General features: G+C 47.0%; 45 protein-coding genes, 4 pseudogenes and 1 riboswitch (2 of these 50 cut by a window edge). Of the genes and pseudogenes, 41 read left to right on the top strand and 8 right to left on the bottom strand.

Annotated elements, in window-relative coordinates; translation table 11 throughout:
- Nucleotides 1–493: the 3' portion of an AraC family transcriptional regulator gene (locus ACX1C1_RS24235; protein ID WP_458954676.1), read on the top strand. 302 nt of this gene lie to the left of the window's left edge; only the last 493 of its 795 coding nucleotides appear in the window; its start codon lies off the left edge, out of view; its stop codon occupies nucleotides 491–493.
- Nucleotides 494–554: 61 nt separating this feature from the next.
- Here the strand turns inward: ACX1C1_RS24235 and ACX1C1_RS24230 are convergent, their stop codons facing one another.
- Together ACX1C1_RS24230 and ACX1C1_RS24225 are read right to left on the bottom strand one after the other, a co-directional pair.
- On the bottom strand, nucleotides 555–2,216 hold the full coding sequence (locus tag ACX1C1_RS24230) for a response regulator transcription factor (RefSeq protein ID WP_458954675.1): 1,662 nt from the start codon (nucleotides 2,214–2,216) through the stop codon (nucleotides 555–557).
- The gene (locus tag ACX1C1_RS24225; RefSeq protein ID WP_458954674.1) at nucleotides 2,209–3,990 is read right to left on the bottom strand and encodes a sensor histidine kinase; all 1,782 of its coding nucleotides are present in this window, start codon (nucleotides 3,988–3,990) and stop codon (nucleotides 2,209–2,211) included. The genes ACX1C1_RS24230 and ACX1C1_RS24225 overlap by 8 nt, the downstream gene beginning before the upstream one ends.
- Before the next feature lie 256 nt (nucleotides 3,991–4,246).
- On the opposite strand from ACX1C1_RS24225, the gene ACX1C1_RS24220 reads away from it, so the two are divergent.
- From ACX1C1_RS24220 to sigK, 9 genes are all read left to right on the top strand, one after another.
- Nucleotides 4,247–5,776 carry an extracellular solute-binding protein gene (locus ACX1C1_RS24220; RefSeq protein WP_458954673.1) on the top strand — a complete coding sequence of 510 codons (1,530 nt, stop codon included), beginning with the start codon at nucleotides 4,247–4,249 and terminating at the stop codon, nucleotides 5,774–5,776.
- Nucleotides 5,777–5,799: 23 nt separating this feature from the next.
- Nucleotides 5,800–6,723, top strand: coding sequence for an ABC transporter permease (locus tag ACX1C1_RS24215; RefSeq protein WP_458954672.1), 924 nt, complete (start codon nucleotides 5,800–5,802; stop codon nucleotides 6,721–6,723).
- Nucleotides 6,724–6,735: 12 nt separating this feature from the next.
- On the top strand, nucleotides 6,736–7,605 hold the full coding sequence (locus ACX1C1_RS24210; RefSeq protein ID WP_458954671.1) for a carbohydrate ABC transporter permease: 870 nt from the start codon (nucleotides 6,736–6,738) through the stop codon (nucleotides 7,603–7,605).
- 71 nt (nucleotides 7,606–7,676) lie between these two features.
- Entirely contained in the window at nucleotides 7,677–8,921 is a 1,245-nt protein-coding gene (locus tag ACX1C1_RS24205; protein ID WP_458954670.1) for a Gfo/Idh/MocA family protein, read from the top strand.
- Nucleotides 8,922–8,983: 62 nt separating this feature from the next.
- The gene (locus tag ACX1C1_RS24200; RefSeq protein ID WP_458954669.1) at nucleotides 8,984–10,972 is read left to right on the top strand and encodes an alpha/beta hydrolase family protein; all 1,989 of its coding nucleotides are present in this window, start codon (nucleotides 8,984–8,986) and stop codon (nucleotides 10,970–10,972) included.
- Nucleotides 10,973–10,999: 27 nt separating this feature from the next.
- Nucleotides 11,000–12,172, top strand: a complete 1,173-nt coding sequence (gene nagA / locus ACX1C1_RS24195) for an N-acetylglucosamine-6-phosphate deacetylase (protein ID WP_458954668.1) — start codon at nucleotides 11,000–11,002, stop codon at nucleotides 12,170–12,172.
- A gap of 20 nt (nucleotides 12,173–12,192) precedes the next feature.
- Nucleotides 12,193–13,194, top strand: a complete 1,002-nt coding sequence (locus ACX1C1_RS24190) for a Gfo/Idh/MocA family protein (RefSeq protein WP_458954667.1) — start codon at nucleotides 12,193–12,195, stop codon at nucleotides 13,192–13,194.
- Complete coding sequence (ald, locus tag ACX1C1_RS24185; RefSeq protein WP_458954666.1) at nucleotides 13,191–14,330, top strand: alanine dehydrogenase; 1,140 nt, start codon at nucleotides 13,191–13,193, stop codon at nucleotides 14,328–14,330. The genes ACX1C1_RS24190 and ald overlap by 4 nt, the downstream gene beginning before the upstream one ends.
- A gap of 280 nt (nucleotides 14,331–14,610) precedes the next feature.
- Nucleotides 14,611–15,309 carry an RNA polymerase sporulation sigma factor SigK gene (gene sigK, locus ACX1C1_RS24180; protein ID WP_458954665.1) on the top strand — a complete coding sequence of 233 codons (699 nt, stop codon included), beginning with the start codon at nucleotides 14,611–14,613 and terminating at the stop codon, nucleotides 15,307–15,309.
- A 436-nt stretch (nucleotides 15,310–15,745) separates the two neighbouring features.
- Here sigK and ACX1C1_RS24175 read toward each other — a convergent pair whose 3' ends face one another.
- Nucleotides 15,746–15,964 (bottom strand): hypothetical protein, encoded by a 219-nt coding sequence (locus ACX1C1_RS24175; RefSeq protein ID WP_458954664.1) that lies wholly within the window; start codon nucleotides 15,962–15,964, stop codon nucleotides 15,746–15,748.
- A gap of 95 nt (nucleotides 15,965–16,059) precedes the next feature.
- Between ACX1C1_RS24175 and ACX1C1_RS24170 the strand changes: the two are divergent.
- The 8 genes and pseudogenes from ACX1C1_RS24170 to ACX1C1_RS24135 all read left to right on the top strand — a co-directional run.
- A pseudogene (locus ACX1C1_RS24170) lies at nucleotides 16,060–16,287 on the top strand (sigma factor-like helix-turn-helix DNA-binding protein); the annotation flags it as partial.
- Nucleotides 16,288–16,407: 120 nt separating this feature from the next.
- Entirely contained in the window at nucleotides 16,408–16,584 is a 177-nt protein-coding gene (locus ACX1C1_RS24165) for a hypothetical protein (protein ID WP_458954663.1), read from the top strand.
- Nucleotides 16,577–17,183 (top strand): annotated as a pseudogene (locus tag ACX1C1_RS24160) (zeta toxin family protein). Before ACX1C1_RS24165 ends, ACX1C1_RS24160 begins: the two are co-directional and overlap by 8 nt.
- Nucleotides 17,184–17,197: 14 nt before the next feature.
- Nucleotides 17,198–17,551 (top strand): annotated as a pseudogene (locus ACX1C1_RS24155) (sigma factor); the annotation flags it as partial.
- A gap of 124 nt (nucleotides 17,552–17,675) precedes the next feature.
- Nucleotides 17,676–18,728: a Wadjet anti-phage system protein JetD domain-containing protein gene (locus tag ACX1C1_RS24150; RefSeq protein WP_458954662.1), complete on the top strand. Its 1,053-nt coding sequence runs from the start codon at nucleotides 17,676–17,678 to the stop codon at nucleotides 18,726–18,728.
- The gene (locus tag ACX1C1_RS24145; protein ID WP_458954661.1) at nucleotides 18,701–20,233 is read left to right on the top strand and encodes a replicative DNA helicase; all 1,533 of its coding nucleotides are present in this window, start codon (nucleotides 18,701–18,703) and stop codon (nucleotides 20,231–20,233) included. The genes ACX1C1_RS24150 and ACX1C1_RS24145 overlap by 28 nt, the downstream gene beginning before the upstream one ends.
- The gene (locus ACX1C1_RS24140) at nucleotides 20,217–20,987 is read left to right on the top strand and encodes a DUF6063 family protein (protein ID WP_458954660.1); all 771 of its coding nucleotides are present in this window, start codon (nucleotides 20,217–20,219) and stop codon (nucleotides 20,985–20,987) included. The genes ACX1C1_RS24145 and ACX1C1_RS24140 overlap by 17 nt, the downstream gene beginning before the upstream one ends.
- Nucleotides 20,965–25,392 (top strand): coiled-coil domain-containing protein, encoded by a 4,428-nt coding sequence (locus ACX1C1_RS24135; protein ID WP_458954659.1) that lies wholly within the window; start codon nucleotides 20,965–20,967, stop codon nucleotides 25,390–25,392. Before ACX1C1_RS24140 ends, ACX1C1_RS24135 begins: the two co-directional genes overlap by 23 nt.
- 48 nt (nucleotides 25,393–25,440) lie before the next feature.
- Here the strand turns inward: ACX1C1_RS24135 and ACX1C1_RS24130 are convergent, their stop codons facing one another.
- Nucleotides 25,441–26,022, bottom strand: a complete 582-nt coding sequence (locus ACX1C1_RS24130; protein ID WP_458954658.1) for a Uma2 family endonuclease — start codon at nucleotides 26,020–26,022, stop codon at nucleotides 25,441–25,443.
- A gap of 113 nt (nucleotides 26,023–26,135) precedes the next feature.
- Here ACX1C1_RS24130 and ACX1C1_RS24125 point away from each other — a divergent pair.
- Nucleotides 26,136–26,327, top strand: a pseudogene (locus ACX1C1_RS24125) (sigma factor); the annotation flags it as partial.
- Between the two features lie 160 nt (nucleotides 26,328–26,487).
- Complete coding sequence (locus tag ACX1C1_RS24120; protein WP_458954657.1) at nucleotides 26,488–27,459, top strand: tRNA dihydrouridine synthase; 972 nt, start codon at nucleotides 26,488–26,490, stop codon at nucleotides 27,457–27,459.
- Between the two features lie 636 nt (nucleotides 27,460–28,095).
- On the opposite strand, the gene ACX1C1_RS24115 is transcribed toward ACX1C1_RS24120, so the two are convergent.
- A complete protein-coding gene (locus ACX1C1_RS24115) occupies nucleotides 28,096–29,205 on the bottom strand; it encodes a GNAT family N-acetyltransferase (protein WP_458954656.1) in 1,110 nt (369 codons plus the stop codon).
- 51 nt (nucleotides 29,206–29,256) lie between these two features.
- Nucleotides 29,257–29,338: riboswitch (ZMP/ZTP riboswitch) on the bottom strand.
- 677 nt (nucleotides 29,339–30,015) lie between these two features.
- Here ACX1C1_RS24115 and ACX1C1_RS24110 point away from each other — a divergent pair.
- From ACX1C1_RS24110 to ACX1C1_RS24090, 5 genes are all read left to right on the top strand, one after another.
- Nucleotides 30,016–31,188, top strand: coding sequence for an IS4 family transposase (locus tag ACX1C1_RS24110; protein WP_458954655.1), 1,173 nt, complete (start codon nucleotides 30,016–30,018; stop codon nucleotides 31,186–31,188).
- Between the two features lie 389 nt (nucleotides 31,189–31,577).
- The gene (locus ACX1C1_RS24105; protein ID WP_458954654.1) at nucleotides 31,578–32,741 is read left to right on the top strand and encodes a transposase; all 1,164 of its coding nucleotides are present in this window, start codon (nucleotides 31,578–31,580) and stop codon (nucleotides 32,739–32,741) included.
- Between the two features lie 488 nt (nucleotides 32,742–33,229).
- A complete protein-coding gene (locus ACX1C1_RS24100; RefSeq protein WP_458954653.1) occupies nucleotides 33,230–33,535 on the top strand; it encodes a hypothetical protein in 306 nt (101 codons plus the stop codon).
- 201 nt (nucleotides 33,536–33,736) lie between these two features.
- Complete coding sequence (locus ACX1C1_RS24095) at nucleotides 33,737–35,776, top strand: hypothetical protein (RefSeq protein ID WP_458954652.1); 2,040 nt, start codon at nucleotides 33,737–33,739, stop codon at nucleotides 35,774–35,776.
- Nucleotides 35,776–36,423, top strand: coding sequence for an ATP-binding cassette domain-containing protein (locus ACX1C1_RS24090; RefSeq protein ID WP_458954651.1), 648 nt, complete (start codon nucleotides 35,776–35,778; stop codon nucleotides 36,421–36,423). Before ACX1C1_RS24095 ends, ACX1C1_RS24090 begins: the two co-directional genes overlap by 1 nt.
- A gap of 197 nt (nucleotides 36,424–36,620) precedes the next feature.
- Here ACX1C1_RS24090 and ACX1C1_RS24085 read toward each other — a convergent pair whose 3' ends face one another.
- Nucleotides 36,621–37,472 carry a helix-turn-helix transcriptional regulator gene (locus ACX1C1_RS24085; RefSeq protein ID WP_458954650.1) on the bottom strand — a complete coding sequence of 284 codons (852 nt, stop codon included), beginning with the start codon at nucleotides 37,470–37,472 and terminating at the stop codon, nucleotides 36,621–36,623.
- Between the two features lie 174 nt (nucleotides 37,473–37,646).
- Between ACX1C1_RS24085 and ACX1C1_RS24080 the strand changes: the two genes are divergently transcribed.
- The 10 genes from ACX1C1_RS24080 to ACX1C1_RS24035 all read left to right on the top strand — a co-directional run bounded on the left by ACX1C1_RS24080 (nucleotide 37,647) and on the right by ACX1C1_RS24035 (nucleotide 52,314).
- Nucleotides 37,647–39,569: an amylo-alpha-1,6-glucosidase gene (locus ACX1C1_RS24080; RefSeq protein ID WP_458954649.1), complete on the top strand. Its 1,923-nt coding sequence runs from the start codon at nucleotides 37,647–37,649 to the stop codon at nucleotides 39,567–39,569.
- A 12-nt stretch (nucleotides 39,570–39,581) separates the two neighbouring features.
- Entirely contained in the window at nucleotides 39,582–40,889 is a 1,308-nt protein-coding gene (locus ACX1C1_RS24075; protein WP_458954648.1) for an MFS transporter, read from the top strand.
- An 18-nt stretch (nucleotides 40,890–40,907) separates the two neighbouring features.
- Nucleotides 40,908–41,756 (top strand): PIG-L deacetylase family protein, encoded by an 849-nt coding sequence (locus ACX1C1_RS24070; RefSeq protein ID WP_458954647.1) that lies wholly within the window; start codon nucleotides 40,908–40,910, stop codon nucleotides 41,754–41,756.
- A gap of 303 nt (nucleotides 41,757–42,059) precedes the next feature.
- Nucleotides 42,060–43,079: a glycoside hydrolase family 130 protein gene (locus tag ACX1C1_RS24065; protein ID WP_458957789.1), complete on the top strand. Its 1,020-nt coding sequence runs from the start codon at nucleotides 42,060–42,062 to the stop codon at nucleotides 43,077–43,079.
- Between the two features lie 146 nt (nucleotides 43,080–43,225).
- Nucleotides 43,226–44,542 (top strand): ABC transporter substrate-binding protein, encoded by a 1,317-nt coding sequence (locus ACX1C1_RS24060; protein WP_458954646.1) that lies wholly within the window; start codon nucleotides 43,226–43,228, stop codon nucleotides 44,540–44,542.
- A gap of 259 nt (nucleotides 44,543–44,801) precedes the next feature.
- Complete coding sequence (locus tag ACX1C1_RS24055; RefSeq protein ID WP_458954645.1) at nucleotides 44,802–45,674, top strand: carbohydrate ABC transporter permease; 873 nt, start codon at nucleotides 44,802–44,804, stop codon at nucleotides 45,672–45,674.
- 15 nt (nucleotides 45,675–45,689) lie between these two features.
- On the top strand, nucleotides 45,690–46,520 hold the full coding sequence (locus tag ACX1C1_RS24050; RefSeq protein WP_458954644.1) for a carbohydrate ABC transporter permease: 831 nt from the start codon (nucleotides 45,690–45,692) through the stop codon (nucleotides 46,518–46,520).
- A 77-nt stretch (nucleotides 46,521–46,597) separates the two neighbouring features.
- Nucleotides 46,598–48,385 carry a sensor histidine kinase gene (locus ACX1C1_RS24045; RefSeq protein WP_458954643.1) on the top strand — a complete coding sequence of 596 codons (1,788 nt, stop codon included), beginning with the start codon at nucleotides 46,598–46,600 and terminating at the stop codon, nucleotides 48,383–48,385.
- Nucleotides 48,386–48,399: 14 nt separating this feature from the next.
- The gene (locus ACX1C1_RS24040; protein WP_458954642.1) at nucleotides 48,400–50,001 is read left to right on the top strand and encodes a response regulator transcription factor; all 1,602 of its coding nucleotides are present in this window, start codon (nucleotides 48,400–48,402) and stop codon (nucleotides 49,999–50,001) included.
- Nucleotides 50,002–50,007: 6 nt separating this feature from the next.
- Nucleotides 50,008–52,314 (top strand): glycoside hydrolase family 3 C-terminal domain-containing protein, encoded by a 2,307-nt coding sequence (locus ACX1C1_RS24035; RefSeq protein WP_458954641.1) that lies wholly within the window; start codon nucleotides 50,008–50,010, stop codon nucleotides 52,312–52,314.
- A 79-nt stretch (nucleotides 52,315–52,393) separates the two neighbouring features.
- On the opposite strand, the gene ACX1C1_RS24030 is transcribed toward ACX1C1_RS24035, so the two are convergent.
- Nucleotides 52,394–53,029: an NAD(P)-dependent oxidoreductase gene (locus ACX1C1_RS24030; RefSeq protein WP_458954640.1), complete on the bottom strand. Its 636-nt coding sequence runs from the start codon at nucleotides 53,027–53,029 to the stop codon at nucleotides 52,394–52,396.
- A 236-nt stretch (nucleotides 53,030–53,265) separates the two neighbouring features.
- Between ACX1C1_RS24030 and ACX1C1_RS24025 the strand changes: the two genes are divergently transcribed.
- The 5 genes from ACX1C1_RS24025 (at nucleotide 53,266) to ACX1C1_RS24005 (ending at nucleotide 56,796) form a co-directional block, all read left to right on the top strand.
- Nucleotides 53,266–53,850, top strand: coding sequence for a phosphatase PAP2 family protein (locus ACX1C1_RS24025; protein WP_458954639.1), 585 nt, complete (start codon nucleotides 53,266–53,268; stop codon nucleotides 53,848–53,850).
- Between the two features lie 626 nt (nucleotides 53,851–54,476).
- A complete protein-coding gene (locus ACX1C1_RS24020) occupies nucleotides 54,477–55,382 on the top strand; it encodes an MFS transporter (protein WP_458954638.1) in 906 nt (301 codons plus the stop codon).
- Nucleotides 55,383–55,418: 36 nt separating this feature from the next.
- The gene (locus tag ACX1C1_RS24015) at nucleotides 55,419–55,655 is read left to right on the top strand and encodes a hypothetical protein (RefSeq protein WP_458954637.1); all 237 of its coding nucleotides are present in this window, start codon (nucleotides 55,419–55,421) and stop codon (nucleotides 55,653–55,655) included.
- A 93-nt stretch (nucleotides 55,656–55,748) separates the two neighbouring features.
- Nucleotides 55,749–56,120, top strand: coding sequence for a CidA/LrgA family protein (locus ACX1C1_RS24010; RefSeq protein WP_458954636.1), 372 nt, complete (start codon nucleotides 55,749–55,751; stop codon nucleotides 56,118–56,120).
- On the top strand, nucleotides 56,113–56,796 hold the full coding sequence (locus ACX1C1_RS24005; RefSeq protein ID WP_458954635.1) for an LrgB family protein: 684 nt from the start codon (nucleotides 56,113–56,115) through the stop codon (nucleotides 56,794–56,796). The genes ACX1C1_RS24010 and ACX1C1_RS24005 overlap by 8 nt, the downstream gene beginning before the upstream one ends.
- 69 nt (nucleotides 56,797–56,865) lie before the next feature.
- Here ACX1C1_RS24005 and ACX1C1_RS24000 read toward each other — a convergent pair whose 3' ends face one another.
- A complete protein-coding gene (locus ACX1C1_RS24000; RefSeq protein WP_458954634.1) occupies nucleotides 56,866–57,396 on the bottom strand; it encodes an NAD(P)H-dependent oxidoreductase in 531 nt (176 codons plus the stop codon).
- Between the two features lie 252 nt (nucleotides 57,397–57,648).
- Here ACX1C1_RS24000 and ACX1C1_RS23995 point away from each other — a divergent pair, with 252 nt between their 5' ends.
- On the top strand, nucleotides 57,649–57,671 hold the beginning of the coding sequence (locus ACX1C1_RS23995) for a winged helix-turn-helix transcriptional regulator (RefSeq protein WP_458954633.1). The gene runs 361 nt beyond the window's last position; the window shows 23 of its 384 coding nt (coding positions 1–23); its start codon is at nucleotides 57,649–57,651; its stop codon lies beyond the right edge, outside the window.

Below are 57,671 nucleotides of genomic sequence, written 5' to 3'. Positions count from 1 at the left end.
TCGCCAATATGGCTATATGAAACAGCAATTCGCTCAATTAATTATGCAGTGGATAGAAAAACTTCCTTATTACGAGCATGTCTGTTCGGGCATTATTACAAATATACTTGGGAGAATGAATCGGGAGTTTGACACGACGCAGTATATTGCACCAAAAGCAATCCTTATTACGAAAATACAAGATTACGTGCTCGAGCATTACCGTGAGGATATAAGAGTAGACAAGCTCGCCATGCTGGTGGATCGTTCTCCTAATTACATTTCCTCCATGTTCCGACGGATGACCGGACAGACGGTCAAAGAGTATATTAATCAAGTAAAGCTGGCCGCAGCCCGCGATATGCTCTCTCAAAAACATGTAAATATCAGGCTAGCTTCAGAGTACGTGGGTTTCTGTGATCAAGCCTATTTCAATAAAGTGTTCAAAAAAGTATACGGATTTCCTCCTTCTGTCTTGGTGCAGGAACGAGAGTTGACACAGCTTGAACGTTAACGATTATGATCGCAAAGATGACCCCGCCGAGACAAATTTCGGCGGGGTCTGCTTGTTGCTATTAATGAAGCTTTTGGTTGTCGCGATACTCCTGAGGAGCGATATTCATCACCTTTCGGAAGAAACGGGTGAAGGCGATACCGGATTGATAGCCGACTTCTTCGGCGATTTCGTGAATTTTTTTGTCGTTGCGCGAGAGCAGCAGCTTTGCCTTGTCCACACGGGCCTCCATAATATATTCAGAGATGCCTTTGCCGGTAATTTGTTTGTATAATCTTGATAGGTAAGTGGGATTTAGATGCACATGCTCTCCTAGTCTTGTAAGAGACAAGTCCGTGTGCAGATGTTCAATAATATAATGCTCGATATCTTGTATAAGCCGGTCGGAATGATTTTTTTGATCGATCGTAGCATGCTTGAAGAGGTAAAGGGCCAGTGTTCTATAATAGTTGGTATAATGGTTCCAGTCGAGCTTCGGGTGGATGGACAGCAGCGGCTCAAGCCCGAATTTCTCCGAGATTAAAGGGAGGAGCTGACGTCTGTTGATGAAGCTGACAAACACATGAGCCAGTTCATGCAGTGTTTCCAGCCGCAAACCAAGGTGATCTCCCGAAACCCGCACCATCGTTACTAGTTTATCAAACAACTCCAGAAACTCTTCTTGTTTGCCGCTGGCGAGCAGTCCAGACAATGATGAAAACTGCGCCAGTTTTAAGAACACGCCGGTATCTATCGTATCGGGGTCCGCTACAACAGGCAAAGGCTGATTGCTGAGCAACTCGTCTTCGGTCATGAACAGCTCTTGCGTCAGACCGATACCGGTTTGCATGAGAAATTCCATATGAAGGAGCTTGTCGCCAAGCTCTCTCCATGTCGTCATGGAGCTGAGAACGATGGACAAATGAAGCTTAAGTATTTCGCGACATTGGTGTTGAATCGTTTCCAGTATGCCGTAACATAATCGTAGAGACTTGGCTCGTTCCTTTTCCTCATCTATCGTATTCGAGGGCTGCCACATACCAATCACATTGGAATCATTATGGTTCAGCGTGATGACCTTCACACTCTCGGACAAATATTCATTCATCATATTGCGGACGGAGTAGAGCAGCAGCGCTCGATCTGACCAGGTCATGGATTGTTTCCAGCGATCGATACGTACTACGATGAGATAAAGGGGCTGATGAGGATCAAGATCGATATGAAGCATCTCGAACTGCTTTGCGAGCTCGCCTGAGCTGTACTCTCTTCCTTGCATCATACTGAGAAAAAACTCGCGTTGGAGCGAGGGCAACGCTTGGCGAAACTGGGCCTGTGCCCTGTCGATAAGCTCCTGGGAATTACGATCCTCCAATACTTTTTCGGCTGCCTGATAGACGGATTGAAGGATGCGCTCATCTCCTTCCGTCTTCAGGATGAAGTCGAAGCCGCCGAGTGTGATCGCCTCGCGAGCATATTCAAAATCATGGTAGCTGGTCAGAAAGATGACCTTGCAATCAGGCTGCAATTGATTCACTTCCCGCAGCAAATCGAGCCCCGAGATTTCCGGCATTTTGATATCGGATACGATGATGTCGATCGAATGCTCCTGCATAATGGCAAAAGCGCCAGGAGCCGAGTAGGCCTTGAACACCTGAAGAGGCACCTTCTGCTCTTCACAAAACAATTCATATAAACCGTCAGCAATAATTCGCATGTCGTCAACGATCATTAGCTTAAGCATCTTGTGCCACATCCTTTCTCTCGATCACGATTTGGGTTTGTAAGCCGCCAAGCTCGCTGCGTGATAAGCGGAGGCCGGACTGCTCGCCGAATTTGAGCCGGATACGCCGATGCACATTCACCATTCCTGTACTTTCTTCATTGTTTTTGCCTTCTTTGTGCAGCGATGCGTTCATTTGCTCCAGTATCTCATCATCGAGCTGATTGCCATTGTCAGAGATCTCCACATAAACAAAGCTTTCATCAAAATGGAAGCGGACCTGCAAAATTCCTTGCTGAAGCTGTTTCTCAAATGCATGCTCGAAGCAATTCTCGATGAGAGGTTGGATAATCATCCTCGGCACCATCAATCTTTGAATCTCATCCGGCATGTCACCATAAGACACGGACACATGTTCATCGAAGCAGACGGATTGAATGTCGACGTAGGCCTTAGCATGAAGGGAATCCTCCTGTAACTGAATTTCATCGGAACTGTCTCTCGTCATGTATTGGAAATATGTTCCTAGATAACCGGCGAACAGAGTGGCCTTCTCTTTGTTGCCGGTATGGATTAAACGCTTCAGAACAAAAAAACTATTATATAAGAAGTGCGGGTTTATCTGGGATTGCAATCGTTTGAGCTCCGAGCGTTGATTGAGCAGTTTCTGCTCGTAGATCACATTGACCATATTGTCGAGTGTATCGGTCATCATATTGAAGCGCCGATACAAATAACCAAATTCATCGTCATTGCGATGCGCAAGGTCAAACTTCATCTGTCCGAGCTCAACCTTGCGGAACGCTTGGACAAGCAGCTTGAGCGGTTTGTGAATAATTCGGTAAAGTCCGAAGGAAAGCAGCACAATGATTAGAATCGTTAAGAAGGACAGGATATAAAAAAATTCATTGTAAATGTCAAGCGAGCCGTAAATTTCGGATTCGGGAGCAAACGCAGCCAAAATAACGTTTGAGTTCGGCGCTTGTTCATAGACGATAAGATAAGGTTCGTCTTGAATGTGATAGGTCACGATTTGGGGGCCATGCTCAACAACGGTTGAAGAGGCTTCCCTCTCGTTAATCATATGCAAGACCTCTTCCGACATGGGATCATCGCGACCGGAAGAGATATGCCATGTTTCTTCTGAATCAAAAAGGACAGCGCCGCCGCGAGTAAAGCTCATAATGTTAGACATATAGGAGGATATCGTAGATTCGGATAGTTGCACAGCTAGAATAAATAAACTATCGCCATGTTCTGCAGTAGCAGAGGTAACAAATGGAGCGTTAATATAAAGTTGATTATTCCAGCTTAGAATCGGTTTGGATGGTTTACTTAAACCAGCGAACGCTATAGGATCGAAACTGCTGCTGCCACCGATTGCCGCCTGACTCTTATGAAGCAAAGGGAGGTAAGCAATCGTATCTTTAATGAAGCGGGTTGAATATTGGATTTGGGTCAGATGGGGGGAGATTTGGTTCAGAAAGGATATCTCTTCAGCATAGGTGAAATTAGGCTTGAATTGGTCGACATGCAAAAATGCGATTTTGATCGCACTATTGGACATCATTTGCTGGATCCGAATAAACTCATTGTCTAGAATATTGTTATAGGATTGCAGGGAATTGGTTAGCGCGCGCTCGATTTCTTTCCGGTTATTTTCGGCGCCAATATTCGTAATATAAAAGTTAAAAGCGTAAAGAGGTGTTACGATCAGCAATAAACTGGCAATTAGCTTCGTTAGTATGGATCGATTGGCAATAAATCCGATTAAGAGTTTCCAAGTGCGAACCAAATGAATCCCCCTTTGACGCGTATCTACTAATAATTATAGCAAAAAAGACACTTTGTCGGACTAAACGAACCTTAACTTATGTAAACGAATATTTACATTCATAGACGAGATGCGATTATTAAAGTATGTAATTCGGATAATCAATAAGTTAATAATGGTCGGCGATTGTAGATATCGGTTTATTTCGTGCTGTCAGAAGGTAGATTATGATGAAATTGTAAGTTAATCGATAGTCAAAGCGAAGGGGAGTAATGCTATGAGAAGAAGAGTATCTACGGCCATTACGTTTGCCATGATGGTTGCGCTTATCGCGGCATGTTCATCTGGGAACAACAACGAACCGACAGCAAGTCCTACGAGCAGCAGTACGGTTACCGAGGCTACAAAAGAGCCGGAAGCAAAGCCGCCTACCGAATTGACGATGATGGTTCAGAATCATTCAGCGTGGCCGGTGAACAAGGATTGGCTGGTCTATCGAGAGCTTGGCGCATTGGCTAATGTGAAGTTGGATGTAGAAGGATATCAAGGGGCTTGGTGGGAGGCGATTCCGCTGATCATCGCTTCTGGAGATATGCCGGATCTGATGTGGATGTCGGGTCCTGACATCATCCACAAACATGGCTCCGAGGGCGCTTTGGTCGACCTGAACGAACATATGGACAAGATGCCTAATTTGAAAGCCTGGATTGAGCAGAATCCAGAAATCACGAATAAGCTGCTTTCTACGGACGGCAAGCTGTATATGAACCCGGCTCAAGGCGCTTATGGGGATTGGGACGGATTGTGGCTGTATCGTGAAGATGTATTCAAAAAGAATAACATTGAAATTCCAAAAACCTACGATGAATTGTTTGATGTTCTAGTCAAGCTTAAAGAGATTTATCCGGACAGCTATCCGTTGTTTGCTCCGGACGCGAGAGTCATGAACCAGCTCGCTATTAGCTTCGGGACGTCGAACTCGTACTTCTTTGATAAAGACACGCAAAAGTGGTTGTTCGGTCCAACAGAAGCCAGCTACAAAGAAGCCGTACAATTTATGGCAGATGCTTATCAAGCCAAGCTGATTCCGCTTGAATTTGGCACCATCGACGACAACAAACGAAATGAAATGATTACAACGGATCAATCCTTTATCCTTTATGGTTATATCAATAATATTGATACGTACAACAGTCTGGCCCGTGAAGCGAACCCGGATTTCAAAATGGCTCAATTTACGCCTCCAGGCGGAGCTGGCAAACCAGGCTACCATGGTAATCAGTTCATCTTCCAAGAAGGTTTGACGGTTACGACTACGTCCAAGAACAAAGATGCAGCCTTTGCACTTATTGATTCCATGTTTACAGAGCAAGGCAAAGAGATCGCAAGCTGGGGCAAAGAGGGTATTACGTACGAGAAGGTTGACGGCAAAAATAAATATTTGCCTATCGTAAAAGATACCGCTACCCGCGCAGTGAGCTTCGGTCTTCGGACATCAGGCGTAAGCAACTGGTTCGATAATGAGGCAAATATTTCGTTGTTCAATGAAGAAACCAAAGCAGCTTACGAGGAAGCAAGTAAACATATCGGGCCGATTGCCCCATCCGTTATCTTTACGAAAGATGAGCGCGACTCCATTTCGCTTAAAACAGAAGCGATTGGAACATACGTGTCCGAAAATATCAGTAAATTCATTATCGGCCAACGTCCAATGAGCGAATGGGATGCGTATGTGAAGAGCGTTACGGATCTCGGACTTCATGATGTGCTTGCCGTATATGAACAAGCTTATGCTCGTCAGAAATAATAAAGAAGGGAGAGCTGCCATAGATGAACGTCATTCGGCGAAGACCATTTTTGAAGAGACTAAATGATAGCAAGTTCTTGTTGCTATTATTTCTGCCAGCAGCGCTTTACTACCTGATCTTCGAATATGCTCCGATGTTCGGCATCGTGGTAGCTTTCAAGGATTACAATACGTTTGCAGGCGTATGGGCAAGTGACTGGGTGGGCTTGAAGTATTTTAAAATCTTCTTATTCGAGAATCCTGATTTTCTGAAGCTGCTGCGCAATACGTTTCTGATCGGCGTGTACTCTCTTGTATGGGGGTTCCCCGCTCCGATCATTCTCGCCTTGCTGCTGAATGAGCTGCGCAGCAGCATATTCAAACGGACCGTGCAGACGATCAGCTACCTGCCTCACTTTGTATCCAATGTCGTTATTGTCAGTATGATCACGATGTTCTTGTCGCCTGACGGAGGATTAGTCAATGTCATTATCGGATGGTTTGGAATTGAGCCCGTCTACTTCTTATCCCAATCCGATTTCTTCCGGTCGATTTATGTATCCTCAGGCATCTGGCAAGGCATTGGCTGGGGCACGATTATTTATTTGGCCGCGCTATCAGCCGTCGACCCTCATCTGTACGAAGCGGCCGAATTGGATGGAGCAGGACGCTGGAAAAAGATGATTCATGTGTCGATACCCGGCATTATCCCGATTATCATTATTTTGCTCATCCTTAATATCGGCGGTCTACTTGGCACCGGCTTTGAGAAGGTATTCCTTCTGTACAATCCAATGGTGTACGAGACTGCAGATATCTTTGCAACCTACACGTTCCGTGTCGGTATTGCACAAGGCAATTTCAGCTATGCGACGGCGATTGGCGTATTCAATGGGTTGGTAGGTTTTGTCTTGATCGTTGCCGCCAATTTCTTTGCCAAACGAACGCAGGAAACCAGTCTGTGGTAGGAGGGGCACAACATGAAGAAGAAAATTAGTATATTCGATGTGGTCAACGTCATCATAATGCTTGTCGTAGTTGTCGTCACCCTCTATCCTTTCTGGTACATGATCAGCGTATCGCTCAGCGGCGAGTTAGCCGTCATGCAAGGCAAGGTCAGTTTATGGCCGGTTGACTTTACGCTTGGCTGGTACGAAACGGTGTTCGCCGATCCTCGTATCGGCACAGGCTATCGGAATACGCTTCTTTACGCCGTGCTGGGGACGGCGATTACCTTAATGGCAACGTCGATGGGAGCCTTTGCATTATCGCAGAAACGGATGATATTCCGCAAAGGCATCCTGCTGGCCATCGTATTCACGATTCTGTTCGGCGGGGGCATGATTCCGAGCTTCCTCGTCATCAAAGAAATCGGCATCCTCAATACGATTTGGGCCATGGTGCTTCCAGGCGCGGTCGGCACGTTTAATCTTCTTGTGTTCCGCACCTTCTTTGAAGGGCTGCCGGAGGAGCTGTATGATTCGGGTCGGATCGACGGCCTTAACGATCTCGGATTGTTTTTCCGCATCGTTATGCCGTTGTCGAAGGCCGTGTATGCAGCAATTGGTTTGTTTGCAGCAGTAGGTATATGGAATAACTTCTACAGTGCAATTCTATATTTGCGAAATCCGGATTTGTTCCCGCTGACGATGATTTTGCGAGATCTCATCATTAAAGGAACGCTTGCCACTGAGATGGCGGTGCAAGCCTCGGTAGGCGGTGATCTGGTTACGACCGACGCATTAAAGTTCGCAACGATTATGGCAACGACTTTGCCGATTCTCCTGCTGTATCCGTTTCTTCAAAAATATTTTGTTAAAGGCGTCATGTTAGGCTCGGTGAAGGGGTAGTCGAATGACCGACGCCCCCTTCTTACCGGAGACAACGATAGAATGACTACGAGGATGGGAAGTGGACAGTCATGATTGAAGCGGCATTGCTTGGCGCCGGCGGCAGAGGCATGTTTGCTTATGCCTCCTACGCGCTCAAACGGCCGAACGAAATCAAGTTTGTGGCGGTAGCGGAGCCGAACGACGAGAAACGGGAGCGTTTCGCGAGGGAGCACGGCATTCCGCCGGAGCGGACATTCGCACGCTGGGAGGAGCTGCTTGCGCAGCCGCAGCTCTGCAGGGCGCTGTTTATCTGCACGCAGGACGCCGATCATTATGCGCCGGCTATGCAGGCGCTGGATCTCGGCTATGATTTGATCCTGGAGAAGCCGATGGCGACGAGTCCGCGAGAATCGCTGGAAATCGCGCAGAAGGCCGAACGTCTGGGACGCGCGCTTAGCGTATGCCATACGATGCGCTATGCCACCTACTTCAACAAATTAAAGGAGCTCGTGGACAGCGGCATCATCGGCCGGATCATGAACATCCAGTGGACGGAGAACGTCGGCTATTGGCATCAAGCGCACAGCTTCGTGCGCGGCAATTGGCGCCGCAAGGACGAGACGTCCCCGATGATTCTCGCCAAGAGTTGCCATGACATGGATATGATTCAGCATATCGTCGGAGGCGAATGCCTGAAGGTATCCTCCTTCGGAAGCTTGTCGTACTTCAAACCGGAGAATGCGCCGGAAGGTTCGACGAAGCGATGCACCGACGGATGTAAGGTGGAGCATGAATGCCCGTTCTCCGCGATCAAATGGTATTACAACGAGAAGGACGAATGGCCACAAAGCATCGTCTCGCTGACTCCCAAGCTGGAGACGCGCTGGCAGGCGCTGAAGGAAGGGCCTTACGGCAGATGCGTCTTCCATTGCGACAACGACGTCGTCGACCATCAGGTCGTCAATCTGGTGTTCGACAACGAGGTGACGGTCTCGTTCACGATGTCCGCCTTCTCGACGGACAACACCCGCAGCTTCAAGATCATGGGCACCGCGGGCGAGATTCGCGGGTATGACAAGATGAACGAGCTCGAGATCATCCGCTTTAACGGCGAACGCTACAAAGTGACTCCCGAAATCATCGAAGGCGGTCACGGCGGAGCGGACACGAAGATGATGATGGACTTCGTGAAGCAGTTGGAGCGAGGAGATCGCGAAGGCAAGTCGTCGGGGCTCGTCTCCGCGCACAGCCATCTGCTATCGTTCGCAGCCGAGCACTCCCGCGTGACGGGAGAGACGGTCGATATGCGTGGATTTGTAACGGGATTACATTAATGGATATGGTCTCTTGGCCGAATGCGGCCTGGAGGCCATTCGTTTAATTGGAGGTTATCAGGGTGAGCCTGAGTGATTATGCAAACGGATATTATGATGTTGACATACAGCTCTACGACTACTTGAAGCAGCTGGCGCAATCGGTATTCGCGCGCGACTTTGCGGAGAAAGAATCCATTCGCGACATCCATTCCTTTGAGGTTCGCAGGACAAAGCTGAAAGCTTATTTTGCGGATATGATGGGAGGTATGCCAGATACGGACACGCCTCTGCACGCCGATTGTACGGGAATCATTGTGCGGGATGGTTATGAGATCCGCAAAGTCGTGTACCAAAGCTTGCCAGGCATATACGTGACAGCGAATCTGTATGTGCCAACGAACGGAACAGGGCCATATCCCGCTGTCGTATTCGCATGCGGCCATATTGAATCAGGCAAAGCTGCACCGATCTACCAGAAGGTTTGTATCGAGCTGGTTCGTAACGGCATGATCGTGCTTTCCGTGGATCCAATCTCGCAAGGAGAACGGATGCAGGGATTCGATAAGGCTGCCGGGAGGACGCTTGTCCGCTGGCATGCGGAGCATACGTACTTGAGCCAGCAATGCGAGCTGGTTGGCTCGCATATCGTTCGATATTTTGTTGTTGATTTGCTCCGTTCCGTTGATTATTTGTGTACGTTAACCGAGGTTGACCACGCTCGAATCGGCATCACGGGTAATTCCGGCGGAGGCATCCAATCTATTATGGCAATGATTGCGGATGATCGGATCGCCGCCGCGGCACCGTGCACCTACATTTCCTCCCGCGAAGCCTACTTGAAAACAGGTCAGCCTCAGGATGGGGAACAGATATGGGATGGCGCGATCCAGGCTGGCATGGATTACGACGACTATATTTCGTTGTTCGCGCCTAAGCCGGTGTTAATCGGCGCCGTGGAGTCCGACTTTTTCTGTATAGAGGGAACACTGGACAGCTACGAGCGTGTGAAAAAAATGTATGCGTTATACGAGCGTGAGGCGGATGTTTCGCTGGGGATGGCCAAAGGAACACACTCATTTAACGATGAATTAAGAGGGATTGTCGTTCAGTGGTTTGTAAAACAATTTCATGGAGAAGACGAGACCGCACAACTCGCAGACGAGATTGTAACCGAGCGAGCCGTGACGCTGCAGTGCACGGTATCCGGTCAAGTTCTGATGGAATATGCCGATGCCATATCGGTGCAAGTTGACAACGCCAAATGTGTGCCTGATCTGTTGGCGAGACTCCGCGAGCTAGCTCAAAATCCGCGATTGATTAGGGAGAAGGTCATCGATTGGCTGTGCATACAGGAGAACAATGATCCTATCCGCCCGCGCATTATACATGGGGAGCGCAGAGATCGGAATGGACTTTTGATCGAACAGCCGATGCATCACGAGAGCACGTTGTTCTTTAGTGAGCAAGGCATCATGGTTGGGGGCATCATGATAGAGCGAGAAGAGAATACGGCGGACCGCACGACCGTCTTGTTGCTGGAAGACGGAACAAAAGGTATTCATACCCACGACGATTGGTTAGTCGACTTGACCGCTGAGAGCCGCGTATTCGTTTTTGAACCTAGGGGAACAGGGGTATTTCGTGCCAAAGCGGTCAATGGCAGAGAATACAATACGATGTTCGGCACCGAATATAAGCTGGGCTGCGACGCTCGGCTGCTGGGCAGGCCGCTCGCGGGTATGCGAGTATTCGACGTATTGAGGGCAATCGACTATGCCGCCATGCGGAATCCTGGGGCCAAGCTTAGTGTTGCTGGGCAAGGGTATTCGGCGATCTATGCTTTGCTTGCCGGGATCATCGATGATCGAGTCGACGAGATCCGATTGGAGAATATGCCGCATTCCTTTGCTGATCTCGTAGAGACGAGATTCTATACGTACGACGTCCGCAACCATTGGTATGGGGTACTGCAGCACTTCGATCTGCCGGAATTAATCGACGCATTCCGTGGATTAAAGCGAATAAGGCACCTTCAATTGCCAGATGTAGGACGCATCGTGAAGTTCTAGTCCAGTAGGAATGAGAGGAGAAGCCGCATGAGAGGCAGCTTATGGCACAATGCAGCAGTGGCGACACCAACCGGGTTGCTGCAAAAAGGGTATGTATTAGTAGATGAGAATGGAGTCATTGTCGAGGTTGGTTCGAGTCATGTGGGGAGATTGCCTCTTGGGGAATTCGAGCACAGGGACATGGGAGGCGCCCTGCTGCTGCCCGGTCTAATCGATGTGCATGTGCATGGCGGAGGCGGCTTCGAGACGATGGCCGGTACTGCCGAGCATCTCGACGGTATGAGCCGATTTCATGCGGCGCATGGTACGACTTCGTTTCTTGCGACGCTGATGACGGATGATCCGGAACGCATTAGCGATGTGTTGAGGGTGACTGCGGATGCGACGTTAAGCGGCGTATCGGGGGCAGAGCTGTTAGGCTCCCATCTGGAAGGACCTTTCCTCAATGCGAAGCGGGCCGGCGCTCAAAGCAAGTCGTACATTCGCAATCCGGAGGAGAGGATGATAGATCGTTTCATTGATGCATCGCAAGGAACGATGAGGCTTGTCACTCTTGCGCCGGAACTCCCTGGCGGAATGGCAGCCGTTGCTGCATTCTCAGCTGCCGGAGTTACGGTATCTGCGGGACATACGGACGCGACGTTCGCTGAGATGAAGGAAGCTGTAGGATATGGCGTCTCGCATATGACACATCACTTTAACGGGATGAGGCCGTTCCATCATCGTGAGCCTGGGGCTGCGGGCGCAGGGCTGCTGCTGCCAGAGCTTACCGTGGAGCTCATCGCGGACGGCATCCATTGTCATCCCGAGGTAATACGATTGACCTTCCTGACGAAGCCGATCTCGAGCATCTGCATGATTACGGACGCGATGCTGTGCGCAGGACTTCCGGATGGCGAATATGGTGACTCCGTGATGGAGAATGGACAGATTTATTCGAAGGATCGTTCCACGTTGGCAGGAAGCTCCTTGACGATGATTGCGGCGCTGCGTCATACATTGCAGTTTACTGGGATGCCAGTGGAGCAAATTCTTCCTGCCTTTACAAGTGTTCCGGCACGTCAAGCTGGAGTAGATGGGCGTAAAGGGACGCTGGAAGCGGGGAAGGATGCCGATATGATTGTCGTTGACGATGGTTACGAATTGTTAATGACGGTCGCCCGCGGGCGTACAATCTATAATCGGAACGTACAGGTCTGACATAGGGGAGTAGATGAATCATGGCAAATGTCGATAAGACGGTTGCCGTCATTGGAGCCGGAGCGATCGCGGGGCATCATTTTGGCGCGATCACCGCACTAGAGGGTGTACAGTCATGCGCGGTTGCAGATCTGAATTTGGAGAGGGCAGAGGAGCTCGCTAATAAGTTTGGTGTCAAAGCATATCAGGACTATCGCGAGATGATAACGCAGGAGCGGCCGGACATCGTCGCCATTGCGCTTCCGCATTATTTGCACAAGGAGGCTGCTTTATTTGCTGCTTCCTATGGCTGTCACATCATGCTGGAGAAACCGATGGCGATATCCGCAGCGGAATGCGATGAAATTATCCATGCAGCACAAATGACGGATGTTCGTGTGTTAGTCGGGCATACGCAGCATTATATGGCAGAGAATATTCAGGCCAAAAAGTTGATCCAGAGCGGAGTAATCGGTTCTGTCGTTATGATTAACGATATCCGTCATATGGATTATTACCTTTCGACAAGGCCCGACTGGTTCCTGGAGAAACAGAAATCAGGCGGAGGCATTCTAGCCAATCTTGGGACACATTCCATCGATAAAATTCAATGGCTGGCCGGAAGCGCGGTGCGCAAAGTCAACGCATCGGTAAGTTATCACGGCAGTCGGGGAGACGTAGAAGGCAGCGGGATGATTTATTTGGAGCTGGGTAACGGCATGCCGGCAACCATCATGCAAGGTGGATATATAGGTGCTGCCCGCAACGAAACGGAGATCATTGGCACGAAAGGGATGATCAAGCTGATGACGGGCGACAGTCTGTGGCTCAGCACGGGCGGTCCTTACGAGCGGGTGGATGTGCTCTATTCGGAATCGCCATTCGCGTTGCAATACAAGGATTTGTTAACGGCGATTGCCAGCGGCGGGGAGACCAGTTGTCCGCCCAAGTACGGCAGAGATGTTATACAGGTGTTGGAATCGGTCTATGCAGCAGCAGCTTCGGGTAAGGAGCAATACATTGAAGGTGGAGATCGAACATGATAATCGGCATACCAAAGGAAATTAAAAATAACGAGAGTCGAGTTGCAATAACGCCAGCAGGCGTGTTGTCGCTGTCAGCCCATGGACATCATGTACTGGTTGAGCGCGGTGCTGGACTCGCAAGCGGATTCGCGGATGCGGAATATGAGAATGAGGGAGCCGTAATGGTTGAACGAGCCGAGGATGTGTGGGCTCAATCCGATATGATTATGAAGGTAAAGGAGCCGCTCTCCGTAGAATATCAATGGTTCCGTCCGGGGCTGATTCTGTTTACTTATCTCCATCTCGCGGCTGAACCAGAATTGGCTGAAGCTCTCTTGAATAATAAAGTTACCGCCATTGCGTATGAGACGGTCGAAGTGAATCGGACGCTGCCGCTATTAACGCCAATGAGTGAAGTAGCAGGAAGAATGTCCGTTCAGATCGGGGCACAATTCTTGGAGAAGCCGTACGGAGGTCGAGGCGTGCTGCTCGGCGGTGTACCTGGAGTTAAGAAAGGGAAAGTCACCATCATCGGAGGCGGCGTCGTCGGAACGCAAGCGGCGAGAATCGCGCTCGGACTAGGAGCGGACGTCACGATTATCGAGCTGAGCGGGGAGCGCCTGCGCGAATTGGACGACTTGTTCGGAGGTCGACTGCATACCCGGATGTCCAACTCGCATGCGATTGCCGAAGAGGTTGCGGATTCGGATCTCGTCATTGGAGCAGTACTTATTCCTGGTGCAAAGGCGCCTAAGCTGGTCAGCGAGAAAATGATTCAGTCAATGGCACCGGGCTCCGTTATTGTAGATGTTGCCATTGATCAAGGGGGCATCTTCGAGACGGCCGATAAAGTGACGACGCATGACGATCCAACCTATAACAAGTTCGGCGTCGTCCATTATGCCGTGGCCAACATGCCGGGAGCGGTGCCAAGAACATCGACACAGGCGCTTACCAACGCGACGCTGCCGTATGCGCTGCTCATCGCGAACCGCGGACTTCGCCAGGCTGCAGCTGACAATGCGGGAATTCGCTCGGGCATTAATGCCCTAGATGGGCGGATGACGAATAAAGCTGCGGCGGATGCACTCGGTTATAGTGTAGCAACGTACGAGCAGTCCTTTGAATGGCAGATGTCACCGGAAGCCGGTTAAATTGATCGAACGTCGAATATAATCAATTATTGTTATCTCATCTTCCTCCCCGAGCCTGCGTGTCCAGCAGGCTTCGGTGAAGGAAGATTTTTTTTTGCTGCTGGACGGCTTCTTACGACGGTTAACGAGATGGATTCCTTCCGTACATGCACGCATGGGCCTTTGCCTACATACAATGTACAACGGACGATTAAGCGTGTATGGACCGGAACGCAGGCCGAAGGGTTAGGCGTTTGCTTCATTCGCGGTTCTGCCAATACAGCATGGGGGTGTACAAACGATGGGAATATTTTCGGCGATTGCTTTGTTCATTAAACAGTTGACCTTGTTAGTTTCTTATGTCAAAAACAACGCGTTCCCTCAACCGCTCAAGGAAGAAGAGGAAGCCAGGCATCTCGCTCTAATGGCAGATGGCAACGGGGACTCGCGTAACATTCTGATCGAACATAATTTGCGTTTGGTTGCCCATATTGTAAAAAAATTCGATAACACCGGTGAAGATCTCGAGGATTTGATCTCCATCGGCACCATTGGATTGATCAAAGCCATTGAAAGCTTTCAAACGGGCAAAGGGACGAAACTCGCGACCTTCGCCGCTCGTTGTATCGAGAACGAAATACTTATGCATCTTCGCAGCTTGAAGAAAACGCGCAAGGACGTATCGCTGCACGATCCCATCGGCACGGACAAAGAGGGGAATGAGATCACGTTGATCGACATCCTTGGGACGGAGTCCGATGACGTGGCGGATAAAGTGCAGCTCAAGATCGAGAAGAGCAAGATATATAAGAACCTGGACATATTGGATGACCGTGAAAAGGAAGTTGTCATTGGAAGGTTTGGACTGATCCATGGCGGAGATGAGCGCACGCAGCGGGAGATCGCGAAGGAGCTGGGGATCTCGCGGAGTTATGTGTCGCGGATTGAGAAGAGAGCGCTTATGAAGCTGTATCATGAGTTTTATAAGGTGAAGAAGTGATACAAAAAATGAAGAACCTTGTGGTAGCAAGGTTCTTCATTTTCTTCTGCGTGCCTTCAACTGCTCATTGACTTTGTTCATCATTTTTTCGTAGTCTGCTTTATATCGTTTAACGGAATGCTGAATATCTTCAAACTCTTGATTAATTTTACGTTCATTTGCTTGCGAATGACAGTAGGACCAGTCTTTATGATCATACATAACGCCTATCATTTTTGTGGCCCACGCTTCATATTCTAGAACACGATCGTACGAGCCCGAATATCTTCCCTCCTTGTGTATAGGTTGCTACTACCAACCCGCCTACGACAAACAATTGGTACCGCCACATCGTTATCTTCAAAGATCTTCGAGATAATGCTGGAGACAGCGAGATCTTGACGCCAAGGGTCAGAAATGGTTTCGACTGTATCAAACAATTCTAATAGTCCAGGAGCTACATATATTTCTTCCACGCCGCCACCAACTCTTGTTTAGGTTTTGAGAACTTGCTTAAATCGAACAGTTGTTCAATCATTCGCATTTCGACCGCGATGACTCGATTCCGTTGTTCGCTATCTCTGGACCGCGTTTCTGGCATTTCTGGAACGACATGCGAAAAGTATGTGACATGACCTTTCGTGCTTTCGAGTATGGAATTGAGCTTACGTTTCATACGGAGCTCCCGCTGATCCTCATTTAGTTCAAGCTTAGACGATAACTGAAAAAATATATTTTGATGTTATTGTATCATCATTGATATAAAAATTTGATAACACCGGTGAGAATCTCGAGGATCTGATCTCGATCGGCATGGAGTCCGACGATGTGGCAGATAAAGTGCAGCTCAAGATCGAGAAGGAAGTTGTTATCGGCCGCTTCGGGCTGGTGCATGGCGGCGAAGAACGGACGCAACGGGAGATTGCGAAGGAACTGGGGATCTCGCTGAGCTATGTGAGTCGGATTGCTAAGCGGGCGCTGATGAAGCTGTATCATTAGTTCTATAAAACGAAGAAGTGATGGAAGCCGGCGCTGCCGGCTTCTTTTTTTGGTCTGCATGCATAATCGCTGCTATGGTATAATTCGAATATATGCTTTGCACTGGAGGCTGAGGTTGAGATGAATCGCACACAAGACCTAGGTAAGTTAATTAAATTGACAGGAGACCGTGCAAAATTAGACGCAAAAGCAAATGACACCTACATCGTTTATAAAACCAGGGAAGGTACAATTGTAAAAGAATACAGCAATGGTGATATTGTTCGAATGAACGATCGGGATTTCCAACATAAATGATTCCTTGGCTACCATGTTTGTGTTTGCAGGAAATAATGGCAGCGGAAAGAGTACGATTCGTAATCTTATTGTTGATAGATTAGGTGTGAGCGAAAATATTGATCCTGATGCATTGGCACGAGGAATCGATAATGAATATCCTGAGAGTCGAAAAGTTTCGGCTGGAAAGGAAGCGATTAAGCTCGCAAGAGAATGTATTCATCAAAGACGTAATTTTACGGTTTGAGACTACACTTGCAGGCGGCAATGTAATTCGTCAAATGCGTGAGGCGAAAGCGAATGGTTTTGAAATTATTATGTTTTATGTAGGACTTGGTGATGTTCGCATTAACATCGAGCGCGTGGCTGCGCGTGTTCGAAATGGTGGACATCATATTGAAACATCAGATATACTACGTCGACAACAAACTTCAATGAACAATTTACTTAACCATTTGGTACTCATTAATCATTTGATGATTATTGATAATAGTGGTGCCGGTGGAGAAATTGTAATGGAAGCGGATTGGACACAAATAAAGCAGTACACGCCAGAATTACCTGAATGGGTGGAAATGATTGAGCGAGCGCTCGTAGAGAGAAATAACTTAAAGAGTTAAACCGATTAAGTCATCTGACTGTAATCGGTTTTTTATTTACATCGGGTTGTGTTCACAATGTCAAAAAATTCGATAATTCGGGTGAGGATCTCGAGGATCTGATCTCGATCGGCACGATTGGATTGATCAAAGCCATCGAAAGCTTCCAAACGGGAAAAGGCACAAAACTCACGACCTTCGCCGCCCGATGTATCGAGAACGAAATACTTATGCATCTTCGCAGCTTGAAGAAAACGCACAAGGACGTATCCTTGCACGACCCCGTCGTCACGGACAAAGAGGGGAACGAGATTACTTTGATCGACATCCTTGGCACAGAGTCCGACGATGTGGCAGATAAGGTGCAGTTCAAGATTGAGAAGGAAAAGGCATCACTCAGAATTGTAGTCGTTTAAAGAGCCTATTCCAATGAATAATACTGCAAAACTAAAGTCGATGAAATGGAATGTCTGTTATACTATTAGAAATTATTGATAATAACGGAGAGTGAATATGCATATCAGACAAGTAATAGATGAACATATTCAAAAGTTGAAAAAAACGATGATCACCCTTGAGGAGTTGGAATCATTATTCATCGGTGCAGAAGTCGAGATACATGAGTTTGCAACAGCGATAATTGAGCTCGAACAAGCCGGAGTACTGGAAGAGGTGAAGTCTGCCGGACGAACATTGAGGAGTCCAACGCTCGCTTATCGCTATCGCGCCAATAAGGCTCGATTAACTCAACAACATAGACAACAACTGCAGCAGTATCGTCTACAATTGCATCCAGCGATCCAGCTTGATGGTTATTTCTCCATAACCGGGCAGCAGTTCGAGCAGGACAGGCCCTGGATTGAACGGATTGACCGTTATTTGAAACAGCATGGCCTGCCGATAGAAGCGGTTGCCGCACCTGAGCGCAGCTATCAATTGACTGATAATGAGAAATGGATAACAGAGCTTGGAGGACAGGTTTTGCTTAAGAGACTGGGTCTTTGGGAGTCTCTTCGCATCTATCCAGTATCCGATCCGCTAATGCTGGCTGTAAACCCGACTGCGTCGCAGGACAAGCACCAACCATACGCTAAGCACCTGATCGTCGAGAACAAAACAACTTTCCAAGCGCTGCTGCCTGTGCTGCCGGAAACCGATTTTCACACGCTTATCTATGGATGCGGGAACAAAATTACTGGAAATATCGAGATGTTCGCGTCCCAGTATCCCATTACGGATCGAGAGCATCACTTCCTATACTTCGGCGATCTCGATTACGAGGGAATCCGAATATGGCATGATACCAATAAGGTCTGGACAATGGTTCCAGCTCTCCCTTTCTATGAAGCTTGTCTTGAGAACACGCACGCATGGGGGAAAACGAATCAAAGACGAAAAGAAGAGGCTGTTCTAGCTTTTCTAGACCATTTCCCTCCAGCGCGTAAGGAGCAAATGAATGCCTGTTTCGCAGCGGGAGGTTACTATCCGCAAGAGACGCTGACAGCGAAACAATTGCAAGACATTTGGAGGAGTGAACAGTGGAATCTATTGATCGATTCGAAATAGATGGGGTATTATCCGGTTTTCAAGAGCGAATGTCGAGGGTCGCCCTATTCGACCCGTTATTCGAGCTTCAACGGAAAAAACAGACCGATGCTGACGGTCAAATGATTGATATGATGGAACTGGGATTATTGGCGCTCCTGTTTTTCTTCGAGCAGAAGCTTATAAGGAACGCAAAGGCCGGTGTCAAGGAATTGGCCGTGTACTTGTACCGAGTCATGGAGGGCAAGTTGAGTGTGGAGCTAGCAAACTGCGAAGAATTAGCGCGTGGCATTATTCAAGTATTTCGCCCGGCATCCGGCAAGAAACGCGAGTTCACGTTCTTCAATTGGGAATCACGCGAGCAGCAGACTGTATATACATCGATCCTCCGTGCTAATGCGTTCGATTCCAAAACGAATACGCAATATTACGCGCTTGATGAAGATGGATTAGAGCTTGTGTTCGCGACGAAGGAGTTTTATTCGGAATTCCAATTATCCATTCATCAGCTTGTCTTGCGAAAGCAGCTAGAGAAGGGGGAGTTCCAAGGAGCACTTCGTCAAATAAATGAAATGCGCGTAGATGTTGAATCCTTGCAGGAACGCATGGTTAAGCTCGAACATGAAATAAAGAGGAGCATCGTATCGGAGGAAACGTTGAAACGATACAGCAATTTGCTGGAGGATTTATATACGCGGCTGCAGCGCGAGAATGAGGAATTTAATGAGTTGAGGGAATTTGTGAAGGAAACGAAGATGAGGCTGTACTCGGATATAAATGTAGAGAGACAGCAACGTGCTTATGAATATATATTACGAATTGCTAGCGAGTTGGAAAAGGTGCACGGCGATCATTCAGCATTATTGAAGCAAGGAATGGATTTGAAAAATCAAGCGCTTCATTCAGCGAGAGAAGCATTGTATTATACAGGGCTTAGTTCCTTTAACTTCGATCAGGATATTGCAGGCTATCTGTTTAGCTCACCGCTACCGCTTGAATCGATGAAAGGCATTGTGTCGCCGTTCACAGGTCTCGAGCGATCACTGATCTGGTCGCCGCTGACCGTTTTCACAGAACAGAATATTACAGGCGCCGGCGAGCAAGAGCCGCGTGAGGATTCGTTTCTGGAAGCGGCGGAGGACAATGGGCAAAGCGGCTTTGCAAGTCAGCGGAACGCCTTTTTTATAGAGATTATGATTCAGTTCTTGGAGCAACTTGAACAGAACAAGAAGCTGGAGCTTGCCCAGTTCATAGAACAGATTAAGGCTAGCGATCGAAGGGATTGGCTGGCCAGACGCAGCTTTTATGATTTGTGGCTTATTCTGCATCAACGAAGCCCGGTGAGATCTTCATCCGTCGATCAGGAGCAGCGAGACTCAGCCAGAATGGAGGAAGTGTTAGCTCTGCTCGGGAAGAGAGTGTTGCATGTGCAAGAAATGCGAGACATTATTGCTGCCGATGAGCGCTATCACATTCAAAATATGACGTTTACATGGGGTGATGAACAAGATGGCTTACAGCAGTGATACAGTTATGCAGGCGTTCAGAATCTATTCCGAGTTGGCGATCAACGGAGCTGTTGGAAAGGATCGCTTGCAGCAATATATGGCGGATGATGAAGTGAGAGGATTGGCAGACCAATTCGCTGCTGAGGTAGACTGCGCGCTTATTGCTGCCGGCGATCAATTGTTCCTTATTCCGCTTGTTCGCCTGTCGCCTTTTCATATCAGCAACGACTCTATGAAGAAAACATATTTGCGCGCGTCGGCGGTAAATGCGGATTTATACCTTATGTATATGGCAATAATCGTCTTTATAGGCGCTTTCTATGACAGCTATCAGAGTCTCGAACCGACTCGCAATTTCTTGCCGATCGACGAATGGGCTGTGCTTATGCAAGCTCGTATAGATTCACTAAAGGAACATAGTGAAGAGGAACTGAAGAAGTTCGAGGGAGAATTCTCCTATAACTGGAGCGCAATCATCGAGAAATGGGACACGATGGACGATATCAAGGAAACAGCGAAGCGCCAAAGCGGGAATACGATCAGTCGGCTTAGTTTCCTGGATACGGTCAGGCGGTTTCTATCTGATCAACGTCTGGCCGAGGAGGTCGGTGAAGGCGAATTGGGTTTAACGGATAAAACAAAGATAATCGTTCAACGTTACTATATGGAGCTTGAATATAATAGAGGCATTCTTCATTTCCTATATAAGCTGGATGAACGGAAGAAGAATAGTAAGGAGGCCGGAGAACATGCCAGCCATATCGAAGATTAGATTTACACACGTCTTGTATGAGGGCGGCAACAAAAGATATAACGACGAGACCTTCCTATTCGACGGCCATAACGGAGCCATTGTGCTGGAGAATGGCGGCGGGAAAACCGTGTTTATCCAAACTGCGCTGCAAGCGATGCTGCCGCATTCGGACTTATCCGGGCGTAAGCTGAAGGATACACTTCTGCTAGAGAATGGACCTGCTCATATCGCAATCGAATGGATCCTTCATGAGAAGCCCCGCCGCAGGTATGCCGTTACTTGCGTCAGTCTGTTTCTTGATGGCAACAGTATTGATTCCTATAGGTACGCGTACGAATACGGAGAGCATGACGTACATGGACTGGACTATATTCCGTTCGTAAAGGAATATATGAACAAGACGAGACCGGCCGATAAGGGTGAGATTCATGAATACTATTCTTCGATGATGCAACGTTTTCCGCTTACGGCACGGGTCTTTGATACGATCAAATCATATAAGGCTTATCTGGAGGAGAACTTCCATATTATTGCTCAGGAATGGGAATCAATTGTTAAGATTAACGATACTGAGGGCGGAATTGAGAAATTTTTTGACGAATGCAAGACGACCACACAATTATTCGATAAGCTGCTTATTCCTACGGTTGAGCAGGCAATGGAGGGATTCGAACAGGACAGCTTCGCTAATATGTTCGAGTCTCATCGCGAAGGATTCAAGCGATATAAGGAATTGAAGGAGCAGATTGAAGAGAATCGGCTAATATTGCAGGAGTTGGACAAGTACGTCTTGATCTATGAGAAGCTACACAAAGCGGAAGAGCAATACAATGCCGCTCGTAGTGAAGCCAAGGCCTATCGGAGCCTGTCGCTGCTCCAGCATCAGCAACAGAAGCTGGAGCAAGACACGCTGGCGGAGCGTTATCGTGAATGGGCGGGTCAGAATGAGCAATGGCTTCGCGCCCAGCAGTCGTTGGAGGTTGCGGAAACAGAGCTGGAGCACTCTATCTTAAAGACTAAGCTTCAGAAGTTGCAGGAAGAGGCAGACGACTTGAATGATAGATTGTCGCAAACACTCCGTTCTTATTATTCGTTGCAATACTCTGAGCTAAGGGAGAAGCATGGTCTGGCTCATGCGAAGCTGCAACAATTGACGCAACAGCTCGCGAGACTGGAGCAAAGTGAGGAAGAGGAACAGCTCCAGGAACGATGGGAGACCAACGGCGGTCAGCTTCGAACGGTGTTCGCTCATCATGAGCAACAGATTGAGGCAGAGCTGCGAGAACAGGCAGCCGATCGGGAAGCCTTGAAGAATGAGCTGCGGGATACGGAAGCAACGATGGAGCGTCTTCGTTCGGACATGCGGAATTGGGAATTGACACTGCAATCGAACCAAACGATGTTGGATACTAAGAAGGAGCAGCAACAGAAGATCGCCAAAGGTATATTAGCGAATCCTTCGTTAGAGAGAGTCGAAGACCAGATTCCGATTTGGGCGGCGCGCCAGCAACAGCTAGAGGAGCAACGCATAACCTGTCTTCGAGCGATTAAACAATTGTCCGATGAACGCGACGAAACTGTGAATAAACAGAAGGAATTGACAACGAATATCCGCGAAGTTGAACGGACGAAGACGACGAAGGAACAGAAACAGGAGCAGTTGAAGGAAGAGCATGCAGTCATACTGTTGGAACTGGCTGCATTACGTACAAGCTGGGAACGACTAACCTCTGTGTATGAAAAAGAATCCTCGATCACATCGCAGTTGCAGGAAGGTGTCGCGAAGCGTCGGGATCAGAAGCAAAGCTTGCTGCAGAGAGAACGTTATGCTTACAGGTATGTGGATGATTATAACGAACAAGACCTGTTTTTTGCGGATCCCATGGTTGAGCGTAAGTTAAAAGCTTGGGGTCGTCAGTTCTCCTTGTTGCAGACAGGCATCGAATATATAAGCGGGCTGGAGCTTGTTGAGCGTGATCGCACAGACGATATGTTATGGGCAGTAACGCTTGTCACGACGGATTCTGAGAAATTGGCGCTAGAGAATAAGCTTGAGTCTGCCAATCGTGATTTTGCTTATCCGATTCGTGTACTCAGTGCCTCTGAAGCAGCCGTAATTGTGCAGGACAGCCGTGCAGGGGAGCGGGGACACTGGGTCGTTCCTGCACATTGGCAGGATAACAGTGAGCAAGAGCTGTTCGGACAGTGGAAGGACGGATTGTTCCAACAAGCTGAGCTAGTCAGAGGGGAACGAGAGCAGAAGGAAGAGGATCTGCGGCTATGGGAAAATGCGGAGAGACGTCTCAACGATTTTGTGACGAAATATCCTTTGTCCGTGTTCCAGTCGATGGAGAAACAGCTGCATGAGAGTAGAGAACAGCTGATTCGACTTACGCAGGAACAGAAGCAGCAAGAGCAAAGGCTGAATCACCTTGACGAATCGTTGGATAAGCACCGTGCGGATACGTCTGAGATGCAGGATCTGATTCATCAACTAGGGGTGTGGCTGAAGGATGGGCAACAGTATATGTTGCTTGGCTCGGAAATAAAAGCGCTCGATAAGGAACTTGTTCCGGTCAAGGAGCAGATTGCCGGCTTGTACCAACAGCTTGGAATGAAGGACTATAGCTTGCGACGTGCAAAAGAAGAGCTGGGTGCGAAGGATGAGATGTACAATGATTCGAATATGAAGCTTAAGCTTTTGCGGAGCCAGGATTTGTACCAGGAATCTCAAACCTTTGCCTATGTGGCCGCTGACCGATCATTGGTAGAACTGAAGGAAGAGCATAAGACGCTAGAGCGCGAACGTGACGGTATAATGAAAGTGCGCAAAGAGCTGGAGCTTGAACTTCAACATCAACGGGAGAAAACAATGGAAGCAGAAGTCGGTATGAACCAACTGCTGCGCGAGCATCCGGAATTGGATGTAATGGCAAGTCTGCCAGGTGATATCGATGCGCAGAAGCAGCATTGGTGGAGCCGAAGCGAGCATTACCGTGAGGAGGCCTCGCAAGCAGTCGAGCAGCTTTCGAAGCAACGAGATAAGCTGCTCAAGATCGAGGGGGTTATATCCAAGCAGTATCAAGTGTACTTCGAGCAATTCAACGGCGAACAGCCGATCCGCTTCGAGGAAGCTCTGTCAGAGGTGAAGATTAGTCTGCAGATGAGAGCGCAACAGCTAGAGCAGGAGAAGAAGGAATGGCAACAGCGAAGTGATTATGTGGAGCGCCAGCTTCGCGATCTTGATCATGTATTGAAACTATGGGATAAGTATGTTCTGTTGCACCGGTTGGATGATAATCGACTGCGCCCCGCGCATATTGATGAGCTGCGATTAATGGACTTCGCTTATACTCGTACCGCCATTAGCGAACAAGCCATTGCCGGATTGAAATCCAGTGTTCAGTTGGTGGAGAAGGAGCAAGGTCAAGTTCGGGTAGGGATGACCAGGTTTAAGGACTACTGTATCTCGCATGTGAACGATGTCAAATTGCGGCAGATGGCTATCCAAGGCGTTGAGCTCAAAAACTCTTATGCGGAAATGAGAGAATTCCAGCAGGCGATGGAATTGAGAATTCAACGAGCGATTCATATTATGATGGAAACGATTCAGACCTATGATCGCGACTTGCAGGAATTCATTCACCGCATTCACATGCATTTGAAGCAGATCGTGCAGGAACTGAGGGAATTGCCGAAGAAGACGAGAATACGTACAGCCGACGGTTGGCGTGAAATCTACAGCTTCTTGATACCAGAGTGGGATGATCAGGACGGCAAGGATCGAATCCGCGATCACATCGAATGGATATTAGGTCAGTTGGAGAGAGGTCAGTTCTTCGATGAGCAGGGGATGGAATTGCATAACGATGTGCGCAAAAGTTTGGAGAAATGGCTCGACTCCAAGCAATTGATGCAGGTCGTACTGAAGAGCGAATCGATGAAGGCTACATGCCGGAAGGTCATGAACGATCATCAGATAACGAAGGCCGCTTATTCTTGGGAGCAATCCAATCGCTGGTCCGGCGGGGAGAAATGGAGCAAAAATATGACCTTGTTCCTCGGCTTGCTTAATTATGTAGCAGAACGCAAACGTTACATTAAATCGAACATGAAGCTGCACCGAACCGTAATATTGGACAATCCGTTCGGCAAAGCTTCAAGTGATCATGTTCTAAGTCCGGTGTTCTTCATTGCGGAGCAACTCGGCTTTCAGATGATCGCACTGACCGCCCATGCCGAAGGGAAATTCTTGCAAGACTATTTCCCTATCGTCTACAGCTGTCGCCTTCGCCAAACTTCGGATTCCTCTAAACAAATCGTGGAGTCGACGAAACGGATCCAACATGCGTACTTCAAGGATAATGCACCGGAGACGCTGGAACGAATCGATTCACGAGTAGCGCAAATTACTTTGTTCTAATAATGACGACAAGCCCCTGCTGATGGATATCAGCGGGGGCTTGTTTAGTTAAGACTCGGTCATGAATATATGATTTAAATCAAGCATGAAATCGGAAAATAGGCTGATCGGAACGTGATCCGTCCTAAAATATTGACCGGAATGTTCGAAGGTTTTGTTGTGCAAGATGAATGATTCGACAAACTCGTGATAGGGGTCTACAATCCAATATTCCTTAACCCCGGCTTTGGCGTACGCGTTATACTTCAGAACTCTGTCCACTTTCGTTGTTGACGGTGACAGTACTTCGATAATAAAATCAGGTGCTCCTGTAATACGCTTTTCTCTGATCTTATTCGAATCGCATATAATTAGCAAATCCGGTTGAAGCCAATCTTGAATATCCGATTCATCGGTATCGTTGGAACTAAATAAGCACACATCGATAGGAGATATGAATACTTTGCAAGCCTTCCCCTTCAAGTAACTGCGAAACTCAGAGTATAAGCCGCCTAATATATCTTGATGCTTGGGAGTAGGTGATGGCGTCATATTAATGATTTCACCATCAATAACTTCAAAGCGCAATCCATCTTTCCGGTTACAATATTCGGAATAAATAAATGGTGTATTGTGATTAGGCGGAGTCATACTGAATTCCTCCGTTTCGTTCCATCTTTGCTTTAGTATAGCATTTCGGCAGTTGAGCTCCAAATGAATTGTTTCGATTTTTCACATCGATTTGTGTTCACAACGTCAATTAATTCGATAATACCGGTGAGGATCTCGAGGACTTGATCAGCATTGGCACGATTGGATTGATCAAAGAGATTGAAAGCTTCCAGACAGGCAAAGGCACAAAACTCACGACCTTCGCCGCCCGTTGTATCGAGAACGAGATACTTAGGCATCTTCGCAGCTTGAAGAAAACGCGCAAGGACGTATCGCTGCATGAGTTATAAAAGGCGAAGAAGTGATAACGTTTGGGCTGGCTTATGAATCGTATAGTGCTCAGGCCGTTCGTTGCCGGCAAACGTAATAGCTGCATGATAAAAATATGTTATAATGGTGTTTATTTTAGCGGTTCGCATGCTGATGAGAGGAATGGAATGAAAGTTGACTGAAAATTTTTGGGAAGAGTTACCTAAACCGTTTTTTGTACTTGCTCCTATGGAAGATGTAACGGATGTTGTGTTTCGTCATGTTGTGAGCAAAGCGGGTAGACCTGATGTTTTTTTCACTGAGTTTACAAGTACGGAAGGGTACTGTAATCCAGGTGCTATATATAGAGAACGCGGGAGATTATATTTTACAGAAGATGAACAGCCTATGGTTGCGCATATATGGGGAAATAACCCTGATTATTTTAGGGAAATGAGCATAGGCCTAGCTAAGCTTGGATTTAAAGGCATTGATATTAATATGGGCTGTCCTGCTCATAACGTCGCAGCTAAAGCAAAGGGTAGCGGACTTATTCTACAACCTGAGCTAGCAGCAGATATTATACAAGCAACTAAAGCAGGCGGATTACCTGTAAGTGTAAAAACCAGACTTGGCTATACTCATGTTGAAGAGTGGCGTGAGTGGTTATCACATATTTTGCGACAAAATATTGCAAATCTTTCGATTCATCTACGAACCAAAAAAGAAATGAGTAAGGTGGCTGCTCATTGGGAGCTTATTCCTGAAATTAAACAGCTTCGTGATGGGATTGCACCCCATACATTATTAACGATTAATGGAGATATAGCTGATCGAAAAAGGGGCTTAATGCTGGCAGAACAATATGGAATTGATGGAATTATGATCGGCAGAGGTATATTTAAAGATCCATTTGCTTTTGAGAAAACACCTAGAGAGCATAGCAGAGACGAAAAAATGGAGTTATTAAATTACCATATTGATTTATATGATCAATATGCAACAGAAATAGAACCGAGACCTTTCGTTCATTTGCTTCGTTTTTTCAAGATATACATGAATGGATTTGATAAGGCGGATGAGTTGAAAAGTGAGCTCATGCAAACGAAGTCAACCGATGAAGTACGTCAAGTGCTACAAAATTTTACTAATGAGAGTGTTAAATAATCGCGAGGGCGCTCATCATGTCGGATGACAAGCCGTTGTATGTAAAAATTCACATACGTACGGGCCACATGGTTGGATCGAAGCATATTCCAAAAAACGCTCACAGCCCCCACAAACAAACCTGTCGACTGTGAGTCGACAGGCTTGTTTGTGGGGGCTGCTGAACAACAATGACGGTATCGGGGGCGCCTGGGCAACAAATTGCAAGTTTTCGATACGTTGGCAGACCGTCTCCAAATCCTCCAGACCGGACCAATAATATTTCAGCTCTTGCCGGATTGTCTCTAATTCTTCGAACGAAACATGCAGGTCCGACAATTGCCGATACGTTGGGATGATATCGCGGAACATTGTGTAATAATACGGCCGTTTTATGAGCTCTTGCCTTCTCCATTCCGCAGCAGCTTTGTGGCTTGGAATACTCAATGTGTGCTGACGAATGTGAAGCTGTGCGCTTTCTGACAATAAGAAATCCGAATTTGAATACTTCGGGGCTATAGAGCCATTGAGTTAATGAATCAGAGCCACTTTATTAATCGAATAGAGCCATGATGTTAATGTGCAGAGCCAAGAGTGGGACTATGCGAACGGGCAGGATAACATTATGGGATTGTTGTTGAAAGGAAGACACCGACGCTAACGCGCCGGTGCCATTCCGATGATCTCCTTCTCATATAAGTTTGCGCTCCAGAAGCCCGCGTCAAATCGGCTCTGCAAGACGAATCCGAGGCTGATGTAGTATGAATTTAGGCTTGGGTTGTCGGCCATGCAGTCGAGGCGAAGCCAACTTTTTCCCATGGCCCGAACATAACTTTCCGCGGAGCGAAGGAGTTCGCCGCCGATTCCTTCTCCCTTGCGATTGCGCGAGACGCATAACCGATGAACATACCCCGCCTCGTCGTGAAATTGCTCTCCCCATATTTCCTCGTATCCCCAATGGACGGAGAAACAACCAACGAGCTCATTCCTCAGATCCGCGACGAACACTTCATTATCCCTGACAAATGCTTCGACAATCTGTCGTTCGAAGCTTTCGACGCGCCATTGCCAGAAGCCATACGCCGAATGAATCCATTGCGCTGCATCGATGAAAAGTGAGCGAATGCTGTCCACGTCTTCATCCATTGCCCTACGAATAGCGAGTGATTCGGAAGGCTCCCGTCTCCAGTCATGCTCAAGCCTCGAAGCAGTATCTATCGCCCGTTCCTCCCCGTGAAGCTTTGCGACAAGATGCAGCGCCGCATCAATGCCCGCCGTAACGCCCGCCGATGTAATGATTCGACCATTGTCCACGTATCGGACGTTCTCTATCAGCGTCACGCCCGCCGGCGCGGCCTCCATTAGCAAATTCATGGCCCGCATATTGGTGGTAGCACGTAGTCCTTCGAGAAGTCCTGCCTTGGCGAGCAGCAGTGCCCCCGTACAGACGGACAGCGTAAATGCAACCCGCTGAGAGGTTTCGTTAATCCAGGCGGTTAACTTCTCATTATGCATCTCCTTACGCGCCCCCCAGCCTCCCGGAACGATCAAGATGTCCGGCGTCGGACATTCTGAAGAAGCGAAGTCCGGCAGAATCGTCAGGCCGCTGATTGTCCGAATCGGTGCGTTCGATTCCAGGGCGACCGTATAAACCAGAAAGTCCTGCCCCCAGTTGCTCGCCACCGCGAACGCGTCGAAGGGTCCAGTTACGTCCAAAGCATCCACTTGCTCATATACCAGCACCGCTACTTTTTTCGCTACCCCCATGCCGACACTCTCCCCGAAAATTAGAAAAGCATCTGGTTAAAAATCAACCAAATGCTTTGCCCAGGCGAACGGCTTATTTGACAGATGCGCTCCCCCGTAGTAATCTACGTTCTCGCCAGTTACGCATCCCATTTATTTACTAATTATTATAAGACTAGTTAACGGTTGAGATCAACATTATTTTTCAGAATTATTCGAAATTGGCCACGGCAGGCAAGCAAGCAAGCAAGCAAGCAAGAGTTCATTAGATGAGAGGTTGTTAGAATATAAAGGTGTACTCGTCCTTACAACTAATTACGATTGTTAAATTAGTAGGCGGAGTTATTATTTACTTGATGGCTCTCCTCATTAACAAGCTGGTTCTATTTCGTTAACACAGTGGCTCTGACAGATTAACCAAGCGGCTCTGCCGCACCGAAGTATTCAGAATTTGAGAGTGATCACATTACGCTGGTCAGCGTTTACTATACGTGTGCCGATCAGGGGGGGGGGGGACAAGCCCCTCTTCAACCAATTGGTTGAGCGCATGGCGTACCGGATGCTTGCTCAAATTAAAGGTCTCAATTAAGTTGGTTCTGAGGATACTGATTTATTCCTGGCTGCCACACTATAGCTGCCTGATTGGAAGATATACATTTAAATTACCTTTTTTCAGTAGCGTTGCATAAAACATGACATGAGAATGTAGTCAACCTCTGAATCTAAATTGTGCTATAAATGTAAAAATCAAGACGTCCACGACAGAAAAAATCTCCTAAAATTAGAGGTACAGGTAGTCCCTGTCCTAATCTCTAATTAGGAGATCAGCTCATGGACAAGGATACACTACTTTCGTCATTTGGTAAATGGATTTCACCTATTAATTCAGAAATTTTTCAAGATTGGCAACGGTTCGGCACTCTCGATCGCTACTCAAAAAAGCTAACAACAATGGTGTTTTTGCTCCTATTCTTAGAAGCGCAGCTTCAGCAACGAAAAGGATTGCGTGAAATTATGAGAGCTGTTCAAGTCGATGAGAACTTTCAACAAGCGATTGGGATTTCCTCCATAAGCGCTTCTCAGCTTTCTCGCAAAAACAACAAGCTGGATCCGGATGTGCTGCAGACCATCTTATGTGATCTTATCTCGCAACTGCATCAGCAGCAGCTCCCAGTAGCTCGGAAGATTGGTCAGGTAAACGTTATCGATTCCTCGACGATTAGCCTCTGTCTGAACAAGTACAAGTGGGCAACGTTTCGCAAAACGAAAGGTGGTGTAAAACTACACCTTCGTGTCACCTTTGCGGAACCTGGATTGGTATATCCAGACAAGGTAGTGGTCACACCAGCGAAGCCTGCAGACCACACCCAGATGGATGTATTGATTGACGAAACGGACGCTACATACTTGATGGATCGCGGATATATCGATTACGAAAAGTATGATGATTACTGTGTACGAGGTATTCATTTCGTCTCGCGCCTCAAGAACAACGCCATCATTGAGGAAGTCGAAGAACTACCCGTGCATGCGGAGTCACCGATTATGCGCGATGTCAAACTCATCCTAGGCAAAGGAAACAAGCGAATGCAGCAGGCACTCCGCATGGTGGAGACCGTCGATAGCAAGGCCAATCCCGTACGCATCATAACGAATCGCTGTGACCTGACAGCTGAAGAGATTGGTGATTTGTATCGCAGTCGCTGGCGGATTGAAATCTTCTTTCGCTGGGTTAAACAGAATTTAAAGTTGGCCCGTTTTTACGGAACAGAAGAGAATGCGGTCCTGAATCAAATCTGGATTTGCTTGATTGCTTACTGCCTGCTGCTACTGATGAAGCTAGAGATCGCCAGGGATAAATCACTGACAGAACTTATGCACATGTTGATAACGCTGAAGTGGCGACCGTGGGAAGTGCTCCATGCAGCCCTCCACCGGAAACCGAGTCGGGCGTCCAAGGGACGACAGAAAAAGCAGTCGCCAGCCGATATCATAATACAATAATGCAAACATGAGGGTTAATTTCAATAAAATACCAAATGGACAATGACTGCCTGAATAGGTGAGCCCCTTAAGTTTTTCGCTAGTGCCACCGGGGCCTGTTTTCAGATAATTCAGATTAAGTGTCATGTGAACTTTTATGCAACGCTACTGACCTTTTTTACATGAACTATGCAGTTCAATCCAAAACTTAGTAATCAAACAAAAGTTATAAAGATGTAAACGAAACAACGAGAAACCTCTTGATTTTTTCGAATCACCATAATAATCACGAAGAATACCTTTCCAACTAGGTATATCTTAGAGGATTTTAGGTGATTTTTGTGAAGGAAACACTGGAACAACCTCAATTTCGTGATCTTAATCAAGGCCAATGTGCGGGAGCACCTGTTTTGCGCTCGCTTTGGGATCGATTTGATTATTCTTTGCTGTTAACGCAATCCGGCATTATGAAACGTAATGGTGTGCCTTATTGGATCCTTTGCTTTATGTATAAGATGGGTCTCGTTTCGAACTGTACTTCCGTAAACCAGATGTCCCATTTGGCAGCTAAAGATGCGCTACTTTCCATGATGTTCAAGCCTTACAAGCTGGCGCAGTATACACTTAGCCGATTTCTCACTACGCCGTTCGCTTGGGTGACATTCGGTCTTAAACGTGTGGAACGATTGCAATGCGATAGCGACACCATGCTTCGGGAAGGCGATATTATTAATTTGGATGACACTCATGTTGCACATCCTTATGCCAAAAAACTTCCTTTTATTTGCTGGTTGTTCGATTCCTCTTCCAAAGTTTACAGTTGGTGCATGAATGCCGTGGTTATCCAGGCTGTGCTTCAAAATGGCTTAGAGTATCCCTTGCTTTATCGATACTGGCGGAAGAGCGATGACGATTCCGGTTTGACCAAATATGAGCTTTCTCAGCAACTCTTGTTGATGCTTCGTGAATCGGTGAAGTGTCGTCTTTGGGTAGCGATGGATCGGTGGTATCTGAAAAAAGAATTCATGACGTTCTTAGCATTACACGGATATGACTGGGTAACAAAAGCAAAACGAAACACGGCCCTTTATCGAAAAGTCTCGTGTTCCGGGCGAAGAGATCGTTACGTCCCCGTCTCTGCTCGGCAATTGATTCGAGAGAGGTATCCTTCACTCGTTTCTACGGGGAAAAAGGGACTCACAGCAGTCTCCATACCCGATGTCTATATGAAACTCCCGTACACAGCGATCGGACGAAAGGGCCAGGCGACGAAAAAATTCCGATTCGCGCCCATCGCTGCGATTACAGTTATTCGATCGAATGAAGATGAAGATGGTATTGTCCTTCTAGAAGAAAATGAGGAGAGCCCTGCCGTATACAAAGGAGACTATCTGATCATTAGCAATCGTCATGATGTACCTGTGAAAGCGCTTGAAGTGTACGGAAAGCGCTGGCGCATTGAAGTGTTCTTTCGGATGGCAAGCAAGATCTCGAATTTGGAAAGTGCCGCTCGACTTCAGAAGTGCATCAGCATGCTCACATGGAAATGTTATTCGCGACTGAAATCCTCCTAGCTTAGGCCCTGTGGCAAGTAAACAAAGAAAAAACGAGTAATGAGAGCTGCACCCACGGCGAAATAGTTCGCGGACTCATCAAAACTCGTTGCCAAATTCGAACAAGAAACCACAAGGGCACTGAACGAATCTATATCGATTTTGACATAGACGCACGATGCTTTGCAAGTCTTATTTCCGCATACTGGCCGAAGAATCTGCTTATGACTTGGTGGCCCGTTTATTCAAGCGTTAATTCTCACAATTACCAGTTAATATCGTGAACTGCATAAGTCATGCAAATGAATAGTGCTGCATTTAAGAGGCTATCGACCCTTTTGGTCTAATAGGAAAAATACCAATTATAGTATTATGTAAATTGTTCAATTACGATTTATGCAACGCTAGTGAAATAGGTAATATATGTTAAAAAATCTATTTACAAAAATGATAATTAATGGTAGAGTCTATTTAAAGAAGAATGGCATCCAAATAAAGGAGGAACTGTTTTGATAAAAACAAAACACTCATTTACAACATTACTTATAGTGGCAATATTTGCAATTACTGCCGCAAGAGTATACGCCGGTCCTGTTGCAGGAGGACATCTATACTTTGACGGGGGTCAAACAGGCACTTTTGTATATTCCCATATTTATGATCATCAGCCTGAAGACGGAAATGATTATGAAGTTAAAGCCAGTGTGAAAGTTTGTTCAAGCGTAACCACATCGGGTTGGTTGCCAGATAGTGCTTATATTAGTGCGGATAGAAGTTTCTGGTGCAATGAATCTTCATACTATGACTATCGGTAACTAAAAAGTTTAAGCATTGGTGCCATTTTTTTAAAATAACTATTGGATGTCATTCTTCTTACTCCAGTGGTTAATCTTCAAATGACAAGAATTACATATTTTCGTTAGTGTAATAATGAACTATGGTAATATTTATTTACTATTAATATTTTTTTGTAGATCGTTGCATTTCTATTAATCGCATTTAAAAGGTGGTAAACAATGTTTAGAGTATTGTTTGTTTTTATAACAGGACAGTTACTTCTTTTGTCCATTATATATAACCAGTCCGTTTATCCTATTTATGAGCTGAATCGTTTGGGAGATCCGTCGCTTCAAACGTATAAAGTTGAAAATTACACGGGCAGTACGCTAGAAAAACTATACGGAGCACTGCATGAGCAATGTATATATACTGGGAAATGCAATGTTCAGTTAATAAAAACCCCGATTTCCACAGAAAAGAATGAAATGACTTATGATGTGTATCATAGTCAAATTACGAAAATTAATAAATTTGAATCTTCATCAAAAAATAAAACTTTTAGCTACTTCCAATTAAAACAAGCCGATTTTGCCGATAGCGATGGTGTCTTTTATTCAGATATTGAAGACTCTTTACTCCGTCATATTTCCAATGAGCTTGGAATTTCAGTAATTCCATATACGGTAGAGATTGAGTATAGGCAAGTGTTTCAATATAATCTCGTGAACTTTATCCTATTAGTACTCTTAACTCAGCTAATCTTCTTTATATTCACATTTACTAAAATAAGAGTTAACGCAATAAAGAAAGTTTTAGGTTTCTCAACTATTCGAATGGTGGCAGCCTCCTTAAAGCAGGTTATGTTCATTAAATTGATTGTTATTCCTATTCTTTTATTCAGTCATTATATTTTTTATTTTTTCCAAAATAATGTTATAGATAGGTATTTTTATTTGCTGCTTGTGTACTTCATAATTGTTAGTGTAATCAATTTATTGTTAATGTTAATTACTCAAATAAGTCTTCGATTCATAGATATAAATGCTATGATTAAAAATAAATTGTATTCAAATAAACTAAATGTGTGTTTATTTTCAGTTAAAATACTTTTAATATTATCGATTACTGTATCAATTAGTATATTTCTAGTTCAATTAAGCAAGTACAAAGAAGCTTTGCAAACCTATGATAAGTTTTCAGTATTAGAAAACTATTATACCTCAATCGGCTATAATTCAGATGAAATGGCTAAAGCAACAAATAACAAAGAACTGCTATATCAATATGGACAATCAATACAAGCTATGTATAATCATTTTGACGAACTCAATCAAATATATGTACATGATGTTTCGAATTTATTATCTCAACTATCTCCGTTCCTATTAGAACGCAGGGGCGCAACAAAAGAATCTATATTGTCAGATTTTAAAAAAAATTACGTTGTAATTAACGATACCTTTTTAAAAGAATTCTTGAGAATTAAAACACCATCTGGAGACGATTTAGTACTTAACAATACTTTAGAGCCCACCATATTAGTCCCTGAAAAGCTGGAAAAAGATGAGAAGGAGATAAGAGACTATTTCACAAAGAGGTACAATGCATTAATCAACTACAACGACAACTATGAGGTCAAAGATACTAACCATTCATTTATTGAATCTATAAAAATTGTTTACGTTGCTAATGGTTTGAAATTGGAATTGTTTGGGAAGGGTGAAAGAGGAGAGCTACAGGGCACTGAAGTAACCGATACCATCCTAGTCGTCGATCAAAATAAATTCGATAGTTTATATTATTTTGATGAGCTAAATCAAGGGGATGTAATTATTAAGGCCGAAAGCAGGGAATATTTCTCGCAACAAATTCAAAATTTCAATTTAGCTGAACTGGTTATTGAAGGCTCTCTCATCACGCCTTTTGAGAGTGAAATACGATCTAAACAATTTATTATGTATCATTCCTTCATATTCGTTTTGTTGTTCCTGATAACTATGATTTTTGTAGTTTACATTTCGAATTACATTGACATTATGTCAAACAACAAAAGGCTTGCGTTAGAATACGTTTCTGGATTCAACTCGTTTAGGAGTTTAAAGACTCGGCTGTTTGTTACATTTATCCTTTTATTTGCTGGACTTTTTACGTTTTTTATAGATTTTAATCTGCTAATTTATTATATGATTTTATTATTCGATGTTATCTTATTAATGATTATGTATAAAGTGATTATCATTCGTCATATACAAAAAATTATACGAGGAGGCTCATAATGAAGATTATTGAGCTTATGAACATAGGCAAGAGCTTTGAAGGTTCCATTATATTGTCCAATATAAATTTAACAATAACTAAAGGCGAAATGGTTGCGATAACTGGTGAAAGCGGGAGTGGTAAAACCACATTGTTGAATATTATGGGTTTAATTACGGATAAAGATGAAGGTGACTTGCATATATTCGATACACATAATCCAAAAATAAATTCAAGAGAATCTATGATGCTTAGAAGAAACAAAATTGGTTACTTGTTTCAGAACTATGGGTTAGTAGATGAAGAAACGGTGTTCTGGAACCTTTGTTTGGCATTAGAGTACAAAGGCATGAATAAAAAATTGAAAATCAAAAGGATTGATGATTATTTAGAAAGGTTTTCGTTATCAGCCTTGAAAACGAAAAAGGTCTTTCAGCTTAGCGGAGGAGAGCAGCAAAGGATAGCTATTATCAAATTATTATTGCAAGACAGCGAGTTAATTCTTGCAGATGAACCTACCGCAAGTCTAGATCATGAGAATGAGAAGTATATTTTAGACAATTTAAAGGAAATCAACAAGCGAGGCAAAACCGTTGTAGTAGTTACTCATAACATAAATATATTAAGTTATTTCTCTAGAGTTATACGTTTTGATCAATTGAAGTAATTAACATATAGGTTATGAAATGTTTGGTAGAACTGTCAAGTACCGAATGCGACGACGGGAAACACCAGATTAACCGAGATTAGACCGAGAAGCCGCGTACTTCGTTATTGGAGGACGCGGCTTTCGCGTATTGCTTCTCAATCATGCAGTTGCTCCCTGAACATCAGTATAAAATATCATGGGCAGTGTTTAAGCAATTAGGTTGAGTTTGTTTTCATCAGCTTATAGAAGCTTTTGGGTGTGATGCCGTATTCCTTCTTGAAGGCGGCAAGAAAGCTAGTGTAGTCGTTGAAGCCGCAAGCGCGTCCTGCTTCCGCAATCGGTCGCCCGTCCATTATAAGTCGCTTGGCGGCTACAAGACGAGCTTTGGTTATATAACGATGAATGGTTATGCCGTATGTTTTCTTGAACTCTCGCGAAAGATGATATTTGCTCAAATAGAATCGGGCGGCAAGCAGGTCCGTTGTCAGCTCCTCGAACAAGTGCTCATGGATATATTGAATGAGCTCGCCGTATTTCCCTTTCTCTACATGTCGCTCCGTTGGTATCCCGCAATCAATATAAGCCTCGTTTACATTCAGCAGCAGCATCGCAACGGTCAACTGCAGCTTGAGATCCACTCCATAGGAATCCCGGTTAATGGTACTCAACAGCTCTATACATAACGATTGGATCTGATTAAACTTCTCGTCTGCAGGATGAAGCACGGCACCGCCATCAAAGCAATGCGTCAAATCGGTCATATGCGTAGACAATTGTGCGGCATAGGATACTTGCAGCCATAACACAATACGCTCATAGGTTTGATCCGAATGGAAGATCGGCTGGTGCAGTGTTCCTTGTCCGATGACGACGATATCGCCGGGCTCCAATCTATGAGATCGTCCTGCGATCTGATAGGTAACATCTCCGCTTAGGAAGAGGAGCACCTCGCAGAAATCATGTTCATGGAGAGCGATGGGTGGAGAGGGTGATGCATAATAGAAGCACTCCCACTCACGGTCCAGGATCGCATTCTTATAATTGGTATCATTCTGTCGAAGCTGCATAAGCAAGAATGCTCCTTTCCTATAAGTGGCAGGGATATTGAAACTGAGCAAGATATTCAATGTATGTAAGCAATATTCTTATTTTATTGCGATTGCGATGTGGATACAATAGAGAAATACATGAAACAAGCTATGTCATTATTCATTTAGATGTATGGGAAGGACTTATACGATATGTTGACCACTCGTTCGAACGGAGCGCTTGTGCTTGAAGCGCCTTTATACGAGAAAGCCGAATATGATATGTCTAATCTGAAGGTGCTGGCCCAGTCGGATGGTTGCTTCAGCATATCCAAATATGCGGTGGCGAATCGATTCGAGGTATTCGAGCCAGGCAGCTTCTATGCAGGGGTTACGATCGATGGACAAGCGATAAGCGGCACGACCTCTAAGATTGTTCGGATGCTTGGACGTCAACAAGAGGTTGAACTGAAGCTTGACGACTTGAGCATGGTTTGTGAGACGTTCATGGATGAACGGACTCAGGCCGTATTCCAGCAATTTTCGTTTCAAGATCATGCGGGGCAGCAGCGGGAGGCGCGTATTGATTTTGGTTTCATTCATGCAGTAGGCAGTCTTATGAACTACATGGTCAAACATCGATTTGCCGAATGCCGTGCCGAGCAGTTCCAAGGTGCAGCAGTAACAAGTGAACGTATGGCATGGGGGGCTTGTCATAAGCTACCAGCTGGGTGGAGGTTCGATCTGGCGTCCAGCGAATCGCTTATTTTGAGAGAGATTGAAGGCGCCGGGATACATTATTCCGTTAATGTACAGATTGGCGCGAATGATAGAGCCAGCTTGCAGCTCGTGTATCGTCTGCGCGACCAAGAGCAAAATCAAGAGTCGAGCGAAAATATGCAGATGGATGGTTCGGACTTGTTGAAAGCGTTCGCAGAAGCGAAAACGGAGTCGGAACATTATCAGTCCTTCCTTACGACATCGATGGAGGGCCATAATGAGCTGGAGAAGGCGATGTTTGCGGCTGCATTGAACTGCGGTATCAGCAGCTACAAGGAGATGGACGGCTTTAAAGGCTTGTTCGCGGGAATCAATTATCAATCACCTGCACGCACCTATTATCGTGATGGGTATTATACCGCTTTGCCTCTGTTGCCTTATCGGCCGAGCTGGGTGCGCAATCAAATATTGACGCTTGCGCTCGGAATCGACGAACATGGCAGATGCCCAAGCGCGGTAATGGGTGAGAGGGCTGTCTTCTGGCCTGATCACAAAGATTCACCTTGTTACTTCATCATGCTCGTTCACGACTATCTGGTTGTGACGCAGGATGCATCCATTCTTGCAGAGAGCTCCGGCGGCAGAACGGTGATGGAGTGGATTCGCTTTGTCGCGGATGCTTTGCTTGGTCTAGCCGACGGAGAAGGGCTCTTGTGGAGAGAAGCAGGCAATCGCCATGACTGGGCGGACAATGTATATAGAGAAGGGTATATCACCTACGTAGAGGCTTTATTCTACCGGTCAATCTACTGCACAGGAAAGGTAGTAGCGGCATTTACTGACGATTCGATCGCCTCCCAATTTTATTTGAGTCGCTCTTCCATGATTAAGGAAGCAATCAATCGGCTGCTCTGGGATGACGAAAAAGGTTATTACGTCAACTACCAATCAGATCAATGCAGGGAGAATCATCTGTCGATTGACACGATACTAACCGTGTGGTTCGGCATTGCGGATGAGGAGAGAAGCCGTTCTGTTATGACGCAGATGGAGCTTCTGCTGGAGACGATTAACAATAAGGAGCAGCCTTTCGGAGATTGGGGAGTCATGTGCTGTTATCCCGCTTACCAGTACAAGGAGCATCTTGTAGAGAAGTCCAGCTACGACTACGTCTACCATAATGGCAGCGATTGGCCATATTTGACCTGTCTATACGCACTCGTCAAGTTAAGCAGCGGCATGAATGCAAACTATCCACTAACGGCATGGTTCCGTTATGGATTAGAGCATAATTGGTGTACGCCGGTTGAATATTACAATCCCATAACGGGACGGGGATCATATTTGCAAGGCTGGAGCGCAATGGGGGCAGCGGCCATTCACTATGGCAGCCGATCATTCGCATTCGAACTTTAGGGAGATGACAACATGAGTGCATATCGAGAGTTGAAGGGAATTCGTCAAGTAACCTACGCAGTTGGGCATATGGGGCCAGGCATGCTGAATCAATTCATTACAACTTGGCTGCTGATCTTCCTTGCAAGCGGTGAAGGTGATGTCATACTAAAGAGCAGTCTTGTTGGTGTTTGTATTATGTGCGGACGGATCGTAGATGCATTAATGGATCCTGTCATTGCGAATTGGAGCGACAGACATTCTTCGTCCAAGCTTGGACGTCGTCTTCCGTTTATATTAGGAGGCACGCTGCCGATGATTCTTTCCTTTAATATGTTATGGTATACGCCGTCCATCGGGAATCAAGAGTGGATTCATTTCATCTGGGTGCTGGTCGCTGTTATCGTATTCTATTTCTCGTATACGGTTGTCGTTAACCCGTACTTTGCCTTATTGCCGGAGATCGCCAAGGACAAGAAGCAGCGTATGTTCATTCAAAGCTTTGTCGCTTTATTCGGCATCCTTGGCATGGGAATTGCAATGGGGGCTTCAGGATTCCTCATCGATGCATTTGGTTACGGTCCAGCCGGCCTCATCATGAGTCTGATTTGTGTAATCGCGTTATGCGGTCCGGCTGTAACGGTTCGGATGCGCTCGGATGCGACAGCCGTACCCATTGAGAGCTCTTCATCCAATCTGTTCGTATCGGTAAAAAATGCGCTTGCGAACCCTACGTTCCGCACCTATATTACCGGCTTCTGTATATTTTTCTTTGGCTTTGAACTCATTCAATACAACCTGGCATTCCTGACAACCGTCCAACTGGGGCTGGATAAAGGCATGTCGAGTACACTGTTTATATCGTCAGTTATTGCAGGGCTGCTGTTTATACCTGTGTACAATTTATTGCTTAGACGAATGACGGTATCCGGCGCATTGAAGCTGGCGATACTCAGTTATGTCATCGTTACAGCTTGTATCGCGATGATTCCGCTGTTCACGGCGGCAGGATTTGGAGGAGCGCCGCTTGGCTTCATGCTAATGGCATTGCTGGGATTCCCGTATTCGGGTTTAATGGTCATTCCTAACGTTATTATTTCGGAGATTATTGATGAAGATGTAAGGGTCAATCGGGTGCATCGAGAAGCGATGTTCTTCGGAGTGCAAGGTCTGATTAATAAGCTTATGTTGTCCATTGCTGCTCTTACAGTCGGCGTCCTGCTGGATGTATTCGGCAATACGACGGAGGAGCCGCTTGGCGTGATGTTGATCTCACCGATCGCAGCCGTATTTGCGCTAATCGGTTACCTGTTTATCCGCAAGCTGCATATTACCAAGTAGTCGTGAAGGAGAAGGCTTGTGAATATCTGGATTGGAATTGCAGCCGTGTTAGTCCTTGCAGGGGTTGTGCTTATAAGCGTATTGAACCGCTACATCAATGATTATCGCATTTCGACACGTCGCGGCGCCTTCAAGATTGGGGATCACCATGCTGTGCTTGCTGTATTCGCACATCCTGATGATGAAGTGATGGCTTGCGGAACGCTGGCGAAGCTCAAGCGGTACGGCAGCCGTATTCATGCGCTTTATCTGACTCAGGGGGAGGATGGACCCACTGGCGGCTTAGCGGAGCGCCATGAGCTGGCGGGGATGCGCAGACGAGAGTTAGATGAGGTGGCGCGCATTCTACATTACGATTCGATGGAGGTACTACATTATCCGGATCGTCGGTTGCAGGAAGTGGACGAACAGATCCTAGAGGACGAGATCGAACGGCGAATCATCGCTAACCGGCCGGATACCGTATTATGCTTTGACAGCAGCATTGGCTTATATGGACATCTTGATCATGTCTGCGCTGGGCGCGCTGCCCAAAATCTGATCATGAACAAACAGCTTGGCGTAAAGCATCTCCTCGTCATGACGCTGCCGGACAGCATGATCGAGCTGGCGATGAAGCTCTCGAAGACGTTCCGCGAGCGGTATGATCGTGACGCAGGTATGCCGCCGGCCAATTATGCCGTCAATATCGCATCATATGGGAAGCAGAAGAAGGCGGTCGTACGCGCGCACCGAACGCAGCATCAGGTCATGGGTGATGTTCAACCCCTATACGACAAGCTCCCCTATTGGTTGTATTACCGCATCTTTTCTCGAGAATATTTCCACTATGTATCCCTGCCGGATGCCAATTTCCGTCCGTTGTAGGCTGATCGTATTGCGAATAAGGCTGGAGCTGTTGAATGATGATGATAGCAGATCCTAACGGGATTTCTCTTGTCCGTCTGCCATCATGCTGCGTAAATATGAGAAACTATTGCTCGCTCCATACTGTATTCAATTTCCGGCCCTCCTTCGTTCGCGAAGGAGGGTTCTTTGTTTGTGAGCGTCTTTTTAATGATAGAATTCGGATGTTTTCAACATTCGATGGGATATAACTGAGGGGAGGAGAGGGCTATAATAGCTTCTATATTATGAAATTATATAGCTGGAGGGACATCCATGACATCGTTGAACATTGTCAGACACCCAGAGAACCCGATCGTCGTACCGGGTTTATACGATTGGAGATTGGCAACCGTATTTAATCCCGCGGTCATCAAGGATAACGGCAAATATTATATGATCGAAAGAACGGCAGAGTCTCTGACGCCTTGCAAAAACTTCTTGGGCCTGCTTGAGAGCGAAGACGGCGTCCACTTTACTCATGTTGTGGACAAGCCAGTTGTTACGCCGGACGAACTCGGATTCCCATACGGCAGCGTACAGGATCCACGTATGGTGAAGATTGAAGATACCTTCTATATGACGATCGCGTTACGTCCAACAGCTATGAATTATTACCCGACAGGAACAGGCATCCCGGAACGTTCCATCCCAACGTACCCAGACGGCTGGGGAGAAGAAGAGGGCCACTGGCTGACCCGATCGGTACTGTTGTCTTCTCAAAACCTGATCAATTGGGAGTACGTTTCGACGACGACGCCGCTCGAAATTAATGATCGGAACAATATCTTGTTCCCAGAGAAGATCAATGGCAAATACGCTTTGCTGCGCAGACCTGAGGAGTATATCGGTGAAGCATACGGCACGGAGCAGGCTGCAATTTGGATTTCGTATTCCGACGATCTTAAGACCTGGGAAGAACCCGTTCTCTTCGCCAAAGCGGAGCAAGAATGGGAAATGAAAAAAATCGGAAGCTCGACGCCGCCGATCCGCACGGAGCAAGGTTGGCTTCTCTTCTATCATGGCGTAGACCAGCAAACGGTATACCGCCTTGGCGCGATGCTGCTCGATCTGGAGGATCCAACGAAAATTCTGGCAAGAACGACTGATTTCATTATGGAGCCAGAAACCTATTACGAGAAGTTCGGCTTCCAAATCCCGAATGTCATCTTCCCGACGGGTTGCGTACTAGACGAAGGCAACCTGCATATCTACTACGGCGTGACAGATACGGCGATCGCACTTGCGACCGTGACACTTGAAGAGATGCTTGAGCACCTTAATTTGCCAGAGAATCGCAAATAACTCGTATTTTTCAGGATAAAATCGAGGAATTACAGGATATTTCCGATTATTAAGATTTTTTATAATAAGTATATAGATCAATTGGGCGCCCCGATTGCTGATCTCTGCTAATAAAGCGATTACAAAAAAAGAAAGAGGGTTTAAAGATGGTCCACTCCAACTTCACGAAAAAAACTCTTCTTGTTTCAGTAGCGGGACTTATGGCTGTTACGACGGCTGCATGCGGCAATTCCACAGACAATGATGGTAACGGAGGATCTTCGACAGGCGATAAAGTCACGATTACGATGATGCATCCTTGGACGACTCCGAATATTGACAATGATGTTTACAAAGCGCGTATCGAGCAATTCCAGAAGGATCACCCGGACATCGTTATCAAAACAGATGAAGTGCCTTCTGCTCAATATAAAACGAAGCTTCGTACGTTAGCTGCCGCAAACAATTTGGCTGATGTGAACGTGGTATGGCCAGGCGCGGATCTGGCGCCGCTTGTCGGTGGCGAGCTGCTCCAGCCGATTAACGATTTGATGTCCAACTGGACAGACATTCTGCCGGAAGGTGCGTTAACTCCGTTCAACGTGGACGGTCAACAATATGCGATCCCGACCAAACAAACATTTGTTGACATTGTGTACTACAACAAAGAAATGGTGTCGAGCGTAGGCTACGACGTGTTCCCAACGACATATGCGGACTTTATTGATCTGGTCAAAAAGCTGAAGGAAGCGGGTCTTACGCCACTCTCCCTTGGCAACAAAGAGCAATGGCCGCTTCAGTCCTCCATCCTTTCGATTATCGGTGACCGCTTCACAGGCAGCGATTTCCTGCAGAAGGTTGTGAGCGGCGAAGCGAAGTTCACGGATCCCGAGTTCGTTAGCGCGATCTCCGTTATCGACGAGCTGAGCAAGCTGAAAGCTTTTAATACGGATGCTAATAACATGGACTCCGTACAGAGCCAGGATTACCTGATCCAAGGCAAAGCGGCGATGCATATCTCCTCTTCGACGGTGGATGCGCGTGTCCGTATCAACAATGAAGATGGCGACAAGTTCGGTATCGCGTTGTTCCCAAGCGTTGAAGGCGGCAAAGGCGATCCAGCGAAAAGCGCGGGCGTCGTGCAATACGGCATCGCGATTAACAGCAAGCTCGATGAGCGCAAAAAAGCGGCTGCAGAAGAGTTCATGAAATATTTCGTTAGCGAGGACTTGTACAAAGACCTGATCAGCAACGGCGTTGTTGTTCCTGCAAAGGTTGATGTGCCAGAGAACGCAAGCCCGTATCTGAAAGAAATGCTTGAGCTGACAGGCAAAGGGACGGCTCCTGTATTCGACAGCATCATTCCGACTCAGGTTGTCAGCGTGATCCAGAACGGATTGCAGGCTTTGACCGTAGGACGCGGCACACCTGAAGAGGTTGCAGCGGATACGCAAGAGGCTATGGACGAATACAACAAGAAATAAAGCTTCGCTGATCAAGCTTAAGGCGCATACAGAGAAAACCCGGGCTCCGGGTTTTCTCTGTATAAGGCCTAATAATGGATAGAACGACCTTACAATAAGAATCAATGTTCAAAAAGTTCGGTTTCCAGTACCGAGAAGATTGGATGAAGCTAGAAACGGAAGGTTCGGCTGAGTTCAAGATTCGATGTCGAATAAGCTACTGGAATTACGTCGTAATGGGAAGCGAACTTTTTGAACAACCTCGAAAGGAGAATGGGTGATGCATACGCTTAAACGGAGCAAGCTGGCAATCTTCATCGGATTGTTCCCAGCGCTTCTGATCTATCTAGGGATTGCGATCGTTCCGATCGGTCTTTCCTTGTATTACTCGCTTATGGATTGGAACGGCATCGGCGCAAAGGAATTTGCGGGGTTTGATAACTACGTCCGGATGTTCCAAAGCGATACATTCTGGTTGTCGGTCAAAAACAATCTCATTATTATGGCAACGGGTCTGGTCGGTCAATTGCCGCTCGGACTGCTGATGGCATTACTGCTTAACAAAGGGCTTAAGGGCTCCGGCTTCTTCCGTACCGTCGGATTTATGCCAGTTGTTATCTCATCCGTCATGGTCTCGCTCATCTGGGGAATGATGTATAACACGGAGTATGGATTACTCAACAATTTGCTCAAATTCTTGGGGCTGGAAAGCTGGCAGCAGAACTGGCTCGGCGATCCGAAGTGGTCGATCTTATCGATCAGCATCGCTTATATTTGGCAAAATGTTGGTCTGTATATGATTATGTTTCTTGCGGCTCTCCAAAATATTTCTGATGAAGTCAACGAAGCTGCGGAGCTGGACGGCGCGACCGGATTGAAGCGTACTTTGTACGTAACCATTCCGATGATCCGTGCCACTATCATGGTCACTGTTGTTTACAGTATCAGTAATTCGTTCCGCGTATTTGATCTTATCCAGGTATTAACTGGCGGCGGACCGGCGCATCAGACTGAGGTTATGACGATTCATATGTATTCCAGCGCTTTTGTTAATTTGGAGTACGGTTACGGCAGCGCAGTCTCGATCATGATTCTGATTTTCAGCTTAGTCGTCATTACAATCGCTAACCGTTTCGGCAAGGAAAAAGCATAGAAAGGAGAGGAAATCGTGAAACAGAGATCTCCATTGTTCAAAATATTCGCTTACATCTTTTTAGGTTTGTTCGCCCTCATGAATTTGATTCCGATCTTCTGGATGATTATCAACTCATTCAAGTCGGAGCAAGAATACGCAGCAGATCCTTTTTCCATGCCGACTGGCTTCCATTTCTCGAATTACGTCAAGGCTTGGGATATCGCCAACATGGACACCTATTTCATTAATAGTTTCCTTATCACGTTTGTTTCATTAATCGTCACGGTATTTCTTGGCGCGCTCGCGGCCTTTTTCTTATCCCGATTTGAATTCAAATTGCGTGGTTTGACGTATAGCTTGTTCTTGTTAGGTATGCTCGTTCCGATCCATGCCACGTTGATACCGATTTTTCTCATTATGCAAAAACTGAGCTTGATTGATACGTATTTCTCGCTCATTCTGCCATATACGGCTTTCCATTTGTCGCTTACCGTATTTATTCTGGAAGGTTTCATGAGAGGTTTCCCCAAGGATATGGAGGAGTCGGGTATTATGGACGGAGCAGGAATCTTCCGGATTTTCTGGTCGATTATCCTTCCGTTGACACGTCCTGCTATGGCGACCGTCCTCATTCTGAACTTTATCTACAACTGGAACGAATATTTATTCGCCCTTGTGCTCGTGACGTCCAACAGCCTCAAAACGTTGCCGCTTGGCCTCGCTAATTTCGTTGGACTCGAAACCGCGAACTATACGCTGCAGATGGCCGCGCTTACGATCGCGTTCGTTCCGATTGTCATCTTCTATCTCTTGCTGCAGAAGCAGCTGGTGACAGGTATGACGGCAGGGGCTGTCAAAGGTTGATTCGTTCTTCGGCATAGATATACAATATGTCCACAAGGTACCTGCATAGGTTAGGCCGGCCGCGAAGGAGGAACAGCATGATAATGGGTGGGAGAGGCTTTGGAAGGCTAAGCCTGAGGAAAAAAGCGCTTATCATTTTCCTGTTATTCGTGATCTTGCCCACAGTCGGGGTCGGTGTAATCGTACAATACAACTATCAACTGGTGTTGCGGGAGCAATATATAAGCTCCGTGCACCGCAATTTGGACAATGTGGCCAGCCAGCTGTCAGAGCAGACGAAGATGGTGACAGACATGGCCGATTATCTCATTCTAAGTCCAGATATGCGGCGATATTTGCGTACGTATCCTCCACTAACAGACGGGCAAATTGCGGACCTGAAAAATGATATCGAAAATTTTCTTACCTTCCAGTTGATGTCCAAAAGCTATATCCGATCGATTGAGATCGTTGGTCATAACGGTAACTCCATCCAGATGGGGGAGCCTTTCACGGGCGACGAGATCAAGTGGCAGAACAGAGCCCAGGCTATGAAGGGCGGACTGTTCTGGACGGAAGGGTATGAGTTGGAGAGTGCATGGTATGGTCAGCAGCGCGTATTCTCGTTAATCCGGGTGCTTAACTCTTACGCCGACATTACTCAGCCGCTTGGTCTCCTCACGATACGGCTAGACGAACCTAGCGTCGTGTCGCAGCTTGCGAAGGGTATTCTGAGCGATTCCTCTGGCAAGGTCTATTTGCTTGGTGCAGAAGGGGAGCTTCTGCTGGCTTCGGGTGGTCAATCAGCCGAAGATTACGAGCCCTATGCGGCGCAAATGAACAAGCTCGCTAACAGCGACCGCAGCTTCAGCACGATGGATATAGACGGTGAGCCGCAGCTTGTGCTTTACAACCGTATGTCGGTGCCGAACTGGACGATTGTCGCGATGATTCCCGAATCGCAGATATCGGAACAATTCCAAAGCGCGGAATGGATGATGATGGCCATATTGGCTGCGATCGTCGCGTTGGCGTTAGCAGCATTTTACGGGTTTAATTACATGATCATTCGGCCGATTATGCGCCTGAAGCAAGAGACGGTTCGCGTGGCTGGCGGCGATTTTAGCGTTAGGGTGCCGATAGAGTCTCAGGATGAGATTGCAGACCTCAATCGGAAGTTCAACGCCATGGTGGGGACAATCGAGGAACTCATCGAGCACAAATACAAGCTGGAGATCAGCGAACGGGAGTCAGAGCTCAAGCTGCTGCAAAATCAGATCGATCCTCATTTCTTGTACAATACGTTAGACATGATTCGTTGGACCGCCAGACTGGAGAAGGCGGATAAGTCCAGCCGTCTAATCGAGATGTTGTCCAAGTTTTTTCGGGCAAGTGTCGGGAATAATCAACATCAAACAACGCTGTCAAAGGAAATCGAATTTGTTCAGGCTTATTTGTTCTTGCAGCATTACAGGCTTGGAGATAAGCTGTCGTACAAGCTGTATTTGGAACCTGAGCTCGAGGAGGCACCAACGCTCAAAGCTTCGATTCAACCGCTTGTCGAGAACTATTTTAAGCATGGGGTGGATAAGTCCAAGCCCATTCATCTAGTCGAGGTGATCGGTTATCGGCACGAAGATGAGATCTGGGTAGACGTTTCTGATAATGGCAAGGGCATGAGTCAGGAACGACTAATCGAAATAAGAGCAATGCTGGAAGAAAGTCCTCCGCTGGAGGTAATGAGCGGGAAACGAGGGGCGCTGCATAACATTCATGAACGAATGACCATTTCCTTCGGACAGCGGTACGGCGTTCAAATCGTGGATTCATCACCGGAGGGAACCGTAATCAGGCTGCGGTTGCCTCTCATGCATGCAGAAAGCTAAGGCGGTGTACAAACATGGGAGATCAAGTTGAGACGGAGTGTACGCTTGTCAAAATGATTATAGTGGACGACGAGCCCGTCATCTGTCAAGGTCTGCGTCATACGATCGACTGGGCGGAACTAGACGTTGAAGTCATCGGCGTAGCTTATGATGGCGAAGAAGCGCTGCGATTGATGGAGCGGGAGCGGGTCGATATCGTGCTAACGGACATCCGCATGGATGGCATGGATGGACTTGAGCTCGCGAGTCAAGTGTCGCAGCGGTTTCCCGATACCAGGCTTATTATCATAAGCGGCTATGAGGATTTTCAATATGCCCGCCAGGCGATGCGGATCGGTGTACACGATTATCTGCTTAAGCCTGTGGAGATCGATGAATTAGTGAAGACAGTAACCCGATTAATCGAAGATATGCGAGCGAGCAGGGAACAGAATGGCGAGGGACTCCAGGAGATCAAGCTCTGGCTGACTAACGTGGCAAGAAACGGAATCGCATACAACAGAGAAGCGCCATCGTCACTGCGAGGTGCTCAACATCGTGTTGTGGCGAGCCGACTGGAGAAATTTCACGAACGATATGGTGAGCTTGCACGGGAGCAGCTCGACGAACTGCACGAGCAGTGGTTATCAGGCATCCGTGAAGCGCTGGAGCAGCCTGGACTTCGTACATTCTCGATTTTTGACCAGGAGAATTTATTAATTACGCTGATCGTAGCCGATGAGCCGCTGCAAGCTGCGGAGTGGGAAACCTTCTGGGAGAAAGCCGCGAATCACTGTCAGCAATCTCCTTCGCTCTATATGGGCGTGTCGGGACTGTTCCATGATTTGAACGAAACTGCGTCGAGATGCGCAGAAGCGGCTGATCTGACCCACTATCATGTCGTTGAGCAGGCGACCGTGCTAGACTGCCACACAGAGCTGAAGTGGAGCGAACTCAGACGGCCGGCGGAGCTGGACCTGGCGCAAACCGTTCAAGCCCTTTCAGCCGCGTTATTCAAGCAGAATCAAGAAGAGATGCGAGAGGCCGTGTCGGGTCTATTTGTCTTTTTCAAGGAACAGTCCTACTTCTTGCATGAGATCGTTGCGGCGCGTGAAGAAGTGCTTACGTTGCTCCGGCAGCGTCTGCGCAAAAGCGGCATGACCGGTGTAGATAGCGGCATAATTGCCGGTGTCGTCGATCCAAGCGTGTTTAACACGTACGAATCACTTGAACAGGCCGTGCAATTAGATATGCAGAAGCTCTTCGAGCTTGTTGAGCAGAATGGCGGAGACCGCTCGTACTGGATCATCGAGAAATCAAAGCGTTACATCGAAGAGCATCTGTTCAAACATGAGCTGAAAGCATCAGAGGTTGCGGCATGGCTTAAGATTACGCCAAGCTATTTTAGTTATATTTTTAAGCAAAGCACAGGTAAAGGGTTTACGGAATATGTGAACGAACTCAAGATGGAGCAGGCCAAGCTGCTGCTCGCGACTACGCACGATAAAGTATTTGAGATTGCCGAGCAAGTCGGCTACAAGGAATACAAATATTTTGTATCGGTATTCAAATCATACGTCGGGATGACTCCGAAACAATATCGAGGCTTGCAAGCAGGCAACAGAGAAACGAGGTAAGGCATCATGGAAAAGTACAAGCAAGCGGAATTGCCGATCGAAGAGCGCATCGCCGATCTGATGTCACGAATGATGCTCTCCGAGAAGGTCGGCCAATTAAACCAAAGAATGTACGGTTGGGATGCGTACACCAAACTAGGCAATGGCAACTATGAGCTGACGGATGCCTTCAAGCAAGAGGTGGCAGCCTTTGGAGGAATGGGCGCATTGTATGGCTTGTTCCGCAGTGACCCATGGTCTGGCGTCGATTACGCGAACGGTATTCCAGCCGCAGACAGCGCAGCTGTCGCCAACCAGATTCAGCGTTATGTGCGGGAGCATACCCGCCTTGGTATTCCTGTCTTGTTAAGTGAAGAGAGTCCGCACGGTCATCAGGCGCTAGATGGAACGATGCTGCCGGTTAACCTGAATGCTGGCTCAACTTGGAATCCCGCATTGATGGAAGAAGCATATCGACTGACGGCTGCCGAAATTCGTAGTCGAGGCGCGCATTTGGGCTTAATATCCGTGCTTGATATCGTACAGGATCCGCGTTGGGGGCGTACGGAGGAATGTTTCGGCGAAGATCCGTATCTGGCATCGGCATTTACTCAAGCAGCTGTTCGCGGGATGCAAGGAGATAGGGACCTTGCTAGCGATGAACGTGTCGCAGTCATATTAAAGCATCTAAGCGCACAAGGAGCGGGTATCGGCGGCAAAAACGCGGGTCCCGCGAGCATAGGCGAGCGTGAGCTGCGCGAGATTCATCTACCCGCTGCCCAAGCTGGCTCGAAGGCAGGAGCGGCCGGCTTTATGGCAGCCTATAACGAAATCGACGGCATTCCGTGTCATGCCAATGAGAAGCTGTTGACGGGGATTGTACGAAATGAGTGGGGCTTCGATGGGATTGTCATGGCTGACGGGCAGGCCGTCGACCGTCTGCTGGCATTGACAGGCGGGCATGAAGCTGCAGCCGCGTTGGCACTGTCTTCGGGCGTGGATCTCAGCCTGTGGGATAAGTCTTTCACGACGTTGGAGGCTGCGGTCACGTCTGGGCTTGTAGACGAATCTTATGTGGATCGGGCGGTTGCCCGCGTGCTGCGCTTGAAGTTCGAGCTCGGTTTGTTCGATACTCCGTACACGGACGAAGCCAAAGCGGCAGCTGTTGTTGGCGCCGCGGATATACGCGAGGTTAATCTTGCAATCGCGCGTGAGTCGGCGGTTCTGCTTAAGAATGAGAAACAAATGCTGCCTCTTCGCGCGGATGGTCAACGGAAAATCGCCGTAATCGGTCCGAATGCGGATCGTATGTACAATCAACTTGGCGACTATACAAGCGTTCAGCGTGCCCAGACGGGCTCGACCGTTCTGCAAGGTATTCGTATGGCGGCACATGAGGGAATAGAAATTACTTACGCTCATGGAAGCGGTATTCGCTCTTCTTCCGAAACGGAGCTAAGCGAAGCAGTTGAGGTCGCTAAGGCCGCGGATGTCGCCGTGCTCGTGCTTGGCGGCAGCAGCGCAAGACAATTCGGCGATCTGTTCGATGGCAACGGCGAAGCCGTTATTGACGGGGATCAGAAAGCCGAGATGGATTGTGGCGAAGGGGTTGACCTCGCTGATCTGAGGCTTGGCGAAGGGCAGATCCGGTTGGCGAAAGCAGTGGCAGCAACTGGAGTACCTGTCGTCGTTGTATTAATTCAAGGTCGACCACATGCTATTGAGGAAATTGCAGAGCTGTCGGAAGCGGTGCTTTGTGCGTGGTATCCTGGCAAAGAGGGCGGACAGGCGATTGGAGAAATTTTATTCGGACAGGTTAATCCGAGCGGCAAGCTGCCCGTCTCGATCCCTCGTTCGTCGACCCAGCTGCCGGTCTATTACAATCAGAAGGATCCCGGCAGGCTGCGTGTTTATGTCGATATGCACTCATCTCCCTTATATTCGTTCGGGCACGGGCTGAGCTACACGAGATTCGAATATTCCGAATTAATGTTGTCTACACGTACGATCTCCGTCAGCGAGCTGGCAGACGGACATCAAGTGACGGTGCACGTTAAAGTTCGCAATGTGGGCAATGTCGCTGGCTCCGAAGCGGTGCAGCTGTATATCAAAGCGCGTGAGTCTGGCATTACGCGGCGGATCGCGGAGCTGAAGGGCTTCGTTAAGGTAGCCTTGCAACCTGGTGAGGAACGAATGGTCGAGCTTTCACTTGGGCTGGAAGAGCTCGGCATCTGGGATACTTCGATGTCGTTCGCGGCAAAACCTTGCAAAGTAGAGATTCTGGTTGGAGGAAGCTTGCAGGAGACAATAGGTGCGGAGCTTGCAATTATATAAATATGAAATTCGCATAAATCATTATATACGAAAACAGGGACTCTTGCGCATTGTACCATGCGGCAGGGTCCCTGTTTGTTTAGTATGCAATGGCAACTGATTGGCGCAAGCACCGGTTGTTCTCAATCGCATCAAGAATAAATGCAGCTACATCTTCCCTTGCTATACTGCGGCTAGGTTTCGGGGGAAGACCCTCGCTAGCGATACGCCATTCGCCTTTGCCTGGTTTATTGGTCAGTCCCATCGGACGCGCAATGGTATACGACAAGCCGGAATCATGCAGCGACTTCACCGCCCCGGCATGGTCTTGAAGGACGTTGCGAAGGAGGCGCATAATAAATTTACCGAATATCCCCTCAATCTCTCCATGAATCCCTGCAGATGCGACATAACCGATCCGTTCGATGTGTGTTTCTTTCATCGCAGCTGCGAGTGCTCTCGCGGCATCTGACAGAAATGTGGAGGGTCCCGTTCCTTCTGTCCCCAAGGTGCTGATGACGGCATCGTGATTACGCATTGCAGCAGTCAACTGCTCGGCTGAAGTGAGATCTCCAGTTACGATCGTTAGTTTTTCATGTGGGGTAAGCTTGTCAGGGGATCGCACGAATGCTGTAACGTGATGGCCGTTGCGAAGTGCCATCCGCAGGATGATTTGTCCCGTTTGGCCAGTTGCGCCTACGACGAATAGTTTTATGATAAGAATAACCTCCTTCAATCTGATACTAACATTATATCTTGCAGGTATCGAAGCAGGAAAGTATTGAAAAGTTCAAGCTCTTGTCACAACTAAGCGATAAACAGCATATTGTTGCCCTTACAATAATAATATAATAAATAGTTCTAATGTCACATGTGACGCGCATTTCGACACGAATCAAAGGTTGTATGGCAAGGACAATCGAGTGCAAAAAAGTCGTGTGAAAAATAAATTACTTGCAAGTGTGGTGGACAATGATGAATTGGGATTATCAACTGTTTAAACTCATTAACGATGCAGCAAATAATGACAGCATTATAGGTAAGTTTATGGTACTAGCGGCCAACTGGGGCGATTATTTTTTCTTTTTCAGCTTACTACTTATGCTGATGTTTCATCGTAAGATGGCCATTTACGGGATGATCTCCGTAGGTGTTACTGTCTTGTGCAGTCGCTGGATCTCCCTCATCTATCATAGAGATAGGCCGTTTGTTATCTATGAGGTGAACCAGCTGCTGCCGCATGTGGAGAGCAATTCGTTTCCCAGTGACCATGCTTCGGCGGCGTTTGCAATCGCAATGATATTTATACTCTTTTCGAAACGAATAGGCTGGACCTATATCGGATTTGCTGCCATCGTTTCATATTCGCGTATATGGGTGGGCAAACATTATCCTCTAGATGTGCTCGCAGGTACAGGATTGGGCATTGTGATCGCCGTCATTGTCTATCGGCTGTTGGAAACATATTCGGTTTATGATGCAGTTCGTTCATGGTGCAGTAGGCTGCTAAACAGCAAGAAACCACAAATAGACGAATCGCATGAAGCTGGAATGTAGAATGAAGAAAACACAGGCGCCCGGGTAACTTACCGGCGTTTTTTTGTGCTGTGGCGAGCCTGACAGAACGTAACTTAACTGGTTAGTATACAGTTGAAAACGAAACCGCTCGAATCGCAAATTGGTTGCTTGTAAACAAAACAACGCAGCAGTTTAAATCCCAGCTTGGCGTTAAGCTGCAGGAGAAAGGCGTGACCTTCGCCCATTGGGGCGTGTTGCGCGACCTGTTAGCGCAGGAGAAAATGCCCATGTCTGAGAGAAGGACCATATCTGCCGATATCGCAGATCGCCTCCATATGGACCGACCTACGTGTTAACGAGCATAATAGAACGTAAGAAGGGTAAATGATTACTCGAGACGATGTCAGAGATCTCTATAAGGAAGTGGATCCATTAAGTTCCGAGACGATGGGTACAGCGTTGCGCGACTATTTTGACTCATGTACTGGGGAGACGAATTACGTATTCGAAACCTGTTTCGTCGAAGGCTTTTGGGCAGAAAGCCGAGGACGTTCGAGCAATATGCGAGGAATTATGCGGAGGATTGGACGCAAGCCTACCTATAGGAGCTATAATGGGTAAGAAGTAGTTATTGTTTTTTTTGCAAAGGCAGGTAGAGGATCAAGATGAATCGGTGGGCCGCATTGTTTTGGATATCGTTGAGCGAATGGTTTGCGCTGAGCTTATGGTTCAGCGCTTCTGCTATTTTACCGGAGTTAAGAGTGGAGTGGGACCTTGAACCATCAATGGAGGCATGGATAGCTTCGGCAGTGCAGATCGGCTTTATTATCGGTGCGCTGGTTAGTTCGTATCTGGGATTGGCTGATCGAATTAATGCTAGGAAGCTATTCGCAATGTCGGCTATAATAGGTGCTGCGAGCAATGGTCTACTGATCTTAGTCGATGATGCGTATGTAGGATTAGCTCTGCGAATCCTGACGGGGATCTCGCTCGCCGGGGTGTATCCCACTGCGGTTAAGCTGCTTGCTCAGTGGTTTCCCAAGCAGCGGGGCATGGCGATCGGAATCTTGATTGCTGCGTTGTCGTTAGGTTCTGCTTTTCCTCATTTGGTTTATGTTTTATTCGCTTCTGTACAGTGGGAGATGGTCATCGCAATTAGCTCCTTGCTTGCTGCGGTATCATCCTTTGTGATGATGGTGATACAACGGGATGCGCCCGTTCCTACTCGACCGACCGTCATATCCATGCGGCTGCTTCGGCAGGTGCTCGCGAACAGGTCGATCATGCTGACGAATTTGGGGTACTTCGGGCATATGTGGGAGCTGTATGCGATGTGGACCTGGCTTCCTCTATTCTTGAGAGCGAGTCTTGATCAATCAGCCCCTGGAATTAGCACAGCAGCAGCCCCACTAATCGCTTTCCTGTCCATCGGTGTCGCCGGAGCGGCAGGGTGCATCATTGGCGGTTATTATGCAGATCGTATCGGACGAGCACGGCTCACGATTTTGGCGATGGGCATTAGCGGATGTTGTGCGATAGCGATTGGTTTTACATTTGGCGGTGCCATCTGACTAACTGTTCTTGTCTCTCTCATATGGGGGGTGTCCGTGATTGCAGACTCGGCCCAGTTCTCTGCCGCGGTATCCGAGTTCGCAGAGGTCGAGTATGCAGGCACGGCACTCACGTTTCAAATGGCCGTGGGTTTTCTCATTACAATCGCTTCCATTCAGCTAGTCCCAATGGTGCAGCGGATTGTGGGCTGGGAGTGGGTGTTCGCGATACTCAGTATTGGGCCAGTTATCGGAATCGTGTATATGAAGAAGCTGAATCACCTAATGCGCTGATTTAGTTAACGATATGCTGGTGCTTGGAGCCATCCGCTCATTCGATTCAATGATTAACATGTACATAATCTCAGACTAAAGGGGGAGCCGCTTTTGGCAGGTTTGGCGTGGCTGATCGGATTTTTACTTGTTGGCGAGCTGATTGAGCATGTTCTGCATGTGCCTTTTCCCGCCAATGTGACGGGCATGGCACTGTTATTGCTTTCGCTTCGCTGCGGATGGATTAGACTGGAGCAGGTCGAGGCGACAGCGAATTTCTTCCTTTCGCATATGCTGCTATTTTTTGTCCCGACTATTGTTGGTACGATGGTATTCCTCCCTGTAATCATGGAGCATCCTTGGGCAATAGGCGCGGCATTAACAATTGTAACGCTTGCCAGCATGGCGGCAACGGGTTGGACCATACAAGCGGCCGAATCCAGAGCAGGGAAGAATGCAAGCAGGAGGATCAGGACTGATGATTGATTTTGTTCATTCGCCGATCTTCGGCTTGGGAATTACGGTTATCATTTATGTCTTGTCGCTGCGTCTTCGAGAAAAACTGCCTTGGATCCATCCTTTATTTGTCTGTTCATTAAGCCTGATTGTTCTACTTGCTGCAGCGGATATATCCTACGAGCAATACCGTTTCGGGGGCGATATACTGACTTATATGCTAGGTCCGGCTACCGTGGCGCTTGCGGTTCCGCTGCACAAGAACTGGCAAGCTATTCGTGCTCATTCAAAAATAATCATTCCAGGTATCACCATAGGTATTATCGTAAGCTTCGGCGCATCGGCGCTATGCATCTACCTCTTCGATGGGACTCGAGAATTGCTGATGACTTTGCTGCCCAAGTCGGCCACCACTCCAATTTCTATAGAGATTGTACGCAAATTGGGAGGGATTCCGGAATTGGGAGCGGTGTTTACGGTATTAACGGGGTTGTTCGGCAGTATGTTCGGAGTATGGTTTTGCAGGGTAATCGGCCTTAAGAGCGACATGGCGATCGGAATCGCAATGGGAACGGCCGCGCATGGGATTGGCACTGCCAAGATTCTGAAAGAATCGGAACGCCAAGGAGCCTTTAGCAGTCTGGCTATGGGCGTTGCAGGCATCCTGGTGTCGGTGTTCTCCATTGGGCTTTATTACTTAACCTGACAAAAATGAATGGATCGGCTCCTTCTATTTCACCATTGTTTTACGTTAAATCGTGTCATCATGACTCCTTCATTGCGCGAGCTTCACATGAGATTGCTGGACAAACTCCGTATAACGTTTTGCTTCATCCTTGAGGGTGCCAGCTGTTGGATTATAGGATACAAAGGCTGGCAGGAACGTTCCATTACATCGGGTGATGGTACTCTGTATCGGCCTCATATATTCACTAAGGGTGAACCAGTTGCGGCCGCCTGCACGATATTCGTTTTCCGAGCCGCCTGTTGTTGTTGCGATCATAAATTCTTTTCCTTTCAAATTTTCGCCACCGGGACCGAACGCCCAGCCGAATGTCAGCACATCGTCAAACCACTTCTTTAAAAGCGGCGGGCAGCTGTACCAATATAATGGGAATTGAAAAACAATTCTGTCGTATTTCATTAACAATTGCTGCTCTTGTTCGACGTTGATGCTCCAATTCGAATATTCTTGATACAGATCACGGATGTGTATATTCGGCAGCTTGTTTAACTCGCACAGCAGCGCTTTATTCCATTCGGAGTTGTTAAGGTTTGGATGTGCTACAATTACCATCGTTTTCATGACCATCATCCCTTACTGTTTAATTGGTTATCTTACCCCTTGATTATCCGGGTTATTTATATAGATGAAAAGTACGCATTTTATTCGTACTTAGTCCTTTACTCCATACCATAGATGGCGCAAGACTTTGTGGGGTAGTACGTTAGAACGTACTACGTACATAAATGAAGAGTACTATCAGTATGAGAGATATTTTGTTAATCTTATGGGAGATAACGAAAGTATTCTTTTCAAGCTTGGGAGTTGATGATATTGCCGTTAAGAGCTCAGGACGA

The sequence above is a fragment of the Paenibacillus sp. strain BS8-2 genome (genome assembly GCF_054483835.1).
This window is presented reverse-complemented; position numbering and strand designations above follow the sequence as displayed.

Excerpts from the sequence above, each read along its gene's own strand:
- sigK (WP_458954665.1), top strand. The coding sequence starts at position 14,611 with ATGGGAATATTTTCGGCGATTGCTTTGTTCATTAAACAGTTGACCTTG.
- ACX1C1_RS24135 (WP_458954659.1), top strand. The coding sequence starts at position 20,965 with ATGCCAGCCATATCGAAGATTAGATTTACACACGTCTTGTATGAGGGC.
- ACX1C1_RS24045 (WP_458954643.1), top strand. The coding sequence starts at position 46,598 with ATGATAATGGGTGGGAGAGGCTTTGGAAGGCTAAGCCTGAGGAAAAAA.
- ACX1C1_RS24040 (WP_458954642.1), top strand. The coding sequence starts at position 48,400 with ATGGGAGATCAAGTTGAGACGGAGTGTACGCTTGTCAAAATGATTATA.
- ACX1C1_RS24035 (WP_458954641.1), top strand. The coding sequence starts at position 50,008 with ATGGAAAAGTACAAGCAAGCGGAATTGCCGATCGAAGAGCGCATCGCC.
- ACX1C1_RS24060 (WP_458954646.1), top strand. The coding sequence starts at position 43,226 with ATGGTCCACTCCAACTTCACGAAAAAAACTCTTCTTGTTTCAGTAGCG.
- ACX1C1_RS24175 (WP_458954664.1), bottom strand. The coding sequence starts at position 15,964 with ATGAAACGTAAGCTCAATTCCATACTCGAAAGCACGAAAGGTCATGTC.
- ACX1C1_RS24230 (WP_458954675.1), bottom strand. The coding sequence starts at position 2,216 with ATGCTTAAGCTAATGATCGTTGACGACATGCGAATTATTGCTGACGGT.
- ACX1C1_RS24075 (WP_458954648.1), top strand. The coding sequence starts at position 39,582 with ATGAGTGCATATCGAGAGTTGAAGGGAATTCGTCAAGTAACCTACGCA.
- ACX1C1_RS24210 (WP_458954671.1), top strand. The coding sequence starts at position 6,736 with ATGAAGAAGAAAATTAGTATATTCGATGTGGTCAACGTCATCATAATG.
- ACX1C1_RS24190 (WP_458954667.1), top strand. The coding sequence starts at position 12,193 with ATGGCAAATGTCGATAAGACGGTTGCCGTCATTGGAGCCGGAGCGATC.
- ACX1C1_RS24165 (WP_458954663.1), top strand. The coding sequence starts at position 16,408 with ATGAATCGCACACAAGACCTAGGTAAGTTAATTAAATTGACAGGAGAC.
- ACX1C1_RS24080 (WP_458954649.1), top strand. The coding sequence starts at position 37,647 with ATGTTGACCACTCGTTCGAACGGAGCGCTTGTGCTTGAAGCGCCTTTA.
- ACX1C1_RS24110 (WP_458954655.1), top strand. The coding sequence starts at position 30,016 with ATGGACAAGGATACACTACTTTCGTCATTTGGTAAATGGATTTCACCT.
- ACX1C1_RS24220 (WP_458954673.1), top strand. The coding sequence starts at position 4,247 with ATGAGAAGAAGAGTATCTACGGCCATTACGTTTGCCATGATGGTTGCG.
- ACX1C1_RS24085 (WP_458954650.1), bottom strand. The coding sequence starts at position 37,472 with ATGCAGCTTCGACAGAATGATACCAATTATAAGAATGCGATCCTGGAC.
- ACX1C1_RS24020 (WP_458954638.1), top strand. The coding sequence starts at position 54,477 with ATGAATCGGTGGGCCGCATTGTTTTGGATATCGTTGAGCGAATGGTTT.
- ACX1C1_RS24215 (WP_458954672.1), top strand. The coding sequence starts at position 5,800 with ATGAACGTCATTCGGCGAAGACCATTTTTGAAGAGACTAAATGATAGC.
- ACX1C1_RS24205 (WP_458954670.1), top strand. The coding sequence starts at position 7,677 with ATGATTGAAGCGGCATTGCTTGGCGCCGGCGGCAGAGGCATGTTTGCT.
- ACX1C1_RS24150 (WP_458954662.1), top strand. The coding sequence starts at position 17,676 with ATGCATATCAGACAAGTAATAGATGAACATATTCAAAAGTTGAAAAAA.
- ACX1C1_RS24130 (WP_458954658.1), bottom strand. The coding sequence starts at position 26,022 with ATGACTCCGCCTAATCACAATACACCATTTATTTATTCCGAATATTGT.
- ACX1C1_RS24000 (WP_458954634.1), bottom strand. The coding sequence starts at position 57,396 with ATGAAAACGATGGTAATTGTAGCACATCCAAACCTTAACAACTCCGAA.
- ACX1C1_RS24140 (WP_458954660.1), top strand. The coding sequence starts at position 20,217 with ATGGCTTACAGCAGTGATACAGTTATGCAGGCGTTCAGAATCTATTCC.
- nagA (WP_458954668.1), top strand. The coding sequence starts at position 11,000 with ATGAGAGGCAGCTTATGGCACAATGCAGCAGTGGCGACACCAACCGGG.
- ald (WP_458954666.1), top strand. The coding sequence starts at position 13,191 with ATGATAATCGGCATACCAAAGGAAATTAAAAATAACGAGAGTCGAGTT.
- ACX1C1_RS24005 (WP_458954635.1), top strand. The coding sequence starts at position 56,113 with ATGATTGATTTTGTTCATTCGCCGATCTTCGGCTTGGGAATTACGGTT.
- ACX1C1_RS24115 (WP_458954656.1), bottom strand. The coding sequence starts at position 29,205 with ATGGGGGTAGCGAAAAAAGTAGCGGTGCTGGTATATGAGCAAGTGGAT.
- ACX1C1_RS24090 (WP_458954651.1), top strand. The coding sequence starts at position 35,776 with ATGAAGATTATTGAGCTTATGAACATAGGCAAGAGCTTTGAAGGTTCC.
- ACX1C1_RS24095 (WP_458954652.1), top strand. The coding sequence starts at position 33,737 with ATGTTTAGAGTATTGTTTGTTTTTATAACAGGACAGTTACTTCTTTTG.
- ACX1C1_RS24025 (WP_458954639.1), top strand. The coding sequence starts at position 53,266 with ATGATGAATTGGGATTATCAACTGTTTAAACTCATTAACGATGCAGCA.
- ACX1C1_RS24055 (WP_458954645.1), top strand. The coding sequence starts at position 44,802 with ATGCATACGCTTAAACGGAGCAAGCTGGCAATCTTCATCGGATTGTTC.